The organism is Ideonella sp. A 288 (assembly GCF_002198735.1).
Lineage (GTDB): Bacteria > Pseudomonadota > Gammaproteobacteria > Burkholderiales > Burkholderiaceae_C > Pseudaquabacterium.
In genome coordinates this window covers 1-56,780 of record NZ_MWLO01000126.1, presented here as the reverse complement: position 1 = coordinate 56,780, position 56,780 = coordinate 1, and the positions used below count along the sequence as shown (strand labels likewise).

General features: G+C 70.9%; 49 protein-coding genes (1 of these 49 running past the window's edge). 21 read left to right on the top strand and 28 right to left on the bottom strand.

Features of this window, described 5'->3' with window-relative positions:
• The 9 genes from EOINJALH_RS16075 to EOINJALH_RS16035 all read right to left on the bottom strand — a co-directional run.
• A protein-coding gene (locus EOINJALH_RS16075) for an EAL domain-containing protein (protein WP_088281824.1) crosses the window boundary here: on the bottom strand, positions 1–2,169 show its 5' portion. Its footprint begins 867 nt before the window's first position; only the first 2,169 of its 3,036 coding nucleotides appear in the window; it begins with the start codon at positions 2,167–2,169; its stop codon lies off the left edge, out of view.
• A gap of 294 nt (positions 2,170–2,463) precedes the next feature.
• A complete protein-coding gene (locus EOINJALH_RS16070; protein ID WP_088281822.1) occupies positions 2,464–2,997 on the bottom strand; it encodes a Tfp pilus assembly protein FimT/FimU in 534 nt (177 codons plus the stop codon).
• Positions 2,994–3,458, bottom strand: coding sequence for a type IV pilin protein (locus EOINJALH_RS16065; protein ID WP_144290047.1), 465 nt, complete (start codon positions 3,456–3,458; stop codon positions 2,994–2,996). Before EOINJALH_RS16065 ends, EOINJALH_RS16070 begins: the two co-directional genes overlap by 4 nt.
• Entirely contained in the window at positions 3,455–4,219 is a 765-nt protein-coding gene (locus EOINJALH_RS16060) for a flagellar brake protein (protein ID WP_088281818.1), read from the bottom strand. The genes EOINJALH_RS16065 and EOINJALH_RS16060 overlap by 4 nt, the downstream gene beginning before the upstream one ends.
• Before the next feature lie 52 nt (positions 4,220–4,271).
• On the bottom strand, positions 4,272–4,589 hold the full coding sequence (locus EOINJALH_RS16055) for a flagellar protein FliT (RefSeq protein WP_404872767.1): 318 nt from the start codon (positions 4,587–4,589) through the stop codon (positions 4,272–4,274).
• Between the two features lie 5 nt (positions 4,590–4,594).
• The gene (gene fliS / locus EOINJALH_RS16050) at positions 4,595–5,032 is read right to left on the bottom strand and encodes a flagellar export chaperone FliS (protein WP_088281816.1); all 438 of its coding nucleotides are present in this window, start codon (positions 5,030–5,032) and stop codon (positions 4,595–4,597) included.
• A gap of 156 nt (positions 5,033–5,188) precedes the next feature.
• On the bottom strand, positions 5,189–6,661 hold the full coding sequence (fliD, locus tag EOINJALH_RS16045; RefSeq protein WP_088281814.1) for a flagellar filament capping protein FliD: 1,473 nt from the start codon (positions 6,659–6,661) through the stop codon (positions 5,189–5,191).
• Positions 6,662–6,787: 126 nt separating this feature from the next.
• Entirely contained in the window at positions 6,788–7,654 is an 867-nt protein-coding gene (locus tag EOINJALH_RS16040; RefSeq protein ID WP_088281874.1) for a flagellin, read from the bottom strand.
• 354 nt (positions 7,655–8,008) lie between these two features.
• Positions 8,009–8,872 carry a flagellin gene (locus EOINJALH_RS16035; protein ID WP_088281812.1) on the bottom strand — a complete coding sequence of 288 codons (864 nt, stop codon included), beginning with the start codon at positions 8,870–8,872 and terminating at the stop codon, positions 8,009–8,011.
• Between the two features lie 479 nt (positions 8,873–9,351).
• Between EOINJALH_RS16035 and flhD the strand changes: the two genes are divergently transcribed.
• From flhD to EOINJALH_RS15985, 10 genes are all read left to right on the top strand, one after another.
• Positions 9,352–9,675 carry a flagellar transcriptional regulator FlhD gene (flhD, locus tag EOINJALH_RS16030; protein WP_088281810.1) on the top strand — a complete coding sequence of 108 codons (324 nt, stop codon included), beginning with the start codon at positions 9,352–9,354 and terminating at the stop codon, positions 9,673–9,675.
• Positions 9,676–9,810: 135 nt separating this feature from the next.
• Complete coding sequence (gene flhC / locus EOINJALH_RS16025; RefSeq protein ID WP_088281808.1) at positions 9,811–10,374, top strand: flagellar transcriptional regulator FlhC; 564 nt, start codon at positions 9,811–9,813, stop codon at positions 10,372–10,374.
• A gap of 291 nt (positions 10,375–10,665) precedes the next feature.
• Positions 10,666–11,868 carry an HD-GYP domain-containing protein gene (locus EOINJALH_RS16020; protein WP_088281806.1) on the top strand — a complete coding sequence of 401 codons (1,203 nt, stop codon included), beginning with the start codon at positions 10,666–10,668 and terminating at the stop codon, positions 11,866–11,868.
• 121 nt (positions 11,869–11,989) lie between these two features.
• Positions 11,990–12,841 (top strand): trans-aconitate 2-methyltransferase, encoded by an 852-nt coding sequence (locus tag EOINJALH_RS16015; protein ID WP_234413879.1) that lies wholly within the window; start codon positions 11,990–11,992, stop codon positions 12,839–12,841.
• Positions 12,842–12,850: 9 nt separating this feature from the next.
• Positions 12,851–13,708: a flagellar motor stator protein MotA gene (gene motA / locus EOINJALH_RS16010; protein WP_088281804.1), complete on the top strand. Its 858-nt coding sequence runs from the start codon at positions 12,851–12,853 to the stop codon at positions 13,706–13,708.
• Positions 13,709–13,710: 2 nt separating this feature from the next.
• Complete coding sequence (motB, locus tag EOINJALH_RS16005) at positions 13,711–14,685, top strand: flagellar motor protein MotB (protein WP_088281802.1); 975 nt, start codon at positions 13,711–13,713, stop codon at positions 14,683–14,685.
• A 47-nt stretch (positions 14,686–14,732) separates the two neighbouring features.
• Positions 14,733–15,131, top strand: a complete 399-nt coding sequence (gene cheY, locus EOINJALH_RS16000; protein ID WP_088281800.1) for a chemotaxis response regulator CheY — start codon at positions 14,733–14,735, stop codon at positions 15,129–15,131.
• Between the two features lie 16 nt (positions 15,132–15,147).
• A complete protein-coding gene (locus EOINJALH_RS15995; RefSeq protein ID WP_088281798.1) occupies positions 15,148–15,780 on the top strand; it encodes a protein phosphatase CheZ in 633 nt (210 codons plus the stop codon).
• 262 nt (positions 15,781–16,042) lie between these two features.
• On the top strand, positions 16,043–17,995 hold the full coding sequence (locus EOINJALH_RS15990; protein WP_234413878.1) for a DUF1800 family protein: 1,953 nt from the start codon (positions 16,043–16,045) through the stop codon (positions 17,993–17,995).
• 97 nt (positions 17,996–18,092) lie between these two features.
• Entirely contained in the window at positions 18,093–19,478 is a 1,386-nt protein-coding gene (locus EOINJALH_RS15985; RefSeq protein ID WP_088281796.1) for a DUF1501 domain-containing protein, read from the top strand.
• A 28-nt stretch (positions 19,479–19,506) separates the two neighbouring features.
• Here the strand turns inward: EOINJALH_RS15985 and EOINJALH_RS15980 are convergent, their stop codons facing one another.
• From EOINJALH_RS15980 to EOINJALH_RS15970, 3 genes are all read right to left on the bottom strand, one after another.
• Complete coding sequence (locus tag EOINJALH_RS15980) at positions 19,507–19,911, bottom strand: polyhydroxyalkanoate granule-associated phasin (RefSeq protein WP_088281794.1); 405 nt, start codon at positions 19,909–19,911, stop codon at positions 19,507–19,509.
• A gap of 139 nt (positions 19,912–20,050) precedes the next feature.
• Entirely contained in the window at positions 20,051–20,902 is an 852-nt protein-coding gene (locus EOINJALH_RS15975) for a hypothetical protein (RefSeq protein ID WP_088281792.1), read from the bottom strand.
• A gap of 172 nt (positions 20,903–21,074) precedes the next feature.
• The gene (locus tag EOINJALH_RS15970) at positions 21,075–21,596 is read right to left on the bottom strand and encodes a GNAT family N-acetyltransferase (protein ID WP_088281791.1); all 522 of its coding nucleotides are present in this window, start codon (positions 21,594–21,596) and stop codon (positions 21,075–21,077) included.
• 230 nt (positions 21,597–21,826) lie between these two features.
• Here EOINJALH_RS15970 and EOINJALH_RS15965 point away from each other — a divergent pair, with 230 nt between their 5' ends.
• The 4 genes from EOINJALH_RS15965 to EOINJALH_RS15950 all read left to right on the top strand — a co-directional run bounded on the left by EOINJALH_RS15965 (position 21,827) and on the right by EOINJALH_RS15950 (position 27,940).
• Positions 21,827–23,683, top strand: a complete 1,857-nt coding sequence (locus tag EOINJALH_RS15965; RefSeq protein WP_088281789.1) for a tetratricopeptide repeat protein — start codon at positions 21,827–21,829, stop codon at positions 23,681–23,683.
• An 18-nt stretch (positions 23,684–23,701) separates the two neighbouring features.
• The gene (locus tag EOINJALH_RS15960) at positions 23,702–25,891 is read left to right on the top strand and encodes a type I secretion system permease/ATPase (RefSeq protein WP_088281787.1); all 2,190 of its coding nucleotides are present in this window, start codon (positions 23,702–23,704) and stop codon (positions 25,889–25,891) included.
• Positions 25,892–25,907: 16 nt separating this feature from the next.
• On the top strand, positions 25,908–27,131 hold the full coding sequence (locus tag EOINJALH_RS15955; RefSeq protein ID WP_088281786.1) for an HlyD family type I secretion periplasmic adaptor subunit: 1,224 nt from the start codon (positions 25,908–25,910) through the stop codon (positions 27,129–27,131).
• Between the two features lie 137 nt (positions 27,132–27,268).
• Positions 27,269–27,940 (top strand): bifunctional 2-polyprenyl-6-hydroxyphenol methylase/3-demethylubiquinol 3-O-methyltransferase UbiG, encoded by a 672-nt coding sequence (locus tag EOINJALH_RS15950; protein WP_088281784.1) that lies wholly within the window; start codon positions 27,269–27,271, stop codon positions 27,938–27,940.
• 64 nt (positions 27,941–28,004) lie between these two features.
• Here EOINJALH_RS15950 and EOINJALH_RS15945 read toward each other — a convergent pair whose 3' ends face one another.
• The 4 genes from EOINJALH_RS15945 to EOINJALH_RS15930 form a co-directional block, all read right to left on the bottom strand.
• Positions 28,005–29,297, bottom strand: coding sequence for a hypothetical protein (locus tag EOINJALH_RS15945; RefSeq protein ID WP_088281782.1), 1,293 nt, complete (start codon positions 29,295–29,297; stop codon positions 28,005–28,007).
• The gene (locus EOINJALH_RS15940) at positions 29,294–30,895 is read right to left on the bottom strand and encodes a S8 family serine peptidase (RefSeq protein WP_088281780.1); all 1,602 of its coding nucleotides are present in this window, start codon (positions 30,893–30,895) and stop codon (positions 29,294–29,296) included. Before EOINJALH_RS15940 ends, EOINJALH_RS15945 begins: the two co-directional genes overlap by 4 nt.
• Positions 30,896–31,407: 512 nt before the next feature.
• A complete protein-coding gene (locus EOINJALH_RS15935; RefSeq protein ID WP_144290045.1) occupies positions 31,408–32,541 on the bottom strand; it encodes a phosphatase PAP2 family protein in 1,134 nt (377 codons plus the stop codon).
• Between the two features lie 27 nt (positions 32,542–32,568).
• Positions 32,569–34,368, bottom strand: a complete 1,800-nt coding sequence (locus EOINJALH_RS15930; RefSeq protein WP_158219787.1) for an adenylate/guanylate cyclase domain-containing protein — start codon at positions 34,366–34,368, stop codon at positions 32,569–32,571.
• A gap of 226 nt (positions 34,369–34,594) precedes the next feature.
• Between EOINJALH_RS15930 and EOINJALH_RS15925 the strand changes: the two genes are divergently transcribed.
• Genes EOINJALH_RS15925 through EOINJALH_RS15895 form a run of 7 tightly spaced genes read left to right on the top strand, consistent with a single transcriptional unit; the run spans position 34,595 to position 42,191 of the window.
• Entirely contained in the window at positions 34,595–36,025 is a 1,431-nt protein-coding gene (locus EOINJALH_RS15925) for a TolC family protein (protein ID WP_158219786.1), read from the top strand.
• Positions 36,022–37,737, top strand: a complete 1,716-nt coding sequence (locus EOINJALH_RS15920; protein WP_088281772.1) for a hypothetical protein — start codon at positions 36,022–36,024, stop codon at positions 37,735–37,737. The genes EOINJALH_RS15925 and EOINJALH_RS15920 overlap by 4 nt, the downstream gene beginning before the upstream one ends.
• 4 nt (positions 37,738–37,741) lie before the next feature.
• Positions 37,742–38,752: a UDP-N-acetylglucosamine 4,6-dehydratase (inverting) gene (pseB, locus tag EOINJALH_RS15915; protein ID WP_088281770.1), complete on the top strand. Its 1,011-nt coding sequence runs from the start codon at positions 37,742–37,744 to the stop codon at positions 38,750–38,752.
• A 10-nt stretch (positions 38,753–38,762) separates the two neighbouring features.
• Entirely contained in the window at positions 38,763–39,923 is a 1,161-nt protein-coding gene (pseC, locus tag EOINJALH_RS15910; protein ID WP_088281768.1) for a UDP-4-amino-4,6-dideoxy-N-acetyl-beta-L-altrosamine transaminase, read from the top strand.
• Between the two features lie 30 nt (positions 39,924–39,953).
• Positions 39,954–40,664, top strand: a complete 711-nt coding sequence (gene pseF, locus EOINJALH_RS15905) for a pseudaminic acid cytidylyltransferase (RefSeq protein ID WP_088281766.1) — start codon at positions 39,954–39,956, stop codon at positions 40,662–40,664.
• Positions 40,655–41,704 carry a UDP-2,4-diacetamido-2,4,6-trideoxy-beta-L-altropyranose hydrolase gene (gene pseG, locus EOINJALH_RS15900; protein ID WP_088281764.1) on the top strand — a complete coding sequence of 350 codons (1,050 nt, stop codon included), beginning with the start codon at positions 40,655–40,657 and terminating at the stop codon, positions 41,702–41,704. Before pseF ends, pseG begins: the two co-directional genes overlap by 10 nt.
• A gap of 19 nt (positions 41,705–41,723) precedes the next feature.
• Positions 41,724–42,191 (top strand): GNAT family N-acetyltransferase, encoded by a 468-nt coding sequence (locus EOINJALH_RS15895; RefSeq protein WP_158219785.1) that lies wholly within the window; start codon positions 41,724–41,726, stop codon positions 42,189–42,191.
• Between the two features lie 66 nt (positions 42,192–42,257).
• Here EOINJALH_RS15895 and EOINJALH_RS15890 read toward each other — a convergent pair whose 3' ends face one another.
• The 12 genes from EOINJALH_RS15890 to EOINJALH_RS31865 all read right to left on the bottom strand — a co-directional run.
• Positions 42,258–43,031, bottom strand: coding sequence for a class I SAM-dependent methyltransferase (locus EOINJALH_RS15890; RefSeq protein ID WP_088281760.1), 774 nt, complete (start codon positions 43,029–43,031; stop codon positions 42,258–42,260).
• 26 nt (positions 43,032–43,057) lie between these two features.
• On the bottom strand, positions 43,058–43,735 hold the full coding sequence (locus tag EOINJALH_RS15885; RefSeq protein WP_088281758.1) for a PIG-L deacetylase family protein: 678 nt from the start codon (positions 43,733–43,735) through the stop codon (positions 43,058–43,060).
• Positions 43,728–44,435, bottom strand: a complete 708-nt coding sequence (locus tag EOINJALH_RS15880) for a WbqC family protein (RefSeq protein WP_088281756.1) — start codon at positions 44,433–44,435, stop codon at positions 43,728–43,730. The genes EOINJALH_RS15885 and EOINJALH_RS15880 overlap by 8 nt, the downstream gene beginning before the upstream one ends.
• A complete protein-coding gene (locus EOINJALH_RS15875; RefSeq protein ID WP_088281754.1) occupies positions 44,432–45,502 on the bottom strand; it encodes an N-acetylneuraminate synthase family protein in 1,071 nt (356 codons plus the stop codon). The genes EOINJALH_RS15880 and EOINJALH_RS15875 overlap by 4 nt, the downstream gene beginning before the upstream one ends.
• Before the next feature lie 31 nt (positions 45,503–45,533).
• The gene (locus EOINJALH_RS15870; protein WP_088281752.1) at positions 45,534–46,385 is read right to left on the bottom strand and encodes a hypothetical protein; all 852 of its coding nucleotides are present in this window, start codon (positions 46,383–46,385) and stop codon (positions 45,534–45,536) included.
• Positions 46,386–46,461: 76 nt separating this feature from the next.
• Positions 46,462–47,727, bottom strand: coding sequence for an NAD(P)/FAD-dependent oxidoreductase (locus EOINJALH_RS15865; protein WP_088281750.1), 1,266 nt, complete (start codon positions 47,725–47,727; stop codon positions 46,462–46,464).
• A 14-nt stretch (positions 47,728–47,741) separates the two neighbouring features.
• Complete coding sequence (locus tag EOINJALH_RS15860; RefSeq protein WP_088281748.1) at positions 47,742–48,587, bottom strand: sugar nucleotide-binding protein; 846 nt, start codon at positions 48,585–48,587, stop codon at positions 47,742–47,744.
• Positions 48,584–49,036 carry a dTDP-4-dehydrorhamnose 3,5-epimerase gene (locus EOINJALH_RS15855; RefSeq protein ID WP_088281746.1) on the bottom strand — a complete coding sequence of 151 codons (453 nt, stop codon included), beginning with the start codon at positions 49,034–49,036 and terminating at the stop codon, positions 48,584–48,586. Before EOINJALH_RS15855 ends, EOINJALH_RS15860 begins: the two co-directional genes overlap by 4 nt.
• Entirely contained in the window at positions 49,033–50,202 is a 1,170-nt protein-coding gene (gene rfbG / locus EOINJALH_RS15850; RefSeq protein WP_234413877.1) for a CDP-glucose 4,6-dehydratase, read from the bottom strand. Before rfbG ends, EOINJALH_RS15855 begins: the two co-directional genes overlap by 4 nt.
• Positions 50,199–50,969, bottom strand: coding sequence for a glucose-1-phosphate cytidylyltransferase (gene rfbF, locus EOINJALH_RS15845; protein ID WP_088281742.1), 771 nt, complete (start codon positions 50,967–50,969; stop codon positions 50,199–50,201). Before rfbF ends, rfbG begins: the two co-directional genes overlap by 4 nt.
• Positions 50,966–52,192, bottom strand: a complete 1,227-nt coding sequence (locus EOINJALH_RS15840) for a hypothetical protein (RefSeq protein WP_088281740.1) — start codon at positions 52,190–52,192, stop codon at positions 50,966–50,968. The genes rfbF and EOINJALH_RS15840 overlap by 4 nt, the downstream gene beginning before the upstream one ends.
• A 231-nt stretch (positions 52,193–52,423) precedes the next feature.
• A partial coding sequence (locus EOINJALH_RS31865; RefSeq protein ID WP_088281738.1) for a heme utilization protein occupies positions 52,424–56,780 on the bottom strand: 4,357 nt, incomplete at its 5' end.

Genomic DNA, 56,780 nt, shown 5'->3' with positions numbered 1-56,780 from the left:
GGCCTGCAGGATGGCGGCGGTGGAGGCCCAGCGCGAGTCCAGGGGCACCAGCCCGATGCTGGTGCCGATGCGGAAGCGTCGGCCATCGTGGACGAAGCGGAAATCGTCCATGCGGTCGCAGACCTGCTGCGCCACTCGCTGGGCCTGCTCGCTGGTGCAGTGCTCCAGGATGACAGCGAACTCGTCGCCGCCCAATCGCGCCAGGGTGTCGCGGGCGCGCACGGCGTCGGCCAGCAGCCTGGACACCTGCTGCAGCAACTGGTCTCCCACCGCATGGCCGCAGGCGTCGTTGACGAGCTTGAACTGGTCCAGGTCGATGTAGAGCACCGCGTGCTCGCTCCGGTCCTGGTGCGACTTGTCGAGCGTGCGGCTCAGCCGGGTCTCGAACTCGGCGCGGTTGACCAGGCCGGTCAGCGCATCGTGGGTGGCGCGGAAACTCATCTCGCCCGAAAGCCGGCGTTGCTCCGTCACGTCGTGGAACACCAGCACGACGCCGAGCATGTCGCCGCGGTCACTGCGGATCGGTGCGGCGGAATCCTCGATGCCGAATTCGGCGCCGTCGCGCGACACCAGCAAGGTGTGCTGGGCCAGGCCGACGACCGCGTCCTGCGCCAGGCAGGCGGCCACGGGGTTCGTGGAGGGCTGCCGCGTTTCTGCGTCGACGATGTTGAACACCTGAGTCAGCGGCCGGCCCGACGCCTCGGCAGACGGCCAGCCGGTCATGCGCTCGGCCACGGGGTTGAGCCAGGTGACGCGGCCTTCGGCGTCGGTGGTGATGACGGCGTCGCCGATGGATTGCAGCGTGACCCGCAGCAACTCGTTCTGGCGGGCCAGTTCGGCGGACAGTCGGCGCGCGTCGGTCACGTCCTGGGCGGTGCCGCGCAGGCCAATGATGTCACCTCGGATATTGCGCATGGCTTCGCCGCGCGCGTGCACCCAGCCGCGCCCGCCGTCGGGCCGTTGGAACTCCAGGTCCATCGCGTAGCGCTCGCCGGTACGCAGTGCCTGTTCCACCGCGGCCTGGAGCAGGGCCCAACTGGCCGGCAGGTAGACCATGGCGTGCTCGGCGTAGCTTGGCGGAGGACATCTGGGGTCCTGCCCGAGGATGCGGTAGAGCTCGTCGGACCAGGTGGTGATGTCCGGGTCGATGCGCCATTCCCAGCTGCCGATGCGGCCCAGGCGCTGGGCTTCCTGCATCGATGCGGTGCTGCGCATCAGCAGGCCGTTCACCCGCTCGCGCTCGGTCACCTCGAAGCGAAGGCTGCGTTCGCTTTCCAGCAGCGCCCGCTCGGCCCGCCTGCGCTTGCTGATGTCGCGAACGAACTTGGTGCAGCCGGTTCGCTGCCCAGCGGCATCGAATTCGGGCACCAGGGTGATCGCAACGTCGATCGGCGTGCCGTTGCGATGCACCAGCACAGCCTCGTACGATTCGGAGTCGCCATCGTGGGTCAGCCGGCCGAACACGCTGTCGCGCGCACCGTGGTCCTGGGGCGGCACCAGCAGCGCCATGGGCTGCCCGACGATCTCCTGCGGCGCATAGCCGAACATCCGTTCCGCGGCACCGTTCCATTGCTTCACATGGGCGCCGATGCTGAGCCCGATCACCGCGTCGGCGCTGTGCCGCAGCACCAGTGCGGCCGCTGCAGCCTCGGCGTTGGCCCGTTCAACCTGCCGGATCGCGTGGCGTCCTTCCAGGATCTGTGCCGCCGCCACGGCGAGCTGCCGCAGCACGTCGCGCTGGGTGGGGTCGAGCCAGCGCGGCCGGCGGTCGATGACGCACAGCGTGCCCACGCGGTGGCCGCTGCTCAGTCGCAGGGGCGCGCCGGCGTAGAAGCGGATGTCGGGCGCGCCCGACACGAGCGGGTTGTCGGCGAAGCGCGGGTCCTGGGTGGCGTCCGGCACCTCGAACAGGCCGTCCTGGAGCACCGCATGCGCGCAGAACGCAACGTCGCGCGGCGTCTCCGACACGCCGGGCAGGCCGATGTTGGCCTTGAACCACTGTCGCTCCGCATCGACCAGGCTGATCAGCGAGATCGGCACGCCGCACACCGTCGAGGCGATGCGCACCAGCGCGTCGAGCTCGGGCTCAGGTCCGCTGTCGAGCACCTCCAGGCTGCTCAGCGCGGCCAGCGCGCCGATTTCGTCATGGCGGCCAGGGGCAACGTGCATTTGGGTCTCCGTGCGCAATGGTCCCATTTGGGCCGCATCGTAGGGGCGTCTGGATCGGTCCATTGCCACGAAACGGCCCGGAATCCTCGCCATTTCCTGCGATGGACGGGGCGACGCCGCGCCGTGGCTCCGTGCCTGCGCGTCAGTACCCGCAGCCCGTCAGCGGGAACGTGCCGACCAAGCCGGTCACCTGCCGCATCCACCTCGCTGGCCTCGGCATGGATGGCCTGCAGCATGGCCCGATCGGCGAAGCTGTCGCGCCGGCGCCGGTGTGGCGTGGCTGCCGGTGGCGCCTCAGCAACGCCCGATGTCGGGCCAGGCAGTTTCGGGTGCGCACAGTCCGGCGCGGCCGATCGGCAGCAGCCGCACCTGCAGCTCGTCGCCCTGCGGCGAGGCGAAGCGGCCGTAGCCGCGCAGCGCCGAGGCGTTGCCGTCGCGGCCGTCGATCTCCAGGGGTCTCGCATCGACCAGCTGCACGCCGGCGTGGTCGCGGGCGCGCACGGTCTTCAGCACCTGGGCGTCGGGTTGGCGGCAGTCGGCGTCGGGCCGAAGCGCCACCGAATAACACCAATCGCGGCCGGTCTGGAAGCGCACGTGCAAGGTCTGGCCGCGCCGCACCGCCTCGTGCCGGGCCTCGCCCAGGTCGACGGCCAGGTGCTGGGCGGTGGCCCGCAGCCGGTGGCGGCCCATCCAGCTGGCCATCGGCGGCACGCCCATGGTCATCAGCAGCGCCAGCACGGCCAGCGCAATGGTCAGCTCGATCAGCGTCAGCCCGTGCCAGGGCCTCGTGGGATGGGCACCGGCGTGCAGGCGCGTTGGCGTGGTCATCCACCGCTCCAGCAGCGCCCGTCCGGCTCGCGGCGGGTGATGGCGCCCTGCACGTGCAGCGTCAGCATGGGGCAGGCGCGGTCGCGCGCCTGGCTGGCCTCGGCATGAGCCGTGGCGTCGTAGGCCTCGGGGCCGTGGCCGGTCATCTCGAGGCGGTAGTGCCCGTTCGGGCTGCGGCGCGACACGGCGCCTTTCAGCTGGTCGAGCCGTTCGGCATAGCGGCCGTGGTCCTGGCGATGGCGCTCCTGGGCCCATTGCAGCTGCTGCAGGGCGGCCATGGCCTCCGGTCGGCGGCTGCGCGCCAGTTGCTCGAGGTAGGAAGGCACCGCCAGCGTGGCCACCAGGGCCACCACCGCCAGCGTCACGCCGATCTCGACCAGCGAGAAGCCGCGGGGCCGGCGGCCGGCAGGGGCCGCGCGGTGGCTCGAGGGCAGGGCGGCGGCCACGGCGGATCGCGTCAACTCAGGGACAGCAGGCGATGGCGCTTCTGCGTCTGGTCGATGTAGCGCTGCAGCATGCGTTCGTGATCGGCGCCCAGGCGCACGAACTCGCAGCCCAGCCGCACGCCGGTGGCGTCGGGCCGGATGGAGGTGACGTGGTGCACCTGCAGGGTGGCGACGAAGTGGGCGTCGGGGGAGAGCTCGAAGACCACGCCGCGCACCTGTCCGCCGGCCGCCAGGGGCGGCACGTCGTCGGGCAGCAGCAGCGAGCAGCCGCCGATGCTCACGTCCAGCACGCGCAGCGCGAGCTGCATGTCGGGCATTGCCGGGTGGCGCATCACCGCGGTGGGCGCGGTGCGCATCTGCGGCCGCACGCGGAAGGCCTGGCGGCGCTGGAAGCGGTGCATGGCCTGCGGCATCCGCGCCTGCAGGGCGCAGGCCCGTGCGCCGCGCACCAGCACCAGGTCGTTCACGTCGAACTGCAGCTTGACGGCTTCGAGGTAGGCCACGGCCGTGGCCTCGTTGGCGTCGATGAGCTGCGACAGCTGGGGATCGTCGGGCTCGGCGCGCATCGAGATGCGGTGGCCGGTGACGTCGACCGACCAGATGACGGTGGACATGTGGGCGCCGCCCGGGGCGCTGAGCTGCACCGGCGAGCCGGTCTCGTTGAGTTCGCGCAGCAGGGCGATGATCTCGCGCGTGGCGTCCACGCGGAATGCCGCGTACGGGTCCAGGCCGTCGATGTCGCCGAGCGGCGCGGGTTGGGTGTCCATGAAGGCCATCGCGGGTTCCTCTGCTGCGGGAGTCGGGCGCGGGAAGGGAGCGGGTCGTCGCTCAGTGCAGCGTGGTCTGCTTGCCGCCCATCATCTGGTCGAGGTCGTCCATCCAAGGCTCCGCGAGGTGGCGGATCTCGGCGTCGTTGACCAGAATGCGCTGCATGATGCGCGACTTGAGCTGGCTTTCCTCGGTGCTCATCGGGCTGGCCTTGGCGGCGTTCTTCAGCTGGCTGATGAGCAGCACGCAGGCGCCCTCGAGCTTGATGACGTGGTCCCAGTTGCCGGCGCGAGCCGCGTCGAGCATGTCGGCGCTGGCCTTCTCGATGGCCTCGTAGTAGGTCAGCAGGCTCGTGGTCATGGCGGTTTGGCTGTACATGGCATTCACAGGTGGTTGGCTGCGTCGTGGCGGGGGCCGATCGCCGACCAGGCTTCGTGCAGGGGCTGCATGAGCTGCCGGCATTCGTCGAGCGCCTTCTCGTCGTTGCGCAGGTTGGCCTGCGTCAGTCGCAGGCAGACGTAGGCGTACAGGTCCGACAGGTCGGTGGCGAGCTTGCCGCCGGCGGTCAGGTTGAGGCTCGCCTTCAGGCCTTCGTCGATGATCCGCACGGCATGGCTGATGGCGCGGTTCTTGGCCGCCGTGTCGCCTTGCTGGATGGCGTGGCGGGCGCGCTGCACGGCGGCGAAATAGCCGTCGAACAGCAGGGCCACCAGCTGGTGCGGCGAGGCGCCGGACACCGCGGTCTGCACGCCCACCTGGTGGTAGACACCGGCGGGCTGGCGATGCGGGGCCATGCGGGAGGCAAAGGGGGCGCTGTACATGGTGTGGGGTGTGTGTCGCGGGCTGTTGATGGGTTATCGGACAGCCATGCGTACCACTTGAGCCACGTCCGACACCGGTGAATCCCCAGGGGCCTGCAACAAATGAAACGGCCGCCGGCATGAGCGTGCCGGCGGCCGTGTCGAGGGCGGGAACGGTCAGTTGCCGTTGTTGTTGTTGAACGCCGTGATCTGCTGCGTGAGGTAGCCGCTGAGGCCGTTGAGCGTGGCCATGCGCGTGTCCAGCGTGCTGTACTGGGCACGCAGCCGGGCTTCGGTCTGCGCCAGGCGCAGCGTCATGCCGTCCTGCGTCTTGGCGTTGCGGCTGAGGTTGGCGTTGATGCCTTCCTTGCGCGTCTCGAAGGTGCCGCCGCTGCCCAGCGAGGTGTCGGCCAGGCGCTTCCAGCGTCGCATGAAGCCCGAGCTGGCGTTGTCGGCGCCGTCGGTGGCCAGCAGCTTCTTCAGCTCGGGCAGGTTGCCCAAGGCGTTGTCCAGCTTGGTGGCACTGAGCTCCATCGAGCCGTCCGCCTTCAGCGACATCCCCACCTCGGACAGGCGCGTCCAGGTGCCCGAGGCCGTGGAGGCCTGGTTGAGCACGTCGCGCAGTTGCCGCTGCAGCGACATCACGCTCTGGTCGCCCTGCAGGATGCCGCCGGTCTTGCTGTCGGCGTTGTAGGCCATCTGCGTGCGCAGGAAGCCGGACAGGTCGTTGAAGGCCGCCACGAAGTCGGTGAGCTTCTGCTTGATGGCCGCGCTGTCGGCGCTCACCGTCACATCGACGGGGGCGGTGGTTTCCTTCAGCAGGCTGATGGTCAGGCCGTCGACCACGTTGTTCAGCGTGTTGCCGGCTGACGAGACGGGGATGCCGTTGACCGTGGCCTCGGCGTTGATCGCCAGTTGCGAGCGCGTCATGGGCGAGGCGGGCACCGTGGCGTCGTAGGCCAGTGCCGACAGGCCGGTGCCGGCCACGCCGTCGTCGGCCGTCTCGGTGACGCTGACACGGAAGGCGTTCTCGGCGCCGGTGTCCTTCGAGCGCAGCGACAGCCGCGCGCCGCTGGCGTCGGTGATGATGCTGGCCACCACGCCGGCGCCGGCGCCGTTGATCTTGTCGCGGATCTTCGCCAGGCTGGTCTCGCCGGCCCCGATGGCGATGGCCACCGGCGCGCTGCCCGACTTGGGCGCGAATTCATCCGGTGCGGCCAGGCCCGTCCAGGCCCCCAGCTCGATGGTCAGCGTGCCCTCGTTGAGGGTGGCGTCCTTGTTGGCCAGCGCGGTGCCGGTGGTGATGGTCTGGCCCTTGGCGAGCTTCTGCACCTCGACCGCATAGCTGCCGGTGGCCGCGTTGGTGCCGGTGGACACCTTCACCGCCGCGGCATCGGTCGACGCGGCCACGGTGGCGCTCCACAGCGTGCTCGACACGAGGTCGTTGCTCTTGTCCCGCAGTGCCGAGAAATAGCTCTGCAGCTTGCCGTAGGTGGACAGCTTGGTGTTGAGGTTGGTGGCCTGCGACTCCAGCAGTTGCAAGGGCCGGCGCTCCAGCGCCATCAACTGCGTGACGATGCCGCTCACGTCCAGCCCGCTGCCCAGCCCGGCCGAACTGATGGTGCCTACATTGCTGATCGACGAGACCATGGCTTTTGACTCCTTCTCGTCCAGGCTTTCGGCGTCTGTGGCGCCGACTTGAGTTGGCGTTACAAACGATCACGGCCGCGGACGCCAGCGGCGTCGCGGCCATCGCCCCCACGGCGTTGCCCGGCGTCAGTTCTGCAGCAGTCGCAGCACCTGCTGCGGCAGCTGGTTGGCCTGCGCCACCATCGCGTTGCCGGCCTGCTGCAGGATCTGCGCGCGGCTGAGGTTGGCGGTTTCCGCGGCGAAGTCGGCGTCCATGATGCGGCTGCGCGAGGCCGACTGGTTCTCCACCGAGATCTGCAGGTTGGAGATCACCGCGTCGAAACGCGACTGCGCGGCGCCCAGCGTGGCGCGCTCGGAGTTCACCTTGTCCAGCGCCAGGTCGATGTTGTCCATCACGGTGTGGATGGCACCGGCATTGGCGGTGTTGTCGATCACCGCGCGGCCGGCGCCGGTGTTGTCGGTGCCGGCGACCACGGTGATCAGCGCATCCACCGTCAGGTCGTTGGTGGTGATGTCGATGGTGTCGTCGCCCGAGGTGTTGGCGCCAACCTGGAAGGTCTGAGCCGCCGCCTCGGCGCCGAGGATGTGCTTGCCGTTGAAGGTGGTGCCCGCGAGCACGCGCTGCACTTCCTTGGCGAGCTCGCCGAACTCCTTGTCCAGCGAGTCCTTGTCGTCGTCGCTGTTGGTGGCGTTGGCCGACTGCACCGACAGCTCGCGCATGCGCTGCAGGGCGTCGGCCACCTTGCCGAGCGCGCCTTCGGCGGTCTGCGCCATCGAGATGCCGTCGTTGGCATTGCGGATCGCCACGTTCATGCCACGCACCTGCGTGTTCATGCGTTCGGCGATCGCCAGGCCGGCGGCGTCGTCCTTGGCCGAGTTGACCCGCAGGCCCGACGACAGGCGCTGCATCGACGTCGCCAGTGAGGACTGCGATGAATTGAGGTTGCGCTGCGCGTTGAGCGATGCAAGGTTCGTGTTGATCGTCTGGGGCATGTTGAGCACTCCACAAGAATCGATGACTCCCGGAGAACCTGGCACGCCCTTGCAGGGGCGGCAAACCTTCCGGACCACGCCACTGCGAGTGCGGCAGCGTTCAAATGAATTCTCGGCATCGCAGCGCGGCAGGATGGGCCGAAATGCGGCGGCAACACCGCCCAGTTCGCCGCCGTGGTGGCAGCAGCCCCTTCATCGCGTCGACGAGCGCGCGTTCGCCGGCCCCACAAAGGCACACGCGCCACGTCCCTTGCGGGAGTGGCGCGTGCCTATCCGGAATCGAGCAGCGGCGGCCCCGGCCCAGCGGGCCCGACGACGCCTGTGGCCAACCCCGAACTGGGGGTCAGCGCGGCGTCATCGAAGAAGCGCCAGCACTTGCTGGGGCAGTTGGTTGGCCTGGGCGACCATGGCATTGCCGGCCTGCTGCAGGATCTGCGAGCGGCTGAGGTTGGCGGTTTCCGCGGCGAAGTCGGCATCCATGATGCGGCTGCGCGAGGCGGACTGGTTCTCCACCGAGATCTGCAGGTTCGAGATCACGGCGTCGAAGCGCGACTGCGAGGCACCCATCGTGGCGCGCTCGGAGTTCACCTTGTCGAGTGCCAGGTCGATGTTGTCCATCACCGTCTGGATGGCGCCGGCGTTGGCCGTGTTGTCGATCACCGCGCGGCCCGCACCGGTGTTGTCGGTGCCGGCCACGGTGGTGATCGTCGCCTCGGTGGTCATGTCCAGCGTGGTGATGTCGATGGTGTCGTCGCCCGAGGTGTTGGCACCGACCTGGAAGGTCTGCGCCGCGGCATCGGCGCCGAGGATGTTCTTGCCGTTGAAGGTGGTGCCGCTCACGACGCGCTGGATTTCCTTGGCCAGTTCGCCGAATTCCTTGTCCAGCGAGTCCTTGTCGTCATCGCTGTTGGTGGCGTTGGCGGCCTGCACCGAGAGTTCGCGCATGCGCTGCAGGGCGTCGGCCACCTTGCCGAGCGCGCCTTCGGCGGTCTGCGCCAGCGAGATGCCGTCGTTGGCATTGCGGATCGCCACGTTCATGCCTCGCACCTGCGAGTTCATGCGCTCGGCGATCGCCAGGCCGGCGGCATCGTCCTTGGCGGAGTTGACACGCAGGCCCGAGGACAGGCGCTGCATCGAGGTGGCCAGCGAAGACTGCGAGGCGGAAAGGTTCCGTTGTGCGTTCAACGACTGGATGTTGCTGTTGATGGTCATGGGCATGATGTGCTCCTTGCGATTCCACGAATTCCGGCTTCAGGCGCCGACGTTACTCAGGAGGTTCCCCCCATCGGGGCGGGGCACCGCCGTTGCCGGCCGACGTCGGGTTCATCACCCTCGGTCGACCCGCCCGCGCCAGTTGCTTCTGGTGCCGGGTCCCCTGGTGGGGGTCCCGGTCCTTCGGCCGGCTGGCCGGACCGCGGGGGTCTTGCGGACCACCCGTTGGATTGGGTATCGGCGATGGAATCTTTGAACTTGAGGTGAATTTGTCCCGCTGTTTCCGCTGATGTCACTTGACGGCGGCCCCCGACCGGGTTCAAGCGGTCTGCAGGGCGGTTTTCCCTTGTAGGAAGTTGCCTGACACGCGCTCGGGAAGAACCGGGACTGCAGAAGGGGAACTGGGCTGATGTTGCGGTCCAGTTGCACTCACTACAGTTCGTTTCACACCTTCACCGAACCACGCAACCCCACGGAGCCGCCCCATGAACACCGAACAAGTCCTCGCCGAAATCCGCGAAGCCAACCTGTCCTACCTGATGCTGGCCCAGACCCTGATCCGCGCCGACCGCGACCAGGCCCTGTTCCGCCTCGGCGTGAGCGAGGAGACCGCCCTGCTCATCGGCGCGCTCACCCCGGCCCAGATGATGAAGATCGCCTCGGGCAACACCCTGCTGTGCCGCATGCGCTGCGACGACGACATGGTCTGGAGCCTGCTGACGAGCCATGGCAAGTCTTCTGCCAACGACAGCGTCTCGCGCCTGCACGCGTCCATCCTGATGGCCGGCCGCCACCAGGAAGCCGCCTGAACATCGGCCCCCGGCCGCCGGGTACGGCGGCCACCCCCCGAGGGGGTGCGAGGCCGCTTGGGAGCGGCCCGGCGCTGGCCTCGCGGAATCGACGACACATTCACCACTCACCAGCCACACTGCCAGGGGAACACCATGAAGAGCAAGAGCATCCTCACCGAAGCCCACCAGATCGAGACCGCGGTCGAGCTGATCCGCCTCGGCGCCCGCCTGCAGGTGCTGGAGAGCGAGACCGACCTCAGCTACGAACGCCTGCTGCGCCTGTACAAGGAAGTGGCCGGCCGCAGCCCCAGCAAGGGCCAGCTGCCGTTCTCCACCGACTGGTTCATGACCTGGCAGCCCAACATTCACGCCAGCCTGTTCCTCAACATCCACGAATACCTCAACAAGGTGGCCGAGCTCGAGGAGATCGAGACCGTCATCAAGGCCTACAAGCTCTACCTCGAGCAGGTGGGGGCCCAGGGCCTGGAGCCCCAGCTGTCGGTGACCCGCGCGTGGCGCCTGGTCAAGTTCGTCGACAACGGCATGCTCACGATGACCGCCTGCAGCAAGTGCGGCGGCCACTTCGTCACCCACCCGCACGAGATCGCGCGGCACTACGTGTGCGGCCTGTGCAACCCGCCGGCGCGTGCCGGCAAGGGCCGCAACGTCGGGGCCATCCGCATGGCCGGCGCGTCGCAGGCCGCCCTGTCCAACTGAGGCGGCGCGCTGCGACACGGCCTTCGACCGCCCTCGATTCCACGCCGACCGCCCAGGATTTCACGCATCGACCGGCCATGACCGTTCACCCAGGCCCGCGCAGGCCGATAGTCATGGTGAGCATTCGGTTCTTCCGTTTGTTTGTCTCCTCCTAGCACATCCCCTGTGCTTTTCGGGCGGGCCCCACAAGGACCCGCCCTTTTTCTTGTGCGAGCGGGGCTTCAGCCGGCGGCGATCGATGCCGATACAGCATGGAGCCAGCGACATCCCTGTTGCACCACGATCGCCACCGTGAACCTGATCCCGTTCTCCAAGCAGTACCTTCGACTGAACGAATCGCTGCCATTCGGCGTGCGCGATGCGTCCGGGCGTCTGCTGCTGGCCGCGGGCGTGCGGCTGGACCGGCCGGAGACCCTGGTCGAGTTGCAGGCCGCCGACCTCTACGCCGACGAGGTGGAATCGAGTGAATGGCGCCGCCGACTGAACGGTGCCATGGACGCGATGATCCGGCAGAACGTGTCGCTGCAGCGCATCTCGGAGGCGCGGCCCGAGATCGAGCAGGAGCGCTCGACCGCGCGCGAGCTCGGTTTCTTCGAACAGTGGCACGAACTGGCGCTGGTGCTCGACAGCGCCTTGCGCGACATGCGCCCGGACACCGCCTGGATGACCCGGCTGATGGCCGTGCGCGAGCGCGTGCTGCGCTTCGCCGAGCGCAAGCTCGACGCGTCGCTGTACCACCTCATCTTCCAGGCCGGCCATTCGACCGAACGCTACAGCAGCAACCACGGCCTGCTGTGCATGCTGATCGCCCGCGAGACCGCGCGCACGCTGGGCTGGGGCGATGCCGAGGTCACCAGCCTCGAGCAGGCCGCGCTGACGATGAACGTGTCGATGCGCCGGCTGCAGGACACGCTGGCGTCGGGCGATCCGCGCATCACCGCCGAGATGCGCGCCGAGATCGATGCCCATGCCGCGCGCTCGGCGGAGATGCTGGCCGCCGCCGGCGTGGCCGACCCGGTGTGGATCGAGACCGTGCGCCTGCACCACGACGACAGCCGGCGCCAGGTGCCGTTGGCGTCGCTGGACGGGACGCAGCGCTCGGCCCGCGTGCTGCGTCGGGTGGACGTCTTCGCCGCCAAGCTCAGCCGCCGCGCCACCCGCATCCCGATGTCGCCGGTGCAGGCCGCCCGCGAGGCCTGCCTGGGCGCCGACGGCTCGCCCGACGAGATCGGCGCGGCCCTGCTCAAGTCGGTGGGCCTGTACCCGCCGGGCAGCTTCGTCGAACTCAGCAACGGCGAGGTCGGCATCGTCATCGCCCGCGGTCGCCGCGCCAACCTGCCGGTGGTGGCCTCGCTGGTGTCGACCAGCGGCGCGCCGCTGGGCGTGCCCGCCGTGCGCGACACGCTCGACAAGCGCTATGCCGTCAAGTGCGCCGTCGGCGGCCACGCCGTCAAGGTGCGCCCGCCGCACGAGCAGTTGCTGGCCTTGCGCTGAAGGCCGCGCTGCGACGCCTCGGTCGCGTCGGGCCCATGCCGCGCGAGTCGAGCCCCAGGGGCCCGAATCCCGCCGCTTTTCCGGCGACCCCGTGGGGTGCTGCCCACCCACACTCGTGGCCATGAGTACGGTCCCGCTGCCGCGACGCCGCCTGCCGTGGCCCCTGCCGGCACTGGTGGCCTGGGCCACCGGCTGGGCGCTGTTCGTGGTCTTGCGCAACCAAGGTGTGCCCGTGGCGGCGCTGGCGGCCACGCTGGCCGCCGTGGCGCTGGCCTGGGCCTGGGGCGACACGCCCTGGCGCAAGGGCCTGATGGGCGGCGGCTTTCCGCTGTCGCTGATGCTGTCGGGCCTGGGCGCCGAACTGCCCGCCGCCGCCTGGCTGCTGCCGCTGGCGCTGCTGGCCTGGCTGTACCCGCTGCAGGCCTGGCGCGACGCGCCGATGTTCCCGACCCCGGCCGACGCGCTGGCCGGCCTGGCCCAGGCCACCGGCCTGGCGCCCGGCGCCCGCGTGCTCGACGCCGGCTGCGGCCTCGGCCATGGCCTGCAGGCCCTGCGCCGGGCCTGCCCGCAGGCGCAGGTGGAAGGGGTGGAGCGCAGCTGGCCGCTGGGCCTGCTGGCCCGGCTGCGCTGCCCCTGGGCTCGCGTGCGCCAGGGCGACATGTGGCGCGAACCGTGGCAGGGCGTGACCCTGGTGTACCTGTTCCAGCGGCCGGAGAGCATGGACCGCGCGCTGGCCAAGGCCGAGGCCGAGATGGCGCCGGGCGCCTGGCTGGCGAGCCTGGAGTTCCCGGTGCCGTCGCGCCGCGCCGACGCGCAGCTGGCGGGCGCGGCCGGCCGGCCGGTGTGGCTGTACCGCGTCGGCGGCGCGGAACGCAAATCGAGCGATCGGTCGACTCAATCCGCCGCGCCCGCGGCCGATAAAACCCCCAGGACGGCCGTCCACCGGGGCCCGGCCAAGCACAACGCGGAATAGCCACACACCATGTTCGTCATCATCGGCTGGGTCCTCGCGCTGGGTTGCATCTTCGGCGTGTACATCGTGCACGGCGGCAACATCGGCGTCATCCTGAAGGCGCTGCCTTTCGAGATGATCACCATCTTCGGCGCCGCGATCGGCGCCTTCCTGGCCAACAACCAGACGAAGGTCGTCAAGGCCTCGCTGAAGGGCCTGGGCGCCTGCTTCAAGGGCAGCAAGTTCAGCAAGGCCCGCTACATGGAGCTGCTGGCGCTGCTGTACGACATCCTGCAGAAGGCGCGCAAGGAAGGCCTGATGTCCATCGAGAAGGACGTCGAAGACCCGCACAGCTCGCCGCTGTTCCAGAAGTACCCCACCGTGGGCAACGACCACCACGTCACCGAGTTCATCACCGACTACCTGCGCATGATGGTCTCGGGCAACCTCAACGCGCACGAGATCGAATCGCTGATGGACAGCGAGATCGACACCCACCACGCCGAGGAGCACGCCGCCGTGGCCGCCATCGCCCGCCTGGCCGGTGGCCTGCCGGCCTTCGGCATCGTGGCCGCGGTGCTGGGCGTGGTCAACACCATGGGCTCGGTCGGCCAGCCGCCCGCGGTGCTGGGCGGCATGATCGGCTCGGCCCTGGTGGGCACCTTCCTCGGCATCCTGCTGGCCTACGGCTTCGTCGAGCCGCTGGGCGGCCTGCTCGAGCAGAAGGTCGAGGACGCCGGCAAGGAACTGCAGTGCATCAAGACCACGCTGCTCGCCAGCATGCAGGGCTATGCCCCGCAGGTGGCCATCGAGTTCGGCCGCAAGGTGCTCTATTCCGGTGACCGCCCGACCTTCACCGAGCTCGAATCCCACGTGAAGAAGAAATAGCCATGGCCGGTGACGCGAAGAAGCTGCAGCCCATCATCATCAAGCGGGTGAAGAAGGGCGGCCATGCGGTGCATGGCGGGGCGTGGAAGATCGCCTACGCCGACTTCGTGACGGCCATGATGGCCTTCTTCCTGCTGATGTGGCTGCTGGGCTCCACCACCGACGGCGACAAGAAGGGCATTGCCGACTACTTCCAGTCTCCGATGAAGGTGTCGCTGATGGGCGGTGGCTCGGGCTCGGGCGATTCGTCCAGCGTGGTCAAGGGCGGCGGCGAAGATCTCAGCCGCAGCCAGGGCCAGGTCAAGAAGGGCTCGCCCGACAGCGAGAAGAGCACCTTCAACCTGCGCAAGCTCAAGGAAGAGCAACAGCGCGCCGAAGCGGCCAAGCTGAAGGAACTGCAGGACAAGGTGGAGAGCGAGCTGCGCAACAACGCCAAGCTCGCGCAGTTCGCCTCGCAGATCAAGCTCGACATGACGCGCGACGGCCTGCGCATCCAGATCGTCGACGAGCTGTCGCGTCCGATGTTCGATTCGGGCAGCGCGGTGGTCAAGCCCTACATGCGCGAGCTGCTGCGGGCCATCGGCAGCGTGCTGTCCGAGGTGCCCAACCGCATCACGCTCGAGGGCCACACCGACTCGCAGCCCTTCTCGGGCGGCGAGCGCGGCTACAGCAACTGGGAGCTCTCGGCCGACCGCGCCAATGCCTCGCGACGCGAGCTGGTGGCCGGCGGCCTCACCGAAGACCGCGTGCTGCGCGTGCAGGGCCTGGCGCAAAGCTCGCCCTTCAACCGCGACGACCCGCTCGATCCGCAGAACCGGCGCATCAGCCTGATCGTCATGAACCGCGAAGCCGAGGACCGGGTCTTCCGACCCCAGGTGCAGGCCGAGCCGCCGGCCGAGGCCGAGGCCGACGCTGAGCCGTCCATCCGTCCCGAAAAACCCAAGCTGGTGTCAAGTCAAGCGGTCAACGGCCGATAAATGCAGGCATCGCCTCTGTCCGTACGTCTCAAATTCCCGAGGATTTCATGAGCACGCCATCCGACCTGAAGTTCCTGATCGTCGACGACTTCTCCACCATGCGGCGCATCGTGCGAGGCCTGCTCAAGGAGATGGGCTGCAACAACGCCGAAGAGGCCGAGGACGGCGCCGTGGCGCTGAACATGCTGAAGAACCAGCGCTTCGACTTCATCGTCAGCGACATCAACATGCCGAACATGAACGGCTTCGACCTGCTCAAGGCCTGCAAGGCCGACGACAGCCTCAAGCACATCCCCGTGCTGATGGTGACGGCCGAGGCGCGCAAGGAAGACATCGTGCTCGCGGCGCAGAGCGGGGCGGCCGGCTACATCGTCAAGCCCTTCACCAAGGCCACCTTGGAAGAGAAGGTGCAGAAGATCCTGCAGAAGATCGCCGCCACGGCCTGACTGAGGGAGAACCAACATGAAGATGGAAGACCTGACCGCCCTCGTCCCGGAACAGGGCATCGTGGCCTCGCCGGAAGTGTTCCAGCAGATCGGCTCGATCACGCGGCTGCTGCACGACACGATGCAGCAGCTCGGTGTGATGCCCAAGCTGCAGATCGCCGCGGACGGCCTGCCCGACGCGCGCAGCCGGCTCAACTACATCGCCAACAAGACGGCCGCCGCGGCCGACAAGGTGCTGAACTCGGTCGACCAGGCCAAGGCCGAGCACGCGCACATCGCCGAGGAAACCCGCCGCCTGGCCGCCGCGCTGCTGGCCGATCCGGTGAAGGCCGTGGCCTCCGGGGCGGTCTTCAACTTCGTCAACGAGGTCGAGGCACGCACCAAGGTGATCGACTCGCACCTCACCGACATCATGATGGCGCAGGATTTCCACGACCTCACCGGCCAGGTGGTGGCCAAGGTGGTGGGGCTGGCCAACGAGCTGGAAGACAGCCTAGTCAAGCTGCTGGTCAGCGTGGTGCCGCCGGAACAGCGCGAGAAGGTCGACCCCAACGTGCTGCACGGCCCGATCGTCAACCCCGAAGGCCGCACCGATGTGGTGGCCAACCAGGGCGAGGTCGACGACCTGCTCGCCAGCCTGGGGTTCTGACCCGCCCCGCGGCGGCGGGCGCCCAGTCCGCCCCCGGTCGGTCGTTGCGCTGGCATCCGCACGCACCGTTGCCGAACGTAAAGCTGCACTCTCGAACGGTAAAGCCGCTTGGCCCCGCCCCGGGGATGGCCGCCACAATGGCGTGCAATCCGCGCACCACGAGGGCAGGCCCATGCCGCACATCGACGAGCCGGCGGTCCGTGAACCGCCTGCGGCAGGCCCAGCGGCCACCACGCCGCCTGCGCGCGAGCTCGGCCCCTCAATGGCCCTCGGCACCTCCCCCATCGTCGGCGCCCTGACCGCGGCCGCGCTGCTGTCGGCCTGTGGCGGCGGTGGGCGCCTGCCGGCGGCCTTCTCGCGCACCGCCGAGGCCCCCACCCGCCGCCAGATCCTGGGCGTGGCCGCCGCGTCCGACGCACCGCTGCGCGTGCCCACTGCCACCGAGCTGATGGACTGGGCCGAGCGGGCCCACCCGCAGTTCTTCCCGACCACCGAACCCGACCAGCGCTCGGCTCCCTACGTCTACCGCCACTACCCCGGCCCCGACAACTACCTGGGCGTGTCGGAGACCGGCGCCGATGCCGGCACCGTCTATCTGCTCGGGCCGGTGTCCGGCCACTCGACGGTGCCGGTGGCCGTGGGCCGGCTGGCCGACTACGCAACGCAGGTGTTCGCCACGCAGACCGCCTTCAGCGACGCGCAGGCTGCGCGCTTCCTGGCGCAGGCCACGCTGGGCCCCACCGACGCGGCCATCGCCGACGTGCGCCGTCTCGGCTACACGGCCTGGCTGGCGCAGGAGTTCGCGCGGCCCGTGTCGCCCGGCAACTGGGACTGGCTGGTGGGCAAGGGGCTCGACACGAACCCCGACGCGCGCAACAGCGCCATTGGCGTGGACGGGCAGGTGTGGCAGCGACTGATCACCGCGCCCGACAGCCTGCGCCAGCGCGTCACGGCGGCGCTGGCCGAGATCTTCGTCGTCGGCTTCGACGGCATCAGCGGCCCCTACAAGCAGTTCAAGCTCGCCGCCTGGTGGGACCTGCTGGCCAGCCACGCCTTCGGCAGCTACCGGCGGCTGCTCGAGGCGGTGACGCTGAACGCCGCGATGGGCAGCTACCTCAACACCGCCGGCAACCAGAAGGAGAACGCCGGCACCGGCCGCCTGCCCGACGAGAACTATGCGCGCGAGGTGATGCAGCTGTTCTCCATCGGCCTGGTGGTGCTCGAGCCCGATGGCACGCCGCGCCTCGACGGCAGCGGCCGGCCGATCGAGACCTACACGCAGGACATGGTGACGCAGCTGGCCCGCGTCTTCACCGGCTGGAACGTCGACCTGCCGCGCGGCGAGGCCGGGCCCGCGTTCGCGCGGCGGCCGATGGTGCTGAACGCGGCGCTGCACTCGCCCCTGGCGGCCAGCTTTCTGGGCACCACCGTGCCGGCCAACACGCCCGGCGCCACCGCGCTGGCGATGGCGCTGGACACCCTGGCCGCGCACCCCAACGTCGGGCCCTTCATCGGCCGGCAGCTGATCCAGCGGCTGGTCACCAGCAACCCGAGCCCGGCCTATGTGCGCCGCGTGGCCGCGGCCTTTGCCGACAACGGCGCCGGCGTGCGCGGCGACCTGTCGGCCGTCGTGCGCGCGGTGCTGCTGGACGAAGAGGCGCGCAGCGACCTGGGCCTGGTGGCGCCGGCCTTCGGCAAGCTGCGCGAGCCGATGCTGCGCCTGGTGCACTGGGCGCGCAGCTTCAAGGCCACGTCCAAGGGCGGCGACTGGGCCATCGGCAACACCAGCGACGCCGCCACGCGGCTGGGCCAGAGCCCGCTGCGCTCGCCGTCGGTGTTCAACTATTTCCGCCCCGGCTACGTGCCGGCGGGCACCGAGATCGCCGAATCGGGCCTGGTGGCGCCCGAGTTCCAGCTGGCCAACGAGAGCAGCGTGGCCGGCAGCCTGAACTACCTGCGCAACGTGGTCGGCAACAGCCACGCCGACCTGCAGGCCGACTACGCGGCCGAGCTGGCACTGGCCGGCGACGCGGCTGCCTTGCTGGCCCGCGTGGAACTGCTGCTGTGCGCCGACCAGTTGCAGGCCAGCACGCGCAGCCTCATCCAGGGCGCCATCGAAAGCCTCTCGGCCGGCACCGCCGCGGGCCGGGCCGGCCGCGTCCACACCGCGGTGCTGCTGGTGATGGCCAGCCCCGAGTACCAGGTGCAGAAATGAACGCCCCCAGGCGGCGGCAAAGACCCCGCCTCCGCCCCCCGAGGGGGTTGAGTCAACTCGGGAGCGGCCCTTCGTTGACTCAAGTGAGACGCGCGCCATGAGCCGGACCGACCCCACCGACCTGGCGCGCCGCGCCTTCCTGCGCCGCAGCGCCCTGGTGGGCGCGGCCGGTGCCGCAGCGCCCTGGGCATTGAACCTGTCGCTGATGGCCGACGCGGCGGCGGCCGGGGCCCCGGGCGACTACAAGGCCCTGGTGTGCGTCTTCCTGTACGGCGGCAACGACCAGGGCAACACGCTGGTGCCGGTGGATGCCGCTCACCATGCGAGCTATGCCGCCATCCGCACCGGCATCGCCACGCCGCTGGCCAGCCTGCAGGCCACGGCGCTGGCGCCCACGGTGCCGCTGCCCGACGGCCTGCAGTACGCGCTGGCGCCCGAGATGGCGCCGCTGAAGCCGCTGTGGGACGCCGGCGCGCTGGCGGTGCAGCTGAACGTCGGCCCGCTGATCCAGCCCACCACCGTGGCCCAGTACACCGCGCGCTCGGTGCCGCTGCCGCCCAAGCTGTTCTCGCACAACGACCAGCAGTCGATCTGGCAGTCCGACCTGCCCGAGGGCGCCACCTCGGGCTGGGGCGGGCGCATCGGCGACCTCATCCTGTCGGGCAACGGCAACAGCGTCTTCACCTGCGTGTCGGTCACCGGCAACGCGGTCTACCTGTCGGGCCGCAGCGCGGTGCAGTACCAGATCGGCCCCAATGGCGCGGTGGCCATCAACGGCATCGCCCGCTCGCTGTACGGCTCGTCCACCGCGCAGGCCGCGCTGCGCACGTTGATCACCCAGCCGCGGGCGCACCTGTTCGAGGACGAGATGTCGCGCATCACCCGCCGGTCGATCGACGCCGAGGCCACGGTGAGCGCCGCGCTGGCCTCGGTGCCCGCGCTGGCCACGCCGTTCGACGCGGCCAACCCGCTGGCGTCGCAGTTGAAGATGGTGGCCCGCCTGATCGCCGCGCGCGGCACGCTGGGCCTGTCGCGGCAGGTGTTCATGGTGTCGCTGGGCGGCTTCGACCTGCACGACGGGTTGCCCGAGAAGCACCCCGAGTTGCTGGCGCGGGTGGCCGGCGCGATGCGGTCCTTTCACGACGCCACGGTGGAACTGGGCGTGGCCGGCCAGGTCACCGCGTTCACCGCGTCGGACTTCGGCCGCACGCTCTCGTCCAACGGCGATGGGTCGGACCACGGCTGGGGCAGCCACCACATGGTGATGGGCGGTGCCGTCAAAGGCCGCCGCTTCTACGGCACGGCTCCCGCCGTGGCCGTGAACGGCCCCGACGATGTCGGCCAGGGCCGGCTGCTGCCCAGCACCTCGGTCGACCAGTTCGGGGCCACGCTGGCCACCTGGCTGGGCGTGGGTGCGGGTGACCTGGCGTTGGTGGTGCCGCGCATCGGCAACTTCGCGACGCGGAACCTCGGCTTCGTCTGACCCGGGGCGGCAGTGCGCCGCCGGCCGATCAGCGCAGGCGCGTGCGCGCCAGCCGCTTGGCGTTGGCCACGGCCTTGCGGTGCATCGGCGCGATGCCCTTGCCCAGCACGCCCATCGTGGCGTCGTGCATCTGCGTGGCCAGCGAGGTGGCCGAGTGCGGGCTCGCCGGGGTCCACAGCGATTGCATGAACGACGCCGCCAACTGGCCCTGCGCGTGCAGCGACTGCGTGGCCATCGCCTGCCAGGCCTCGGTGAACGCGGCCTGCTTTTCTTCCACCATCAACTGGAATTCCTTGCGGTCGCGCGCCGACACGTTGGGCCCGGCCATGGCCAGGCGCGTCATCCGGTGCACGACGACCTGCGGCACCGCCATGGCGAGTTCGGCGGCCTGGGACGTGACCGACTGGGACTTGCGGAGGCGGGGGGCGCGCATGGGACTTCCTTGATGGATGGCCATCGAGCGTACCCCACGCCATTTGCCGCAGTGACGCGCCAGGACAAAGCCGGGCCAATGAGCCGATGCGTCATCCTGGTGCATGGCCAGCCGGCGGTGCCGGGTGGGCCACAGGGGCTCAGAGCCGGCGCGCCGCCAGCGGCCCGTAGCGGTTCGAGCGCCCGTTCATGGCCCGGCGGTTGCCCGTGGCGGTGAAGGTCTCCTCGGTGGCGCCGCCGTCCAGCGGGTTCCAGCGGATGAAGACCACGTTGTTCGGCCGCAGTTGATACTGGCCGCTGCTCAGCGGCACGGCGGGTGGCGCGAAAGAGGTCACCGGACGCTTCTTGGTGTACTGCACGCGGCCGTCGGGGCCGAAGTGGTAGTAGTACTGGTTGCCGTCGCTCACGTCCCACCAGCCCATCGCCCAGTTCGACGTGGGGGTGGCGTCTGCGGCGGGGGCCTCCTGGAAGAAGCGCTCGAGATCGAGCCAGCCGATCAGGTTGCGGAAGTTGTAGGGCCCGTCGCCGGTGACGCGCTTGAGCACGTCGGTCTCGGCGGCCGGGTTGCGTGGCGACTTGAACAGCGTCTGGCCGGCGGCGGCGCGCACCAGGCGCCGGTCCGGGGTGAAGCCGATGGCCACGTCGACGTGCAGCCCGGTGCCACCCTTCGAGTGGTGCAGGATGTCGCCGATCTTGGGGTCGGCCTTGCCGTCGGCCGGCACCCAGGCGTGGCCCTTGTCGATCTTGACCAGCGAGTCCTCGAGCTTGAAGAAGCTTTCGATGCCGGTGATGCCCATCCGCCCCGCGTACCAGCCTGCGAAGCCGTTGCACGAGGTCATGATGCCGCCCTTCTTCCAGTTGGCGACCAGCGTCTCGTGCGAGGTGTTGGTGAGTTGCTGGAAGCGCGCGCCGTGGCGGCTCGACCAGACCTCGGTGCCCACCGGCAGTTCCCGGTCCAGAAGCGCCATGGCCTCTTCTCGCTTGGTTGCCATCGTCGATCTCCTCGGGCTGTGGCGGGTGTGAATCCGGCCGACACGGCGTCGGCACGGGAGTCCACTCTCGACGCGGCCCGCTGGAGCGTCAATCCCACGCACCGCGGCGGCGCAGGGGTGCGTCCGTCAACGGAAGGACGCAGCCGCGCGCGGCGTCGGGGGCCGCCTGCCGTCAGGCCGCCGCGCTGGCGCTCAGCACCAGAGCCATGTGCACCTTGGACCGGTAGCCCTCCGGCGTGAGGATGGCCATCGGCTCGACGCCGAAGGGCTGGAAGCCGCAGCGCTGGTACAGGCCGATGGCGGCACCGTTGCCCTGGGTGACGGTGAGCGTGACCAGCGTGAGGCCATCGCGCGCGCGTGCGCAGGCCAGGGCCGCGTCCATCAGCGCCCGGCCGCCGCCGCGGCCGCGGCAGGCGTCGTCGACGAACATGCCGATCAACAGGGCCTTGTGCCGCGTCTTCGGCTTGGCATTGAATTCCAGCGCCACGGTGCCGACCAGCGCGCCGCGGTCGAACGCGCCCAGCGCCACGCCCAGACCCTGCGGATCGGCGATGCGCCGCACCCAGTACGACAGCGGCTCGGCCGCGCGCTCGTCGGCGGTCGAGGTGAAGGCATCGGCCGCGGTGGTGTAGGCGCGCAGCATCAGCGCGCGATAGTCGGTCGCATCGGCGTCGGTCAGCGGGCGGATGTGCATGGGCTGGGCTCCCGGGGTGGCGGTCGCCATTCTGCGGCGCCTTCGCGTGCCGCCGACCGCCGGGGGTGGCCAGGCGGGCGTCGGCTCGTGCCATGTGCCGCCCGCCGGGCCCGAACAGCGCCCGTTTCGCCCCCCTTTGCGCCGGTTCTCCGCCCGCCCACCGCTTCTACGATGGGCACTCGCGCTCCGTGCGCCTTGCCCTTGCGCCGCAGTGGCGCCGAGAACCTGCCATGCCCGTCACGACCCTGCCTTCGGCCACGGCGCAGCCTGCGCAGCCCTCGCAGCCTGCCCAGCCCCCGCAGCCTGCGCTGGTGCACGCCCGCAGCGGCACCATGCCGCTGCCCGATCTGCTGGGCCATGCCCACCGGCTGCAGCAGGGCGGCGACACCGCCGCGGCCGAGGCGCTGTACGGCGCCTGGATCGAGCACACCGATTCGCCGCTGCGCCACGTGGCCTGCTTCAACCGCGGCACGCTGCTCAGCGCGCTGGGCCGGGCCGACGAGGCCGAGGCGGCCTACCGCCAGGCCATCGAGGCCCAGCCCTCGTTCCCGCATGCGCGGCTCAACCTGGGCAGCCTGCTCGAGCGGCGCGGCCAGCCCGAGGAGGCGCTCGACCAATGGCGCGCGGTGGCCGCCGACGCCGCCACGCCGCCCGACCTGAAGGTGCATGCGTTCAACAACCTGGGCCGTCTGCAGGAAACCCTGCGCCGCTTTCCCGAGGCCGAGGCCGCGCTGGCCGCCAGCCTGGCACTGAAGCCGCGCCAATTCGATGTCATTCAGCACCACGTGCACCTGCGCCAGAAGCAGTGCGCGTGGCCCACCTATACGGCGCTGCCGGGGGTGACGCCGAACATGCAACTCACCGGCACCTCGCTGCTGGCGATGATGGGCCTGTCCGACGACCCGGCGCTGCAGCTGCTGGCCGCGCAGCGCTTCGTGCACGAGCGGCTGCCCAAGCCGCCGGCCGAGCCGCTGCACGCGGCCATGCCGCCGCGCACCGGCCGCATCCGCGTGGGCTACCTGTCGGGCGACCTGCACATGCACGCCGTGGGCCTGCTGGTGCCCGAGCTGTTCGAACTGCACGACCGCAGCCGCTTCGAGGTCTGGGCCTTCTGCTGGGCGCCCGAGGGCCAGGACCCGCAGCGCCGCCGCCTGCTCGCCGCGGTGGACCACCACGTGCGCCTGGCCGGCGTCGATGACGAGACCGCCGCCAGGCTGATCGCCGAGGCCGGCATCGATGTGCTGGTCGACCTGCAGGGCCTGACCAACGGCGCGCGACCGGCCATCCTGGGCCACCGCGCCGCGCCGGTGCAGGTGAGCTACCTCGGCCTGCCGGGCACCTCGGCGCTGCCGGGGGTCGACTGGATCCTGGCCGACCGCTTCGTGATGCCGCCCGAGCTGGAGCCCTACTGCACCGAACAGCCGATCCACCTGCCGCACTGCTACCAGGTGAGCGACCGCCAGCGCATCGTCGGGCCGATGCCCACTCGCGCGGCCAACGGCCTGCCCGAGGACGGCTTCGTCTACTGCTCGTTCAACAACAACCACAAGTTCACCCACGAGGTGTTCCAGGGCTGGATGCGGGTGCTGCACCAGGTGCCTGGCAGCGTGCTGTGGCTGCTGGCCGACAACGACACCGCCCGCGAGAACATGCTGCGCGAGGCCGATGCCCAGGGCGTGGCGCGCGAGCGCCTGGTGTTCGCGCCGCGGGTGTCGCCGCCCGACTACCTGGCTCGCTTCCAGCTGGCCGACCTGATGCTCGACACCTTCCCGTTCAACGCCGGCACCACCGCCAGCGACGCGCTGTGGATGGGCCTGCCCATCCTCACCCGCGCCGGCCGCAGCTACATCTCGCGCATGGCCGGCAGCCTGCTCACCGCGGTGGGCCTGCCCGACCTCGTCACCGAATCGCAGGACGAGTACGAGCGCCAGGCCGTGCGCCTGGGCCGCCAGCCGCAGCGCGTGGCCTCGTACAAGCGCTACCTGGCCGAGCACGGCCGGCAGTCGCCGCTGTTCGACCTGCCGCAACTCGTGCGCGACATCGAGGCCGAGTTCGAACGGCTGGCGCTGGCCCATCGCGCAAACTGAGCGACCTTCCGGATCCCGATGAGCGACCGCAACCTCGACCACGACAGCCTGGCGCAAGCGCTGGCCTGGCTCAGCCGCCACCATGGCCGCGAGCGCACGGTCGAGGCGCTGCTGGCCGACGTGCCGGTGGACGGCGCACTGACGCCCGAGCAGGCGGTGCGTGCGCTGCGCGACGCCGGCTACGAATCGGCCCTGCTGGCGCGGCGGCTCGACCAGGTGCATGCGCTGCTGCTGCCCGCGGTGCTGCTGCTCGACGAGGGCGAGGCCTGCATCCTGGTGGCGCGGCGCCGCGACGGCGACGTGCCGGTGTGCGACATCGTGCTGCCCGGCGCGGTGGCCATCGAGCGCTGTCTGCCCGAGGTGGAACTGGTCGCACGCTGCCGCGGCGAGCTGCTGGTGGCGCACCCGCGCGTGGCGCAGGGCGCGCACGGCGATGGCCTGCGCGAACCCGGTGCCCACTGGCTGTGGGGCACCATGCGGCGCTTCCTGCCCTACTACCGCTCTGCCCTGCTGGCCGCGCTGCTGAGCAATGCGCTGATGCTGGTCACCGGCATCGTCACCGCGGTGGTCTACGACAAGGTCATCCCGCACCAGGCCATGACCACGCTGTGGGCGCTGGCCGCGGTGGGCGCGCTGGCGGTGCTGTTCGACCTGACGGCACGGCAACTGCGCACGCACCTGATCGACCTGGCCGGCCGCAAGGCCGACCTGCTAGTGGGCAGCACGCTGTTCCGCCAGAGCCTGGGCGTGCGCATGGAAAGCCGGCCCGGCTCGTCGGGCGCCTACGCGCACGTGCTGGGCCAGGTGGAGACGGTGCGCGAGTTCTTCTCGTCGGCCACGCTGGCGGCGGTCACCGACCTGCCTTTCGTGCTGGTCTTCGTGGCGATGACCTTCGTCATCGGCGGGCCACTGGGCTGGGTGCTGGTGATCACCATCCCGCTGGTGCTGGGGCTGGCCATGGCCATCCAGGGCTCGCTGCGCCGCGCGATGAGCGCCAACATGCGCCAGCATGCCGACCTGCACGGCGTGCTGGTCGAGGCGGTGGACGGCCTGGAGGACCTGAAGGCCGCCGGCGCGCAGGGCCGCTTCCTGCAGCACTTCGAGACCTCCAATGCCGCGGCCGCCGAATCGGCGCTGCGCTCGCGCCGCATCACCAGCTGGACGATCAACCTGTCGGCGGTGTCGCAGCAGATCGTCACGCTGCTGATGCTGGTGTGGGGCGTGCACCTGATCCAGGAAAAGGCCATCACCGGCGGCATGCTGATCGGCGCGGTGATGTTCGCCGGCCGCGCGCTGGGGCCGCTGTCGATGCTGGTGAGCCTGGGCATGCGCTACCAGGGTGCGCGCGCGGCGATGCGGGCGCTCGACGACGTGATGGCCCAGCCGGTTGAACGCGACCCCGCCCGCAACTACGTGCCGCAGCCGCGCATCCGCGGCCGGCTGTCGCTGCACGACCTGGGCTTTGCCTATCCGTCGCCCGCCGGCAAGGCCGCGCCGCAGGTGCTGCAGGGGCTGAACCTGCGCTTCGAGCCCGGCGAGCGGGTGGCCATCCTGGGCCGCATCGGCAGCGGCAAGTCCACCGTGCTGCGCCTGCTGGCGGGGCTGTACCTGCCCACCGCCGGCCGCGTGGAGGTGGACGGCATCGACCTGCGCCAGATCGACCCGGCCGACTACCGCGCCAAGGTGGGTTTCGTCGCGCAGGACCCGCGCCTCTTCCACGGCACGCTGCGCGACAACGTGCTGCTCGGCCGTTCGTCGGCCGACCCGGGCCGGCTCGACGAGATCGCCCGCCTCACCGGCCTGGCCCGGGTGGTGGACGCTCACCCGATGGGTTGGGACCTGCCGGTCGGCGAGGCCGGCACGCTGCTGTCCGGCGGCCAGCGCCAGCTGGTGGCGCTGACGCGCTGCCTGGTGACGCGGCCGCAGGTGATCCTGATGGACGAGCCCACCAGCTCGATGGACGCACAGTCGGAGGCCGCCTTCCTGCGCCAGCTGCACGCGGCCTGCGGCGACTGCACGCTGGTGATGGTGACGCACCGCCCGGCGGTGCTGGAACTGGTGCAGCGCGTGCTGGTGGTCGACCTCGGCCGCGTCGTGCTCGACGGCCCCAAGGCCGTGGTGCTGGCGGCGCTGTCGGGCCAGCGCCCGCCACCGCCCGGCGCGGCGGCCGTCCCGTCGGCCACCACCAGCCCGGAGGCGGTCGCCTAGCGCGCCCGACCCCGCGATGGCCTGGTTCACCCCCAAGGACGCGACGCTGCGGCGCAGCGACCTCGTGTTCGTCGACGCGGTGCAGGCCGCGCGCCAGGTCGAGGGCACGCCCGGCGCGTCCTGGGCCATCTACCTGATGCTGGCGCTGCTGGTGTCGGGCATCGGCTGGGCCTCGGTGGCGCAGGTGGACATGGTCAGCCGCGCCGATGCGCGCGTGGTGCCCGACGGCCGCGAGCAGGTCATCGCCAGCCTGGAAGGCGGGCTGCTGCGCGAGCTGATGGTGCGCGAGGGCCAGGCCGTCGAGGCCGGCCAGCCGCTGGCGCTGCTGGACCCGACGCGGGCGGAGGCGCAGCAGAACGAAGGCCAGGCCAAGCGCATGGCCCTGCGCGGCGCGATCGCGCGGTTGCAGGCCGAAGCCACCGGCCGCCCGCTGGTGTTCGGCCCGGCGCTCAAGGGCGCCTCGGCAGTGGTGGCCGGCGAGACAGAGTCCTACCAGGCACGGGCCCGCGCGCTGCAGGAGGCGGTGGCGATGAACCGTCGCAGCCTGGGCCTGCTCGAGCGCGAGCTGGCGATGGCCGAATCGATGTCGGCCAAGGGCCTGATGAGCGAGGTGGAGGTGATGCGCGTGCGCCGCCAGCTCAACGAACTGGAGCTGCAGACGCAGGAGCGCATCAACCGCTTCCGCCAGGACGCCAGTGCCGAACTGGTGCGGCTGCAGACCGAGCTGAGCCAGCTCGACGAACAGATGGTGGTGCGTCGTGATCTGGTCGAGCACACGGTGCTGAAGTCGCCGGTGCGCGGCCTGGTCAAACGCATCGCGGCCAACACCGTGGGCGGCGTCGTCGGGCCCGGCGCGGTGGTGATGGAGATCGTGCCGCTGGGCGACCGGGTGCTGGTCGAGGCGCGCATCCGCCCGGCCGACATCGGCTTCATCCAGGTGGGGCAGGGCGTCGAAATCAAGCTGTCGGCCTATGAATCCACCGTCTACGGCAGCCTGCACGGCACCATCCGCAGCATCAGCCCCGACGTGCTGGGCGACACCGAGCGCGGCGCCGCCGAGGCCACCTGGTACCGCGCGGTGGTGCAGGCCGATTCGGCCTCGCTGCAGGCCGGCGGCCGGCCGCTGGCGGTGCTGCCGGGCATGTCCGGCCAGGCCGAGATCCACACCGGCCAGCGCTCGGTGCTGAGCTACCTGCTGCGTCCGGTGCTCAAGTCGAAGGAAGCGTTCCGCGAGCGCTGACGGCTGCGCGGCCGGCGGTGGTGGCCGGCGCCGGAGATGGGCCGTGATCGCGCCCGCTTTCCACCGATCGCCCGGGCCGCCGCCGCGGTCTACTGCCTGCGCTGGCTGCGCTCGGCGCGGCCCTGGAGCGTGTCCCCATGATGAAGCAGACCCCCGCCCACAGCATCGTCAACGCCGACCTGCTGGCCCTGATCCCGCCCAACGCGCGGCGCGTCGTCGAGGTGGGCTGCATGCACGGCGCGATGGCCCGCGCCTACCGTGCCACCAACCCGGCGGCCGAGTACGTGGGCATCGACATCGACCCCGATTACGCCGCCGTGGCCGCCTCGGCCTGCACCGAGGCGCTGGCCGGCGACATCGAGACTTTCGGCGGCGCTGCCTTCGACAATCTCTTTCCGAGCGACTGCTGGATCTTCGGCGATTGCCTCGAGCACCTGCGCGACCCGTGGCGCCAGGTGGCCCGCATCCGCGAGGCCATCGACCCCGACGGCTGCCTGCTGGCCTGCATCCCCAATGCCCAGCACTGGAGCCTGCAGATGCGCCTGGCCAGCGGCCTGTTCCGCTACGAGGATTCGGGCCTGATGGACCGCACCCACCTGCGCTGGTTCACCCGGGTGACGATGATGGAGATGTTCCTGCAGGCCGGCTGGCGCATCGACCACGCCATCAGCCGCCAGTTGCCGGCCCAGCCGCCCGCGGGCCTGATGGACGCGATCCGCACGCTGGCCGCCGCCGGTGGCGTCGACCCCGAGCAGGCCGCAGTGGATGCCAACGCGTTCCAGTACGTGTTCCGGCTGAAGGCGAACTGAGAGCCCCGCCGGCACTCTGACCGTCCTGCCGAGCCAACTTTGGCCGGTGACGGTGACGGCTGATTCAAGGCTCGACCCGAACCAATGCAGATCGCGGTGGTGCACTGGCCTTGTTCTGCAACTGCAGGATCTGGCCGACCAGCGCGAGGGTCTGCATGCTCCGGTCCTTGGGTTTGGTGAGCGATGCCGGTGCGCCGAGTGAGTCGGCCCGCGGTATGGCATAGCGGGTACCCCAGTGATCGACCCAAACCGCGGCGGCTTCGGGCGCTGACCCGAAGCCGACGGGTCCTGCGGTGACAGTGAACAGTGTCGCCCGGCTGTCGTCACGGTCGCGGCGGACCGTGACTTTTCCACCGTTGCGCAGCACCTCGCCTAGGTAGTAGATCATGCTGTCGGGGGAGCGCATGACGAACTCGGCCGAGTACGCGGAGGGCCCGGTTTCGCTGGTGGTCTGGGCCGTGCGGCGGTCGACGGCGCCGGATTTGCGAATGACTTGCATGAGCGTCTCACGCTTGGTCGCGACATTGCTCGACCGGAGCTCTTGGGCACTGATTTGGGTCTTGTCGCTGTCAGCGGGCAGGCAGTTCTTTGGATCGGCTTCGCCAGCGCGAGGGACCAGCTTGAAGCGGCTGCCCGGTGCCAACTGAAGCGACATGACTTTGCCGTTCAGGCCCACCACGCCGGCCTGCATCGCTTCGGGTACCCCCGCCAAGGGTGCGTTCCAGAGCGGCGCCAGAGCGGGGCCGAACTTCGCCGGCTCGGGGCTGATGGCAAGGTCGCACGCGGTGATGTCGTCCACGGCCTCGGCGAAACGGTCCAGGTCATTCGGATCCCCGGGGTCGTTTCGGAATCGAAGGACGATCTCTTGCCCGGCGTCGGTCTTTCGGTACAGCCGAATCTCCTCCACCATCAGGTAGATCACGAGTTGCTTCGGCCAGCCCTGTTGAAGGTACAACTCCATCATGCCCAGGCGCACCGGCGTGGTGATGCCCTGGATGAATTCCTGGCTGTCCTGCGGCGAGACTTCCACCGTGATCAGGCCGCCTCCCACGCTGGTCTTGACCGAATTGCGGGTATAGCTCCCCACGTCGCCGAACGGGAAGGTGAACTCCCAGGGTGAGGAACTGGCCAGTGGCAGCTTGATGTACGGGATGCGGCTGAAGTGCAGCGGCTGCCGGTGTGCGGCCCGAACCACGTTGAGCAGCAGTTGCTGGTTCATCACCCGCTCTTGAACCAGGTTGGCATCGCCGTGGCGCTCGGCGATGTCGACCACGTTGGCACAGCCGGCCGACAAGGCCGCCGTGGCAGCGATCATCGCTCGGCGGCCCATGCTGGGCAGGCACTGGTGCGTCGTCATGGGGTGGGCGGGGTGGGCATGAAGCGGCCGTCGGCCTGCAGGGGATCGGCCAGGCCATCGATCAGGACCTGCCAGTCGCCGCGCTGCACCGGCTGGGGTGAGGCGACCATGGCGTTGAAGAGCTGTCGGGCGAGCGTGGGCGCCGCCACGCTGGTGCCCCGCATGCGCACGGTGTCGCCGCCTCGCACGGCGGCGGCGCGAACGCCCGGAAGCTGCGTGGACGCATCCGCCGCCGCCAGCACGTTGGGCGTGGGCAGTCCGGCGGCAAGCCGTGGTCCGCCGCGGGGCGGGCCCAGCGAGCTGTAGGGGGAAGGCCTGCGGCTGGCCTTCACCAGCGCGCCGGCCACCAACACGTGCTGCGCCGTGGCCAGTGTGTTCAAGGTGCCTTGGGCGGTGGGTGGCACCGGGTGCGTCGTGACACCTGCGCGGCCGACGCGCCAGCGCGGAAAGTCGTTCCAAGGTGGGTGCACGGGCTCGTCACGCTCGGCCCAGGCGTCTACAACGCACGGCTCAGTGCCCTCGTTGCAGATGCGCAGCGTCCAGGTGCCACAAGGCGCGTGGAGTTTGGGTTTGGGTGGCTGACCGTCGTCGGCGGACGCGGGCGACAAGGCCAGCAAGGCCATGGCATCGGCACCGCCCGGCACGGCTGCTTCGTGGATCAGCATGGCCACGGCGGGGTCGGTGGTGCGCGCACCACCGACCAGGCGGCTGGCGCAGCCAGTGAACAGCCGGTGGCTGGCCGGTCCGTCTGGCGCCACCGCCTGCAGGCTGAGCCGGTGCGGCTGGCCTTTCGGGTCCACCCGCGGATACCAACATTCGGCAAAGGAGTCGGTGCTGTCGAGGTGCGGGATGTGCAGCGCCAGCTCGACGGTCTGGCCCGGCGGCACCGAGGCGACGGCGTGGCAGTCGCTGAGTCGCGCATTGCCAGCGCCGACGACGATCGCGAAGTTGTTGGGGCGCAACTCCAGCAACTCGTCGAGCGCCGATTCGATCATCGAACTGCCGTCGTGCGGCCCGGCCTGCGTGCCCTGGCTGATCGAGATGACCAGGTCGCCATCGGCATCCACCAGGGTCATCAGCTGGCGCACACCGTCCAACAGGTGTGCGCCCAGCGCGCCGCCCGTGCCATCGGCCGCCGTGCGGCGGGGCAACTGCACGAAGGCCAAGGGTGCACTGGACGCGGCGTCGGGCGCGGCCCCGCGGTTCCATGGGTCGCGCCGGCCGCCCGCCACGTCCAGCACGTGGGTGCCGTGCATGGCCCGGCGCACGGGCCGGCCCACGCGGCCCTGGCGCAGCAGGTGCTGCAAAGCCTCGTAAGTGTGGATTTCATCGTCTGCCTGGCCCATGGCGGACGGCAGATGCAAGGTCAGCAGGCGGTCGATGTCGTCGTGCCACAGCACGCTGCCATATCCGAAGTGGGAGGCTGGCGACCAGTTCCGTCGGCCGTGGCGGCGCGCGATGCCCTGGTCCCAGAACTGCACAATGCGCGTGGCGCCGTGGTCATCGCGGAATGCCGGGTGCAGGAATGCGCAGCCGCTGTCGATGATGCCGATGAGCCGGTTGCGCTGGCTGTCCTGATCGGTCTGGCTGCGAGGCACGACGCGGTCGCGTACTGCCGTCGGCACATGAGATGTGACCCGGGTGGCGTTGTGTTCCCTGTCCGTGCCGACGACAGAGGGGTCCGGTCTGCCCACGGGCTGTGCCAGCTCCCACCGGGCGATGGCATCGATGCCGTGCAGCAGCCTAAGGTGCCGATGGCGGATCCGACCGGTGAAGAACCGTGTTCCGACCAGTGCGCCAGGCGCTGCCTGCCTGTAGGCGTTGGGGATGTAGAGCAGGTTCCGGATCTGGTCCGGTTTCGTCACCTCAGGGGCGCGCAACTTGCTCAACCCGGCGATAGCCTGAAGTGGGTGTGCAGCGGCCGAAGGGGTCAGCTCGGCCATGAAGGTGATCCAACTCCTGGCCAAGGTGGTCCGGCTGAACTGCGCCTGCGAGGTGTAGCCGCGCCATCGGCTGGCTTCGGCCCACTGCACGTATGGGTCCAGCGGCTGCTGCCGGTCGCGCGGCCAGTCGTGTGGGGCGGGGGAACTCCAGTTCACGGTGCCACCGCTCAGTTCAGCTGCAGGCGAGACAACTCGGCCTCGGCCGCGTCCCACAACAGCGTGAGCATCGGGCTGACGGTGGCGGTACCGGTTTGGGCGATGCCGGTGCTGCCCACGGCGGCGTCGGTGAGGGGGACATCGTCGTCGGGCAAGGCCTCGACCGTGGTCGTGTCGGCGTCGAACCGGCGCGTGGTGGGCACGGTGCCCTGGCGACCAGCCATCATTGACAGGACCTCGAAGGTGGTCTCGGCCACGCACCACCCCGCGCTGTTGTCCAGCGGGTAATGCAGCCCGGCGACCACCCGGTTGGCGGCAATGCGGCGAGCCGTGCGGTCGAGCGCGATGCCGACGGTGTCCACCCGTGCGACCGGGTTGGTGGTGAAGAAGACACTGCTGCTCAACAAGGCCCCCAGCAGTCGACTCGCCGTGAAGGCCGCGATGGCGTGTCCGCTGGGCATGGCGCCGTGGCCCGGCGTGGTCAGGCACGGCTGCACCAACGGCGAGAGGTCGGTCGGGCGAGGCACCGCCAGCGCCTGCTTGAACTGGTGACCGATGTGACTGGCCACGGCCTGCGCCACCGCCATCAGTTCTGCGGTGCGAGCGGCCTGTCCGGGCACCACGTGGGTCACGGCTGTCCAGAAAGGCCACAGGCCGTCGGCCTGCACCAGGATCTCGGCCAGCCGGTCGGGGCGCTCGTCGGCGCAATCGATCACGCGCATCAGCTGCGAGTTCAGCCGGTCGGGGCTCGGTGGCAACAGGCGAAGCAGTTCGAGCGCATTGCCGGTGATGCGGCCGTCGCTGGCCAGGTCTGGCACCAGCCACCAGGCGCCGTGCGCGAAGCGCAGCGCCTGCGTGACCTCGCGCGTGACTGCGCCTACCCTCACGCTGGAGGCCCACTGCCACAGCGTCGGCTGGCGCGTGCCGCGCATCTGCGTCCGCTCAGCGCGGTCGCTGGCGCGCACGATGGCCGCGCGGTGGCTCAGCAAGGCCTGCGCGACCAGACCGTTGGGATGCGACTCGGTGGGCTCGGCGCTGTTGCTCCGGCCGGGCATCGGATCGTGCGCGCTGCCCGGCATCGGGTCGAGACTCGAACCTGGATGGGGGTCGATCAGCACACCTCGTATGTTGGCGTTCAGGTCCACGGCGAAGGTCCTCTCTCGGCTGGGTGTCTAGTCGGGCATGCCGGCCATCTGCAAGGCGTCCACATAGCGCGGCATGTGCGGGGAGTGGCGGCCCGGGTAGTGCTGCCGGTAGCTGCGCAGCGTGCTGCGCGGCTCGGCGGCCAGCAGCTTCTGGATGGCCGCGCGCGCATCGACCACGCGGTTGCTGAACACCAGCGCCAGTGCCAGCGTCCGGTAGGTGCTGGACAGGCAGGCATTGCGTTGCAGCGCACTTTCGCTGGCGGCGACGGCTTCGTCGTAGCGGCCGGCGGCGAGCATGGCCATCGACAGGTAGGCATCCATCAGGAAGCGCGACGGGTCCAGCGGCGACAGCTCGATGGCGCGCTGGGCGGCGGCCACGGCCAGCTCGCCCTCGTCGCAGTAGGCATGCAGCCCCGACAACAGGTACCAGGCGGCGGGCTCGTGCGGATCGCTCTGCAGCGCCCGGCCATAGCCAAGGCGCGCCTCGTCGAGGTCGCCGCCGGTGTGCACCGCAGTCTGTGCATCGACGCTGAGCGCATAGGCGTGGTCGGGGTCCAGCTGCAGCGCGCGGCGCGCCGCGGCGCGCGCCTCCATGGCCTGGGTGCCGCGATCCTGCGACCAGCCCTGCGCCATGCACAGCACGTGCCACTTGGCCAATACGGCATGGGGCGATGCGGCGCGCGGCGCGCGTTCGCTCAGTTGCTCCAGCAGGGCGCGCGAGCGCGTGAAGTCGCTCGTGCTGAGGCGGTTCATCAGCGTCGTTCCGCCCAGGTACAGCGAATAGGTGTCGAGAGTGGGCAGCGGCAAGGCATGGGCACAGCGCTGCTCGTGCAGTGCCACGGCGCGCGCGACTGCCGCGATCACGTCTGGCACGAAGCTCGCATCGCCGGCAAAGTACTCATCGAGGAACAGCCGGTGTTCGCCTTCCCACAATTGGCTGCGGCGGCGCACGTCGTGCAGTTCGACATGCACCTCGATCTGCCGCCCCATTGTGCGGAAACGACCGCACACCAGGTGAGTGGCACCCAACGACTCGCTCAGTGCTGACCAGTGCAGCGCTCGCTGTCGCAGCGCGGCCGTGCTCAGCCGAGACTGGACCGTCCAGTCCCGGCGCTTGGAGAAAGCCGAGATCAGGCCATCGGCCAGCGCATCGCCGATCGACTGTTGCCCGGCCGCTGTCGTGGCGCCATCGGCGGCGTCGAACGGCACCACGGCCATCACCAGGCGGGTCGGGTCGTCCAGGGTCGGCGGCGCCAGGTCCCGGGTGCCACCCAGGGTTCGGACCGGGCGCACACGGCAGCAACGGACCGGCTGGTCCACATGCTTCAGGAAGCAGTCGCCCAGGTCGACGAACTCGGCGTCGAGGCCCGGGGTGAGGGTGTCGCGCACCTCCACCGAGGCGACACAGCCGCCCGGTTCGGCCAGCGCGGCCAGCCGTGCGGCCAGGTTCACCGAGTTGCCGAACCAGTCGAATTCGGTCGGCACGACCTCGCCCAGGTGAACGCCGCAGCGCAGCCAGATGACCCGGTCGGCCGGGCGATCCGAGTTGAACGGTGCCAGCAGCGGCTGCAATGCCAGTCCGCAGGCCACGGCATCGTCAGCGCTCTCGAAGCCGAGCAGCATGCCGTCGCCCAGGCTCTTCACCATCACGCCGCGGTAGTGCGGCAGTTCGGCGCTCACCAGGCGCATGAAGCGACTCCAGCGTTCGATGACGTCTTCAGGGTGCTCGCGGATCAGGCGAACCGATTCGACGATATCGGCCACCAGCAGCGCCCGGCGCACCCAGCACATGCCGGGCATCACCGCGGGACGGTTTCCTCCGCTCACCTCGCTGGACATCGTGATCGTTGTTGTTGGACTGGACGACCCCATTCTTGTGGATGTGCCAAGCCCCTGACAAGGTATGCGGAGTCCGGGTGAACCCAGGGCCCGTTCTGAGGGACGGAGGCCGCGCGGCTCGAAAGCCCTTCGGCACAGCCGCGCCGGGATTGAGCCCGAAAAGCGCCGGCTTTCCGGCGATTGCCTCGCAGGTCGCGGCGGTCTACTGGGTGCCGTGTCCCGCTCCGCCTTCCGCGTCCTCGTCCCGTCCCGCGCCGTGCCTCGGCTGGCGCGCTGGCGCCAGTGCCTGCCCGCGGCGCTGGCGGGCTGGCTGGCCGGGGCGATGCTGCTGCCGGCGATGGCCAGTTGCGTCGACGACGACGCGGCCGTCCAGCGTGCGGCCTTGCCCGGCCTGGCCGAGGCGGCGCCGGCGCTGGTCGAGGGCGGCCGCGCCGCCCTGCGCACGCTGGTGCAATCGGCCCTGGCGCGCAGCGCCGCGGTGGGCGCGGCCCGGCTCAATGCCGAGGCGGCCGACCAGGACACCGACGAAGCCCGCGCCGCGCGCCGTCCGCAGGCCAGTGCCAACGCCAGCGTGGGGCCGACGCTGTCGCGCGCCGAGGGCGTCACCGACAGTGCCGCAGCGCGCGCCGCCGGCTCGCTGAGCCTGAGCCAGCTCATCAGCGACGGCGGCCGCACCGACCGCCTCGTCGACTTCCGCGAACGCCTGGCCGACGCCGCCCGCCTGGGCCTTCTGGGCAGCCAGGAGCAGACCGTCGTCGACACCGTGTCGCAGGCGCTGGAGCGCAGCCGCTTCCGCGTGCAGGCGCAGGTTCAGGGCCAGCATGTGCGGCAGATGGGCTGCCTGGTGCAGTCGCTCGAACAGATCGTGGCCACCGACCGCGGCCGCGCCAGCGAACTGGTGCAGGCGCGCAAGGGCCTGCAGCAGGCCGAGCTGACGCTGGCGTCGACGCAGTCGCAACTGCGCCAGGCCGAGCAGCGGCTGCGCCGACTGGTCGGCGACCCGCTGCCCGACGGGCCGTCACCCGACGCGGCCCTGGCCGCGCTGCCGCAGGCCGTGCCCGCGCTGGCGCAGGTGCAGGCCGAGGCCGAGCGCGCACCCGCCATCGCCGCGCTCGACGCGCAGGCCGACGCCGCGCGCGAACTGGCCCGCTCGGTCGAGGCCTCGACCCGGCCGCAGCTCAGCTGGACGGTCTCGGCCAGCACCCACACCGCGCTGGGCGGCACCGCCCCCGGCGGCCTGGGCCGGTCGGTGTCGGCCGGGCTGTTGCTGAACGTGCCGCTGCTGGCGCCTGGCGCCACCGCGGCCACCGATGCCGCGCGCAAGCGCGCCGAATCGGCCCGCCTGTCGCGCGACGACGCGCTGCAGTCGCGCCGCAGCCGCATCGCCGAACTGCACGAGCAGGCCGGGAACGCAATCGACCGCGCCCACCGCGTCGCCGCCGTGCTGGGCGACAGCGAGCGCGTGCGCCAGGCCACCCGCGCGCAGTGGCAGCAGCTGGGCCGCCGTTCGCTGTTCGACGTGATGGCCGCCGAGGGCGAGCACCACGGCCTGCGCCAGGCGCAGGTGGACGCCACGCACGATGCGGTGCAACTGAACGCGCTGCTGCTGTCGCTGGGCCGCGGCCTGCAGGACTTTCTGAAATGACGGTCGACGCCCTGGTCGTCCTGCAGCGCAGCGACGTCGATCACCTGGCCGCGCATGCGGAACGCTACGCCGACACGCCACTGTTGTTCGTCGACCCCGGCATCCTCGATGCCGCCCTGCAGGCCGGTCTCAAGCACTACGAACTGCGACGGCTCGACGTCGGCCGCGACATCTCGGCGCTGGCCTTTGCCGAGGCGATGACCCTGGCCGCGTCGATCGACCTGGCGCTGACGCGCGAACGCCATGCGCTGTGGGGCGACGGCGCCTTCCACGGCTGGGACCAGACGGTGCTGTACCTGACGCTGCAGCGCGCCTTCACGATGCGGCTGATCGGCCGCGCCATCGAGCGCGCCTTTCCCGAGCCGCGCCTGGGCCTGCTGCGGCCGGACAACGCGGCGCTGTTCAACTGGGATTCGATGCTCAGCACCGAGGTGGTGGGCGCCGACCGCGAGCGCTGGCAGGTGGTCGACCGCTATGCCAGTGGCCGCTACTGGAACCCGGCCCTGTTCGAGCTGTGCTTCGACTTCGACGGCGTGCGCGCCCGTGCCGAGGCCGGTGACGCGCAGGCACTGACGCACATCCCCACCTGCTTCTACGACGCGGGCCGCTTCGAGGCCGCCATCGCGGCGGCCTTCGAGCGCAACATCGACCTGCCCGGCGCCTACTGCGACGTGCCGGTGCGCCGCGGCCCCGGCCTGCTGCTGCAGCGCCTGGCCGACGCCGGCGGCGCGGCGGCCGACGCCAGCGTGGCGGTCTACCGCGAGCGGGCGCGCCAGGTGCTCATCGACCACCTCGCGCCGCTGGTGCCGTCGGCGCATGCGCTGGCGCGGCAGGTCGAGGTGTTCGCGCAGCGCTGCCACCAGCAGGCGGCCAACTTCCTGGGCCTGCGCGAGGCGCTGGCCGGCCAGCGGCCGTACGTGGTGCTGGCCGACCACGACATCGGCTGCAACGGCCCGCTGTTCTCGCTGGCCGCAGCGCTGGAGGCACCGGTCACGGTGCTGCCGCACTCGGCCTACCCGACCACGCGCATGCCGCACGCGCAGCGCGTGACGGTGGTCGAGCGCGATGGCCTGGCCGTGCCGGTGTGCACCGTGCTGGGCCAGCCGGTGGCCGTTCGCCCGGTGCGCTTCCGCGGCACGGTCGAGGTGCCGCCACGCCCGGCGCTGCGCCGGGTCTGCCTGCTGCTCAACACCATGCTGGCCGAGGGCCTGTCCTACGTCGAGCTGTTCGCGCTGATCGGCTTCCACAAGGCGCTGTCGGCGCTGTGCGAACGGCACGACCGCGACCTGGTGGTGCGCCTGAAGCCCAGCACGCCGGCGCTGTCGGTGGTGGCCTCGGCACTGGGCCGGCCGGTGGGCGATTTCATGCGCACGATGCAGGCGCCGATCGAGGCCGTGGCACAGGACAGCGACCTGTGCATCGCCTTCGGCGAGCCCACCAGCGGCACCATCGCCTTCTTCGACGCCGGCAGCCACGTGGTGCACGTCAGCGAGCAGGACTGGCCCACCGACTACGTGATCACCACGCCACTGAAGGGCACGCTGATGCCCTCGATGCGCTGCGCCGAGGCGCTGGCCGACCTCGAACACCTCTTCACCGATCCCGCCGCCTGGGGCCAGCGCCATCAGGCGCAGGCCGCGGCCTACGCCGCGCGTCGCCGCGGCGCGCACGACACCCTGTTTCCCGATCCACTTCCCCTCGCAGGAGCATGACGCCATGCTGAACAACAAGTCCATCCTCATCACCGGCGGTACCGGTTCGTTCGGCCGCGCCTTCGTGCACACCGTGCTGTCGCGCTGGCCCGGCGTCAAGCGCCTGGTGATCTATTCGCGCGACGAGCTCAAGCAGTTCGAGATGCAGCAGGAACTGGCCGGCCGCGCCCACCCGGGCCTGCGTTTCTTCATCGGCGACATCCGCGACCCGGCCCGCCTGACCCGCGCGCTGGAAGGCATCGACATCGTCGTGCATGCCGCGGCGCTGAAGCAGGTGCCCACCGCCGAGTACAACCCCTTCGAGTGCATCAAGACCAACGTGCTGGGCGCGCAGAACCTCATCGAGGCCTGCCTGGACAGCAAGGTGCAGCGCGTGGTGGCGCTGTCCACCGACAAGGCCGCCGCGCCGATCAACCTGTACGGCGCCACCAAGCTGTGCTCGGACAAGCTGTTCGTCGCCGGCAACAACATCAAGGGCAGCCGCGACCTGCGCTTCTCGGTGGTGCGCTACGGCAACGTGATGGGCAGCCGCGGCTCGGTGATCCCGTTCTTCGCCGAGAAGCGCGCCTCGGGCGTGCTGCCCATCACCCACCCGCTGATGACGCGCTTCAACATCAGCCTGCAGGAGGGCGTGGACATGGTGCTGTGGTCGATCGAGCACGCCTGGGGCGGCGAGATCCTGGTGCCCAAGATCCCGTCCTACCGCATCACCGACGTGGCCAGCGCCATCGCCCCCGAGGCCGAGCAGAAGGTGATCGGCATCCGCCCCGGCGAGAAGATCCACGAGGAGATGATCACCGCCAGCGACAGCCCCAACACGGTGGACCTGGGCCCCTACTACGCCATCCTGCCCAGCGGTGCCGAGTACACGCTGGCCGACTACTGCGCCCGCACCGGCGCCACGCAGGTGGCCCCCGGCTTCTCGTACGACAGCGGCAGCAATGCCGACTTCCTCAGCGTGCCGCAGCTGCGCGAGATGATCTCGCAGCAGGTCAAGTCGGTGCATTCGCACTGAGAGGCCGGCCGTGGCCTTCATCCCCTACAGCCGGCAGCAGGTCAGCGAAGAGGACATCGCCGCGGTCGTGGCGGTGCTGCGATCGGACTTCCTGACGCAGGGCCCCGAGCTGCCGCGCTTCGAGGCTGCCTTCGCGCAGCGCCACCAGGTGGCGCACGCGGTGGCGGTGACCAACGCCACCGCCGCGCTGCACCTGGCCTGCCTGGCGCTGGGCGTGGGGCCGGGCACGCGGGTGTGGACCAGCCCGAACAGCTTCCTGGCCTCGGCCAACTGCGCGCTGTATTGCGGCGCGCAGGTCGACTTCGTCGACATCGACCCGCGCACCCGCAACCTGTCGGTGCCCGCGCTGCGCGCCCGGCTCGAGGCGGCGGCCACGCTGGGCGCACTGCCCAGGGTGGTGATCCCGGTGGACTTCGGCGGCTTGCCCTGCGACCTGCCCGAGATCCGCGCGCTGGCCGACGAGTTCGGCTTTGCGGTGCTGGAAGACGCCTCGCACGCCACCGGCGCTCGGCTGCACGGCCGCCCGGTGGGCAGCGCCTGGGCCGATGCCTCGGTGTTCAGCTTCCATGCGGTGAAGATCGTCACCACCGGCGAAGGCGGCATGGTCACCACGCCCGACGCGGCACTGGCCGAGCGCCTGCGCCTGCTGCGCTCGCACGGCATGGTGCGCGACGCCGCGCAGCTGCGGTCGCCGCCCGAAGGCCCCTGGGTCTACGAGCAGCACCTGCTGGGCTGGAACTGCCGCATGACCGAGCTGCAGGCCGCGCTGGGCCTGTCGCAAATGCAGCACCTCGACACCGCGCACGCCCGTCGGGCGGCGCTGGCCGAACGTTACGACGGCCTGCTGGCCGCGCTGCCGCTGATCCGCCCGGCGCGGCTGGCCGACCGCGTGTCGGCCTGGCACCTGTACCCGGTGGAGGTGGACGGTGCGCGCACCGATCGCACGCGGGCCGAGGTGTTTGCCGCGCTGCGCGCCGCCGACATCGGCGTCAACGTGCACTACATCCCCATCCACACCCAGCCCTACTATCGCGAACTGGGCTTCCGGCCGGGCGACTTTCCGGCGGCCGAGGCCTACGCGGCGCGCACGCTGTCGCTGCCGCTGTTTCCGCAGATGACGCACGACGAGCAGGACCGCGTGGTCGAGGTGTTGCAGCAGGTGCTGCGCTGAGGCTGGCGAAGCCCTGAATCGGAGCAGGCCATGAGACTGGCAGTGATCCCCGCGCGGGGCGGCAGCAAGCGCATCCCGCGCAAGAACATCAAGCCCTTCGCGGGGCGGCCAATGATCCACCACGCCATCGCCGGCGCGCGCGCCGCGGGGGTGTTCGACCGCATCGTCGTCTCCACCGACGACGCTGAGATCGCCGCGCTGTCTGCGGCGGCAGGGGCCGAGGTGCCGTTCATGCGCCCACCCGAACTGGCCGACGACCACGCCGGCACGGTGGAGGTGATCGCCCACGCCATCGAGACGCTGGCCGCGCAGGGCTGGCAGGCCGCGCAGGTGTGCTGCATCTACCCCGGTGTGCCGATGCTCGAGGCGGACGATCTGCGCCAGGCGCTGGCCCTGCTGGACGCTGGCGGCTGCGACTATGTGTTCCCGGTGGCGGCCTTCCCGGCGGCGGTGCAGCGGGCCTTGCGCCGCGATGCGCAGGGCCGCACCAGCGCCATGCACCCCGAGCACACGATGAGCCGCTCGCAGGATCTCGAGCCGGCCTACTTCGACGCCGGCCAGTTCTACTGGGGCGCGGCGGCCGCGTGGTGCGCTGGCAGGCACCCGCACCAGCAGGCCCGCAGCATCGTGCTGCCGCTGTGGCGGGTGGCCGACATCGACACCCCCGACGACTGGGCTCGCGCCGAGGCGCTGTACCAGGCCCTGCACAGCGCCCGCAGCGGGGCCGCGCCATGCGCGTGATGGTGCGTGCCGACGCGAGCACCGCGCTCGGCTGGGGCCATGTGAAGCGCTGCCTGGCACTGGCGCAGGCGCTGCGCGACCGCGGCGCCGACGTTCGCTTCGTCTCGTCGCCAGGCGACCTGGACGTACCGGCGATGGTGGCCGCTGCCGGCTTCGGCGGCCGCTGCCTGCGCCCGACCGGTGACGATGCCGCCGACACGCTGGCCGCGTTGGGCGACTGGGCCGTGGACGCGGTGGTGGTCGACCATTACCGGCTGGCCGCCGACTGGCACCAGCGCGTGCGCGCGGCCACCGGCGCCTGCCTCGCGGTGATCGACGACCTGGCCGACCGGCCGCTGGCGCCCGACCTGCTGATCGACCACAACCCCGCGCCCGACCATGCCGCCAAGTACCGCGCCGTGCTGCAGTGCGAGGCCGAGCTGTGCGGCGGCCCGCGCTGGGCGCTGCTCGACGCGGTGTACGCCGACCATGCCCGCCACCGCCTGCAGCCGCGGGTGCGCAGCCTGGGTGTGTTCATGGGCGGCACCGATGCCGATGACGTGTCGTCCTGGGCCGTGTGGGCCTGTCGCCACGAGGCTGGCTGGTCCGGTCCGATCGAGATCGCCAGCACCTCGGGCAACCCCAGCCTTGGCGCGCTGCAGGCCTTGAGTGCCGCCGATGCCGGCGTCACGCTGCTGCTCGACCAGCCGAACCTGGCCGACTTCCATGTGCGGCACGACCTGCAGATCGGCGCCGGTGGCGGTGCCACCTGGGAGCGCTGCTGCCTCGGCGTGCCGGCCATCGTGCTGGTGTGTGCCGACAACCAGCGGCACAGCGTGCCCTGGCTGGCCGAGGCCGGTGCGGCGCTCACCGGCGACGCCATCGGCCGCACCCCAGCCCAGGCCACGGCACTGGCGGCGATGGTGCGCCAGCTGATCGACTCGGCCGCCGCCCGCGAGACCCTGCACCGCGGCGCGTTGGCCTTGGTGGACGGGCAGGGCGCCCGCCGCGTGGCCGACCGTCTGCTGGCCCGCGCGGGCCGGCGGGTGTGCGAGGCCTGACATGCCACATCAGCGGCCGATGATCACCACCCGTCACGGCCGGTCGGCGCCTGCGCCGGCCTGGCGGCTGCGCCTGGCGGAGCCGCGCGACGAGGCGCTGCTGCTGCGGTGGCGCAACGATCCGGCGGCCCGGCAGGCCAGCCACCAGCAGGACCTGGTCGATGCGGCCGTGCACATGCAATGGTTCGCCCGCGCGCTGCGCGACCCGGAGCGGCAGATCTTCATCGCCGAGCTCGACGGCCAACCGGTGGCGATGGCCCGGCTGGAACGCGAACCGGGCGGCCACCAGCTGTCGTGGTTCGTCGACGAGGCCGCGCGTGGTCGTGGTGTCGGCCGGCGCCTGCTGGCCGAAGTGTTGGCGGCGACCCCGGGCGCGATCCGCGCCGAGATCAAGTCCGACAACGCCGCCTCGCGGCGACTTGCGGCCTCGGTGGGCCTGATCGCGGCCGGCGAGTGTCACGGCATCTGCCTGGTGGTCCGGCCCTGACGGGGCTGCACCGGGCGTTCGATGCCGCGGCCGCGTCCCGGCCAGCGGGCCGCCCCCGAGGCCGGCTCAGCCCTTCACGGCCACCAGGTTCCAGGACGCGAAGTGCGCGCCGTGGCCGCCGATGCGGTGGTCGTGCACCTTGTGCTGCAGCACCTCGATCTCGAAGCCGGCGGCCGAGAACAGCGACAGCAGGTGCGCCTCGTCGGAGAAGTGCACCTGGCCGACGCCGCCGAAGTTGCGGCTGTCGATGTCGCGCCGGGTGTGGGCGTCGACGGCGGTGCCGCGCTGCGAATCCTCGTGCTCGGTGGAGAACCAGTCCACGCCGATGAACTTGCCGCCGGGGCGCAGCACGCGCGCGGCGTGGCGCAGCGCGGCCTTCACCGACAGCGTGTCGTTGTGGGTGATGCTGGCGCGGTCGACCACCAGGTCGATGCTGGCATCGGTCTGCGGCAGGGCGAAGGTGAAGTCGCCGCACAGCAGTTGGCTGGCGATGTCGGGGAAGCTGCCGCGCAGCGTGCGCACGATCGACAGGCTGCCCTCGATGGCGTGGTATTCGCAGCCCAGCGCCAGGTAGAACGGGATGTTGGCTCCGGCGCCGCAGCCCAGTTCGAGCACGCGGCGGAAGCCCGCCTTCGGGCTGGCGTGGCGGTGGGTGAGCGAGACCAGGTCGCTCCACGGCCAGATGCTCAGGTGGGTGCTCTCGCGGTAGCGCTCTTCCCACTCGTGGCTGAAGCCGGCGGTGGCGGATGGGCTGGTGGCGTGGCCGGCGGGTTCGCCGCCTGGGCTGGACACGATGCCGTGGTCGGGGTTGGAACTGCGGACGGGGGCGGTGGCGAGCATGACGGGGGACTTTCGAACAGGTTGGCTCAGCGCACGATGCGGCGCTGGAGCATGAAGGCCTCGGCCTTGGCCAGGCCCACGCTGTGGCCGCGCCAGGTGGCCAGCGCCTCGATGGCGGGCAGGCTGCGGGCGTGCGGCGCGGGGCGCAGCTCGTCGGCGTAGGCGTCCAGCGCGGCCCGCTTGGCGGGCCAGGTGGCCGTGATGTCGACGAACACGTCGGGCACGAAGGGCGGCAGGCCGGCCGGGGCCCACTCGGTGCTGGACGGCACCTCGAAGGCCAGGATCTCGCGCAGCGTGCGGCCCGGCAGCGGCCGGCAGGCCGTCATCACCGCCTGATGCGTGATGCGGTGGTCGATGTTGAGGTCGCCCGCGTGGTGGCTGTAGACCACGTGCGGGTCGAACGCGGCGATCGCGCGTTCCAGCGGCTGCACCACGTCGAGCAGAGGCAGCGCGTCCATCTGGTTGTCGGCCAGGCCGAACGACACCCACGAGGCCACGCCCAGCGCCGCCAGGGCGCGGTCGCGCGCCGTGTCGCGGGCGTGGCGCTCGGCGGCCAGGTCGTCGCCGCGGCGCGAGCCCACGCCGTCGGCCATGAAGACCAGGTGCACCGTGTCGCCCTGGGCCAGGTGGCGGGCGATGGTGCCGCCGCAGCCCAGCGCCTCGTCGTCGGCGTGCGCGGCGATGACCAGGATGCGCTCAGGCATGGGCGCACACCTGCAGCAGGTCGGCGGTGGCGTCGGCACCGCAGTTGAGCCAGGCGTCCACCACGCTCATCGCCGGCGCGAAGGCGCCCCAGCATTGCGGGTAGACCGGGTGGTCGTAATCCTGGAACTCGACGTCCACGCCGGCGGCGTGGAAGCGCTCGACCTCCAGGTAGTCGCGGCCCAGCGCACCCGACAGGTAACGCTCGGCGCCGGTGGCCAGGCACAGGTCGAGCACCAGGTCTGACTTGCGGCTGTCGATGCCCAGCTCGGACAGGCGCACCACGCGGGTGTCGATGCGCAGCGCGGCCAGCCAGAACTGCAGCTGCTGCCAGCACAGCTCGGCCAGGTGGTGCTGCGGGGCGTCCAGCGGCTCGTCGATCAGGGCCGCCACGGCCTCGAAGCCGGCGTCGAAGTGCGGTGCCCGCGCGTAGTTCATCGCGATCGACTTGAGGTGCTTGCCGCGCCAGGGCTGGCGATCGTCGATCAGCGTGTCGCGCAGGCTGCCGTCGAGGTGGCCGCGCGTCTGCACCGGCACGGTGAGCCACTGCGGGCCCTGGGCCGTCTTGATGCGGTTGCGGTTGATGAAGCTGTTCTTCTCGAACTGCACCGTGTCGAGGAAGACGAACACGTCGGCCGCGGCGATCTTGTCGAAGTAGCCCAGCCAGGGCAGGTAGGCGGGCTGGTGTGCGGAGACGATCATCCTCGCAGGTCCTTCAGGCTGAGCGTGGTGCCACGGCGCAGGGCGCGGTTGGTGGTCATGCCCAGCACGCTGGCCAGCATCTCGGGCGGCAGGCCGTTGCCGGGCCGGCGAAGGCCGATGTTGTCGATGTGCAGCGGCTCGCCTTCGGCCACGTCGCGCAGCGTGACGACGCTGCGGCGGGCCAGCGTGCGCATGTCGGTTTCGGCCTGGGTGGGCCGCACGAAGGGCGAGCCCATCATCGTGTCGGCGGTGCGGATGCCGTCGATCCAGGCGGCCAGGCCCGTGGGCTCCTCCGAGAACCAGTGGTCGGGGCCGGGCAGGCCCTTGTCGAGGGTGAAGTGTTTCTCGAACACGCGCGCGCCCATGGCCACGGCCAGGCTGGCGGCCAGCGTGCCCTGGGTGTGGTCGGAGAAGCCGACCAGCAGGCCCGGAAACGCCTGGCGCAGCGTGGCCAGCTTGGCCAGGTTCACGTCCTTGGCCGGCGTGGGGTACTGCGAGGTGCACAGCAGCAGCGCCACCGGCCGGCCGGCGTACCAGCCGGCGGTGTCGATGGCGCGGTGCACCTCGGCCAGGTCGGCCATGCCGCACGACAGGATCATCGGCAGGCCGGCGGCGGCGTAGCTGGCGATCAGCGGCAGGTTGGTGAAGTCGTCCGAGCCGATCTTGATGGCCGGCACGCCCAGGGTGAGCAGCAGGTCGAGGTCGCTGCGGTTCTGCGGCGTCGAGAAGAAGGTGATGCCGGCGCGCGCGCAATGGGCCTGGATCGTGCGCCACTGGGCCGCCGTGAACTCGTAGCGGCTGAACATCGCCAGCATCGACTCGGTGACCGACTTGCCCTGCGACTGGTAGGTGAAGGTCTGCCGGGGGTCGCCGCAGAACTCCTCGGCGCGGAAGGTCTGGAACTTCACCGCATCGGCGCCGGCCTCGCGGGCGGCGTCGATCATGCGCAGCGCCCGGTCGAGTTCGCCGTTGTGGTTGATGCCCACCTCGGCGATGCAGTAGGGCGCGTCCTGCGGGCCGATGCGGCGGCCGGCGATGGCGAAGGCGGTTGGCTGGGGGGTGCTCATGCGGTGTCCTCGTCGGGGGGCGGCCTGCCGCTCAGCCCGCGCCGGCGCGAAAACGCTCGCGCACGGTGGCAAAGGCCTGCAGGAACTGCGGGTAGTGCTGGTCGCGGAAGGCCATCTTCAGCGCGTCGCTGATGAAGGCCTCGGTCGGGTGCTCGCGGAAGCGCGACATCGACCAGCCGAAGCCGTAGGGGTTGTAGGCCACGCTGCGCCACTGCGGCTGCACGGTGAGCAGCAGCGAGGCGGCGCGCTCCTGCAGGAACACCTTGCGCTGCGCGCCGGGGGCATAGGTGGTTTCCGTGCACAGCCGCTCGCGCAGCGGCGAGGGGCCGTACTCGCAGGCCGCGAACAGCCCTTCGTTGAGCAGCAGCCACTCGCGCCAGAAGGCGGGCCGGGCGACGAAGTAGTTGGAGAACACGGTCTGCCGCGAGTCCATCACCAGGTTGCGCAGCGGCGCCGGCCGGCCGACCGATTCGAGGAACTCGCCATAGGCGTCGATCAGGCCGGGGTCGAAGGTCTCGCCCTGCTCGAACACGTTGAGGAAGAAGGCCCCCATGTCGGGCTGCGGCGAGAACAGCACCACGTCGGCCTGCGGCGCCTGCTGCTGCACGAAGGCGGTGACGTCGGCGTGCGTCAGGCTGGTCTTGGCGCCGAACTTGGGCGAGAAGAAGCCGTAGAACGCGTCCTCGGCCATCGGCTGATCGAGCAGCCAGCGGCGGATCGGCCAGTACTCGTACCAGTCGGGCCGGGCGTTGGCCAGGTTGTCGAGCACGCGGTAGCCGGGCTCGATGGCCGCCAGCGTGGCCGGCGAGTAGGCGATCTGGAACAGGTGCACCGGCGGCGCGGCGGGCTCCAGCGCCAGGGCAGGGGCGGTCGGGGGGCTCATCGGGCCAGTCTAGGGCGGGTGCGGCGGCCGGCGACGCCGGAAAAGCGCCCCCCTTGGGCCCTTGTTCCGCCGTGGACTACAGCGCGTTCCAGCCGCTGAGCAGGCTCTGGTGGCTCCACAGGTAGTCCCACTCGCCGAAGCGGCCGCAGGTGCGCACGCCCTGGTCGGCCAGCCAGCCGCGCACGGCGTCGCGGTGGGTTTCCATGCCCTGGTCGAACACGACGTTGCCCCAGGGCAGCCGGCAGTGGTGCAGCACGACGATGTCCTCGGGCCGGGCGATGCCCAGCGTGCGCAGTGCCTGCACGGTGTTGGCCTTCAGCGCCTCGGGCTCGAAGCGCGACAGCAGGCCGCGGCTGTAGGCCTCGAACTGCAGCGAACTGCAGCCAGGCGGTGCGGCGTCGGGCGACTTCACCGACGGCGAGTAGCCGCGGCTGGCCCAGATGGATTCGTCGTAGAGGTAGAACCACAGGTCGGAGACCAGCGGCTTGTCGAAACCCACCGACACCAGATCGATCGAGGTGGCCACCAGTTGCCGGGCATGGGCCCGCACCGGTGCGGGCATGTCGGTGCACAGCGTGGCCAGCAGCGGCAGAGGCAGGCTGGAGACGAGCTGCCGGTAGGCCACCGGCGCGCCGCCGTTGAAGCACACGGTGCGTGCCGCCGTGTCGATGGCGGTGACGCGGTGGCCAGTGCGCAGCTCGGTGTCGGCGATCAGCGGGTCGATGAAGGCGCGGAAGCCGCCTGCCTTGGGGTACCGCATCTCCTTCGTGTAGTAGGTGTTGGGCGTCTCGTCGGTGACCAGGCCCAGCAGCACCTCGTCGAGCTCGGCGCGGCGCATGCGGTTGCCCACCCAGGCGGTGGACAGCTGTGCGGCCGGCGTGTCCCAGTACTTGCGGGTGTAGCGCAGCGGGTAGCGCTCGGCGATGGCGTCGCCGTACTGGTGGCGCAGCCAGGACTCGTAGTCGTCGCCGGCCGGTGCGTCGGGGCGCGCCAGGAAGGATTTCAGCAGCGCCACCTTGTCGGCCGCGGCCAGCGGGAACAGGTTGTTCTGCACCGGGTGCTTGAGCCAGCGGTCGGTCTCGAAGCAGCGCGAATCGGACGGGTGGGTGTGGTGCGGCGTGCGGTCGAACAGCTCGCGCACCCGCGGCTCGGTGGCGAAGCTCAGGTGCACCGCCTGGTCGAAGCGGAAGCCGTCCACCGTGAAGTGGTCGAGCAGGCCGCCGGCGCGTTCGCGGGCCTCGTACACCACCGCGCTGCGGCCCAGCTCTCGCGCGCGCCAGGCGGCGCCCAGGCCGGCGATGCCGCCGCCCAGCACCATCACGTCGATCGGTTCGTCGGCCATCGGGCGGGCCGCGCTCAGCTCGGCAGCGTGGCGACGTAGCGCGCCAGGCTGTCGCGCCAGTCGGGCATCTCGGGCAGGCCGAGCAGGCGCGAGCGCAGGTTGTCGGCCATCTCGTTGTCGGACACCGGCGCCAGGCGCTTGAAGTGGGACGGGTCGACCGGCTCCACCGCCACCGGCAGGCCGGCCAGGCGCACGATCTCGGCCACATACTCCAGCCGGCTGGCGTGGCCGCGGGCCACCGTGTTGAACACGCCGGTGTGCCGCGCCGCCAGCAACAGCAGCAGCCGCTCGGCCACGTCGGTGGCGGCGCTGGGGTTGCCGCGCTGCCGCGGGTTGGAGGCGATGCGCCCGCCGGTGGCGGCGCGCGCCTCGTCGATGCGGCGGGCGACGAAGTTCTTCGCGTTGTCGGCGCGGCCGCCGTAGAGCCAGCCGGTGCGCACGATCAGCGCGTCGGGGCAGTGCCGCATCACGGCGCTTTCGGCCAGCAGCTTGCTGCGGTGGTGCACCGTGGCCGGGTCGGCCGCGTCGAATTCGTGCCAGGGCGTCGCCTTGGCGCTGCCGTAGACCCCGGTGCTGGAGATGTAGGCCATGCGGGCGTCGACCAGGGCCACGCGGCGGGCCAGCGCCTCGCTCAGCAGCACGTTGTCGCGCCAGCAGGCGGCGGGCTCGCGCTCGCAGGCCTCGACGTCGGTGTTGGCGGCGGCGTGCACCAGCACGTCGCCGGGGGCCAGCGGCAGCGGGGCGCCGGGCACCAGCAGTCCGTCGCGCGACAGCGGCACGCAGTCGTGGCCGGCCTTCAGTGCGGCCTCGCGCACGGCGGTGCCCAGCAGGCCGTTGGCGCCGGTGAGCCAGATCTTCATGGCATCTCCCAGGGCACGCGCGCGAAGCGCTCGAGCGGCGCCGTGTCGGCCTCGGCCGGGTCGTGCGGCAGGCTGGCCAGGTTCAGCACCAGGGCCGGCGCACCGCCGACGGCCGAGAAGGCCATCCACAGGCCCGGCGGCACGGTCAGGCGGGCCGGTGACTGCGCGTCGATGCGCACGGTGGCGCCGTGGCCGCCGGCCTCGTCGTGCAGGTGGAAATCGACCGTGCCGGCGGGCACCAGCAGGTTCAGCACCATGCGGCGGTGGCGCTTCCAGCCCTTGGTTGCGCCGCCGAGCACGTGGCTGAAGTAGGCCTCGCCGAAGCCGGCGAAGCCGTCGTCGCCGGCCTTCATGCCGTGCACCACGTCGCCCAGCGGGTGGGCGATGCGGCGCAGCGGCGTGAGCACGACGCCCGCGGGCAGGGTGCCGGCCACGGGCAGGGAACTCATCGCGCGGCCCAGGCCAGCCCGCGCTCGGCGGCCAGCGCCTCGTAGCGCGCGATGTGCTGCGCGGTGAGCGCGGCCATGTCGGTGCCGCGCGGGCCGCGGTAGTAGGCGTGGTACCAATCGCCAACCAGTCGCACGCACTCGTCGTAGCGCAGCGTGGCCTGCCAGCGCAACTGGGCCAGCGCCTTGTCGCAGTTGAGCTTGAGCAGCCCGGCCTCGTTGAACGGCCGGTCCTCGGTGACGGTATAGAGCGACGACGGGTCGTCATGGCCCCAGCAGCGGCCCAGGTCCTGCAGCAGTTCGAGCACGCTGCGGTTCTGCTCGGCGTTGGGGCCGAAGTTGAAGGATTCGCCGTGCAGCGCGGGGTCGCCCTGCAGCCGCGCGGCCAGCGCCAGGTAGCCCGACAGCGGCTCCAGCACGTGCTGCCAGGGGCGGGTGGCGCGCGGGCTGCGGATTTCCACCGGTCGGCCCTCGGCCCACTGCACCATGCAGTCGACGACGATGCGGTCGCGCGCCCAGTCGCCGCCGCCGATGACGTTGCCGGCGCGGGCGCTGGCCAGCCGCACCGGGCCATCGACATCGGCGAAGAACGAGCGCTGGAAGGCGTGGAACACATGCTCGGCGGCACCCTTGCTGGCGCTGTAGATGTCCTTGCCGCCCATCGCGTCGGTCTCGCGGTAGCCGTACACCCACTCGACGTTCTCGTAGCACTTGTCGGAGGTGATGACCACGGCGGTGCAGCGGTGGCCGATGCGGCGCAGCGCGTCGAGCACGGTGGCCGTGCCCATCACGTTGGTCGACAGCGTGGCCAGCGGGTCGTCGTACGAGGTCGACACGATGGCCTGCGCGGCCAGGTGGAAGACATAGTCGGGCCGCACGCGCCGCAGCACCCGCTCGACGGCCGCCGCGTCGCGCACGTCGCCCAGGTGGTGGTCGATCGAGGCCCCACCGCCCAGCGTGTCGAACAGCGAGGGCGTGGTCGGCACGTCGATGGCATAGCCCGAGACATGAGCGCCCAGCCGGCGCAGCCAGGCGCCGAGCCACGCGCCCTTGAAGCCGGTGTGGCCGGTGATGAGCACCCGCTTGCCGGCGAAGGCGCCGCCGAAGGCGGTGTGCGGCGCCCCGGCGCCGGGTGCCGCCGGCGGCGCGGCCTCGCGGGCCGCGCTCACCATTGCCTCCACGGGGCGGTGCCGCTGCGCCAGAGGTCCTCCAGCAGGTTGCGGTCGCGCAGCGTGTCCATCGGCTGCCAGAAGCCGTCGTGCACATAGGCCTGCAACTGGCCGTCGCGCGCCAGGCGTTCCATCGGTTCCTTCTCCCAGGTGGTGTGGTCGCCGTCGATGGTGTCGATGACCTGCGGCGACAGCACGAAGAAGCCGCCGTTGATCCAGGCGCCGTCGCCCTGCGGCTTCTCCTTGAAGCCGGCGATGCGCTCGCCCTGCAGGTCGAGCACGCCGAAGCGGCCGGGCGGCTGGATGGCGGTGAGCGTGGCCTGCTTGCCGTGGCGGTGGTGGAACTGGATCAGCGCGCCGATGTCGACGTTGCTGACGCCGTCGCCGTAGGTGAAGCAGAAGGCGTGCTCCTCGTCGACGTACTGGCGCACGCGCTTCAGGCGGCCACCGGTGAGCGTCTCGTCGCCGGTGTCGACCAGTGTCACGCGCCAGGGCTCGGCGTGGCGGCAGTGCACCTCCATCTGGTTGCGCTGCATGTCGAAGGTGACGTCCGACGTGTGCAGGAAGTAGTTGGAGAAGTACTCCTTGATCAGGTAGCCCTTGTAGCCGCAGCAGATCACGAAGTCGTTGACGCCGTGGGCCGAGTAGCCCTTCATGATGTGCCACAGGATCGGCTTGCCGCCGATGGTGACCATGGGCTTGGGCTTGAGCGAGGTCTCCTCGCTGATGCGGGTGCCCAGGCCCCCGGCCAGGATGACGGCTTTCATGCGGCAACTCCTGCGATGAGTTCGGTGGACGGGCCCGTCGCCGCGCGGCCGCGCACCAGCGCCTGCGCCTCGTCGAGCATGCGCTCGAGCCGGTGCTCGAGCAGGTGGTGGTCGCGCACCCAGCGGTGGCGCATGGCGATGCCGGCGTGGCCTTCGGCGTCGAACAGCGCCACGGCCTCGGCCACGCGAGGGGCCATGTCGGGCAGGTCGGCGTGGTCGAACCACACCACCGGCGGCCGCTCGAAGGCCGAGAAGTCGAACTGCGCGAAGAAGGGCTGGATCCAGCGCGGCGCCAGCACCACGTTGCCGGTGAGCAGCGCGTCGAAGAAGCGGTGCGGCAGGTCGGTCATCGTCGGCACCATCAGGTTCACCTTCGACTGCGCCCAGACGCGCCAGTTGTCGTCGGCGCTGCGGCGGGTGTGGTGGTCGCCGCCGCCCTGGCCGGGCAGCTCCAGCGACGCGCCCACGGGCTGCGCCATCACGCGGCGCACGATGCCGTTGCGGAACGGGAACTGCGGGTAGTGCGTGAAGCCGCCGGACAGCGCCACCGTGCGCTCGGTGGTGTACAGCAGCGGCTCGAGCCGCTGCGCGTCGGCGCGTGACCACTGCATGGTCGACGCGGGCAGCGGCCCGCAGACGAAGGGGCAGTAGCGGTTGAGCACCGCCAGGTAGTCGAAGTGCGCCGGGAACACCAGGTCGGCGCACAGGCTGATGGTGGCGCTGAGCTCGAGCGTGTGGTGGTTGTCGTACAGGCAGGCGATGAACAGCGTGTCGGGGCAGCTCAGGTACAGGCGCTGCAGCAGCTGCAGGTGGCCCAGGTCGTTGTTGTTGACGATGACCGCGGCGCCGCGCAGGCGCTCGCACAGCGCCCCGAAGTCGGCCTCGTCGGGCACCTGCTGCAGGTCGAGCGCGTGCACCGGGAAGCGCGGCGCGAAGTGCGCGGCGATGTCGCCGGAATGCAGGTAGCGGCCGACGTACAGCGCGCGGCCGTGGCGCTGCCACTGGCGCATCGCGTGCAGGGCGCGCTGGGCGCGGATGGCCAGGTGGTCGAGCCGGGCCTCATGGTGGGCCGTGCCATGGGCTGCCATGCCCACCTGGGCCAGGGCCTGCCGCTCGCCGGCCACGTAGCGCTCGAACACGTCGCGGCAGCTGGCCAGCAGCGCACGCTGCAGGGCGTCGGGCGCGGCCGGCACGGGCAGCGGCGGGGTGGGTGAGGCGGGCATGCGGGCTCCAGGGTCGCGCAGTGCCGCGGCACGTCACCCCGACGGGCGGCGGGCCGGACCTGCTCTGTCGCCATGTTCGCCGTGCAGGCACTGGCCCGAAGCGCCGATGAAGCGGGCCGGCACCCGGCAGTTCTGCGCCTTGGGCCGCCCCAATGGCGACGGCCGGACCGCCGCCCGACCCAAAGGGTCAGGCGAGGGTCCGGCCGTCGCGGGGCCGGGTCGGCTGGCGCGTCAGAGCAGCGGCAGCTGTCGGTGCTCGTCGTCGTCCGGCCGCCGGTACGGCATCACCGGCAGCACGTGCTCGATCGGCGGCGGCGTCGGCGGGGCGCTGGCTGCGGCCGGCGGTTCGGCCAGGGCGGGCAGTTCGGCGGCCGGGGCCGAGAGCAGTTCGCCCAGGGCCGGCGGCGCAGCCTCTGCCGGCGGTGCGGCGCGGCTGAACCACACGTCGGCCATCTCGTGCTGCTGGCCGTCGGCGGTGGTGTAGCCGGAGACCAGGCCGATCAGGTTGCCGTGGTCGACCTGGGTGCCGGCGACGGCATTCAGGTCGAGCGAGACGATGCCGTGCTCGGCCAGGCCCTTCAGTTCGCCGGCGTCGGTCTGGCCGTCGTGGTCGGCGTCGACCCACAGCTTCAGGTCGGCGAAGCGCGCGTCGGCGGCACTGAGCAGGCCGTCGCGGTTGCTGTCCTCGCCGGCCATCGCGGCGTAGCCGTTGCCGGACCGGTGGCCGTTGGCATCGGGCGTGGCCATGCCGAAGAGTTCGCGGCCGTCGTCGATGGTGCCGTTGCCATTGCGGTCCATCACCAGCAGGCCGTCGTTGCCGGCGACCCAGCCCACCTGGTGGGCCTGGCCGGTGGCGGCCAGGTCGAAGCGCACGCCGTCGGCGGCCGACAGGGTCTGGATGCCATGGCCGTCCAGGTCGAGCACGATCGGCGTCACGCTGAACAGCGCGTTGATCTGCGAGGTCGACATCACCGCGATGTCGGACGACTGGAAGGCGCCGTACTGCTCCATCGTCATCGCGGCGATGTCGGTGGTCTCCAGCGCCACCACCTGGGCGGTGGTCAGCGCGACGATCTCGTTGGTCGTCAGCGCGTGCACCTGGGCGGTGGTCAGGGCCACGATGTCGGCGGTCTCGATGCTGGAGAACTGCGTGGTCGTCAGCGAGGCGATCTGGGCCGTCGTCAACGCGCTGATCTGCGTCGTCGTCAGCGCCACCAGGCTGCTGGTGCCCAGCGTGGCCACCTGCGCGGTGGTCAGCGCCGTGAGCTGGGTGGTGCCCAGGCTCGAGATCTGCGTCGTGTCCAGCGCGGCCAGCTGCACCGAGGTCAGGGCCACCATCTGCGCCGTGGTCAGGGCCACCAGGTCGGTGGTCTCGATCGCGGCCACGTCGGTGGTCTCGAGCGCGCGGATCTGCGAGCTGGTGAGCGAGCTCACCTGCGCGGTGGTCAGCGACTGGATCTGCGTGGTGCCCAGCGCCATCAGGTCGGCCGTCTGGATCGCACGGACCTGGGCGCTGGTGAGCGTGGACAGGTCGGTGGTCTCGAGGTTGGCGATCTGCGAGGTGGTCAGCGCCGCGATCTGCGCCGTGGTCAGCGCCGCGATCTGCGTCGTGCCCAGGGCGTTGAGGTTGCTGGTGCCCAGGCTGGCCACCTGGCCGGTGGTCAGGGCCACGAGCTGGGTGGTCGTCAGGTTGGACAGCTGGGTGGTGCCCAGCGCGCCGATCTGCGAGGTGCCCAGCGCGGCCACCTGCACCGTGGTCAGGGCCACCAGGTCGGTGGTCTCGATGGCGGCCACGTCGGTGGTCTCGAGCGCCCGCACCTGCGCGGTGGTCAGCGCGGCGAACTGGCTCGATTCCAGGCTGGCGATCTGCGTGGTGCCGAGGGCGGCCACGCTGTCGGTCTGCAGGCCGCGGATCTGGCTGGTGGTCAGCGCGTAGAGGTCGGCCGTCTCGAGGTTGTCCACCTGCGTGGTGGTCAGCACGGCGAGCTGGCCGGTGGTCAGCGCGGTGAACTGGGTGGTGCCCAGGGCGTTGAGGTTGCTCGTGCCCAGGCTGACGATCTGCGAGGTGCCCAGCGCCACGAGTTGCGAGGTGCCCAGGTTCGAGACCTGCGTCGTCGTCAGCGCGTTGAGCTGGGCTGAGGTCAGCGACGCCACCTGCGCGGTGGTCAGCGCCACCAGGTCGGTGGTCTCGATGGCGGCCACGTCGGTGGTCTCCAGCGCGCGCACCTGGCTGGTCGTCAGCGCGGCGATCTGGGTCGTGCCCAGGCTGGCGATCTGGGTGGTGCCCAGTGCCACAAGGTCGGCCGTCTGCAGGCCGCGGATCTGCGCCGTGCTCAGGGCCACCAGGTCGCTGGTCTCCAGGTTGGCGGCCTGCGCGGTGGTCAGCGCGGCGATCTGGCTGGTGGTCAGTGCGGTGAACTGCGTGGTGCCCAGTGCATTGAGCTGGGTGGTGCCCAGCACGGCGACCTGCGCCGTGCCGAGGGCGGCCACCTGCGCCGTGCCCAGGTTGGACACCTGCGTGGTGCCCAGTGCGCCGAGCTGTGCGCTCGTGAGCGCGGCAATCTGCACCGTGCCCATGGCGGCCAGGTCGGTGGTCTCGATGGCGGCGATGGCGGTGGTGCCCAGAGCACGCACCTGGCCGGTGGTCAGCGCGGCGACCTGGCTGGATTCCAGCGCAGCGATCTGCGTCGTGCCGAGCACGGTGAGGTCGTTGGTCTGCAGGCCGCGGATCTGGCTGGTGCCCAGGGCGTAGAGGTCGGCGGTCTCGAGGTTGAGGACCTGTGTGGTGGTCAGCGCGGCGATCTGGCTGGTGGTCAGCGCCGTGACCTGCGTCGTGCCCAGCGCGTTCAGGCTGGTCGTGCCCAGGCTGGCGATCTGCGCCGTGCCGAACGCGGCCACCTGCGTGGTCGACAGGCTGGCGATCTGCGTGGTCGTCAGACCGGCCAGTTGCGACGAGGCCAGCGCGGCGATCTGCACGGTGGTCATCGCGGCCAGGTCGGTGGTCTCGATGGCGGCGATGGCGGTGGTGCCCAGCGAGCGCAGCTGGCCGGTGGTCAGCGCGGCGATCTGGCTGGTGCCCAGGCTGGCGATCTGCGTCGTGCCCAGCACGGCCAGGTCATTGGTCTGCAGGCCGCGCACCTGGGTGGTGGTCAGCGCGACCAGGTCGCTGGTTTCGAGGTTGGCCACCTGGGCGGTGGTCAGCGCGGCGATCTGGCTGGTGGTCAACGCGGTGAACTGCGTCGTGCCCAGCGCGTTCAGGCTGGTCGTGCCCAGGCTGGCGACCTGCGCCGAGGTCAGTGCCACGAGCTGCGTGGTCGTCAGGTTGGACAGCTGCGTGGTGCCCAGCGCGGCGATCTGCGCGGTGGTCAGTGCGGCCACCTGCACGGTGGTCATCGCGGCCAGGTCGGTGGTCTCGATGGCGGCGATGTCGGTGGTGCCGAGCGAGCGCACCTGGCTGGTCGTCAGCGCGGCGATCTGGCTGGATTCGAAGGCGGCGATCTGGGTCGTGCCCAGCGCGGCGAGGTCATTGGTCTGCAGGCCGCGGATCTGGCTGGTGGTCAGCGCGTAGAGGTCGGCGGTCTCCAGGTTGGCCACCTGGCTGGTGGTCAGCGCGGCGATCTGGCTGGTGGTCAGCGAGGTCACCTGCGTGGTGCCCAGCGCGTTCAGGCTGCTGGTGCCCAGGCTGGCCACTTGCGCCGTGCCGAAGGCCGACACCTGCGTGGTGGCCAGGCTGGCGATCTGTGTGGTGGTCAGGGCATTGAGCTGCGCGGTCGTCAGCGCCGCCACCTGCACGGTGCCCATGGCGGCCAGGTCGGTGGTCTCGATGGCGGCGATGGCGGTGGTGGACAGCGAGCGCACTTGGCCCGTCGTCAGCGCGGCGATCTGGCTCGATTCCAGGCTGGCGATCTGCGTGGTGCCCAGCACCGCCAGGTCGGCCGTCTGCAGGCCGCGGATCTGGCTGGTGGCCAGGGCGTGCAGGTCGGCCGTTTCCAGGTTGGCCACTTGCGTGGTGGTCAGCCCGGCGAGCTGGCTGGAGGTCAGGGCCGAGAACTGCGTGGTGCCCAGCGCGTTGAGGCTGCTGGTGCCCAGGCTGGCCACCTGCGCGGTGGTGAGCGCGCCGACCTGGGTGGTGCCCAGGTTGGACAGCTGCGTGGTCGTCAGCGCGGCCAGTTGCGCGGTGGTCAGTGCGGCCACCTGGTTGGTGCCCAGCGCCGCCAGGTCGGTGGTCTCGATGGCGGCCACCGCGGTGGTCGACAGCGAGCGCAGCTGACCGGTGGTCAGCGCGGCGATCTGGCTGGATTCGAAGGCGGCGATCTGCGTGGTGCCCAGCACCGCCAGGTCGGCCGTCTGCAGGCCGCGGATCTGGCTGGTGGTCAGCGCGTAGAGGTCACTGGTTTCCAGGTTGGCCACCTGCGTGGTCGACAGCGCGGCGATCTGGCTGGTCGTCAGCGCGGTGAACTGGGTGGTGCCCAGCGCATTCAGGCTGCTGGTGCCCAGGCTGCCGATCTGCGCCGAGGTCAGCGCGGTCAGCTGCGTGGTCGTCAGGTTGGACAGCTGCGTGGTGCCCAGCGCGGCGATCTGCGAGGTC

What these genes read in the sequence shown, in the direction of transcription:
- EOINJALH_RS15985 (WP_088281796.1), top strand. Translation starts at nt 18,093, where the DNA reads ATGAGCCGGACCGACCCCACCGACCTGGCGCGCCGCGCCTTCCTGCGC.
- EOINJALH_RS15885 (WP_088281758.1), bottom strand. Translation starts at nt 43,735, where the DNA reads ATGCCTGAGCGCATCCTGGTCATCGCCGCGCACGCCGACGACGAGGCG.
- rfbF (WP_088281742.1), bottom strand. Translation starts at nt 50,969, where the DNA reads ATGAAAGCCGTCATCCTGGCCGGGGGCCTGGGCACCCGCATCAGCGAG.
- pseF (WP_088281766.1), top strand. Translation starts at nt 39,954, where the DNA reads ATGAGACTGGCAGTGATCCCCGCGCGGGGCGGCAGCAAGCGCATCCCG.
- EOINJALH_RS15945 (WP_088281782.1), bottom strand. Translation starts at nt 29,297, where the DNA reads ATGACGACGCACCAGTGCCTGCCCAGCATGGGCCGCCGAGCGATGATC.
- EOINJALH_RS16060 (WP_088281818.1), bottom strand. Translation starts at nt 4,219, where the DNA reads ATGGCCTTCATGGACACCCAACCCGCGCCGCTCGGCGACATCGACGGC.
- EOINJALH_RS15990 (WP_234413878.1), top strand. Translation starts at nt 16,043, where the DNA reads ATGGCCCTCGGCACCTCCCCCATCGTCGGCGCCCTGACCGCGGCCGCG.
- EOINJALH_RS15855 (WP_088281746.1), bottom strand. Translation starts at nt 49,036, where the DNA reads ATGAGTTCCCTGCCCGTGGCCGGCACCCTGCCCGCGGGCGTCGTGCTC.
- EOINJALH_RS15955 (WP_088281786.1), top strand. Translation starts at nt 25,908, where the DNA reads ATGGCCTGGTTCACCCCCAAGGACGCGACGCTGCGGCGCAGCGACCTC.
- motB (WP_088281802.1), top strand. Translation starts at nt 13,711, where the DNA reads ATGGCCGGTGACGCGAAGAAGCTGCAGCCCATCATCATCAAGCGGGTG.
- EOINJALH_RS15875 (WP_088281754.1), bottom strand. Translation starts at nt 45,502, where the DNA reads ATGAGCACCCCCCAGCCAACCGCCTTCGCCATCGCCGGCCGCCGCATC.
- EOINJALH_RS15920 (WP_088281772.1), top strand. Translation starts at nt 36,022, where the DNA reads ATGACGGTCGACGCCCTGGTCGTCCTGCAGCGCAGCGACGTCGATCAC.
- motA (WP_088281804.1), top strand. Translation starts at nt 12,851, where the DNA reads ATGTTCGTCATCATCGGCTGGGTCCTCGCGCTGGGTTGCATCTTCGGC.
- EOINJALH_RS15960 (WP_088281787.1), top strand. Translation starts at nt 23,702, where the DNA reads ATGAGCGACCGCAACCTCGACCACGACAGCCTGGCGCAAGCGCTGGCC.
- EOINJALH_RS16070 (WP_088281822.1), bottom strand. Translation starts at nt 2,997, where the DNA reads ATGACCACGCCAACGCGCCTGCACGCCGGTGCCCATCCCACGAGGCCC.
- EOINJALH_RS15995 (WP_088281798.1), top strand. Translation starts at nt 15,148, where the DNA reads ATGAAGATGGAAGACCTGACCGCCCTCGTCCCGGAACAGGGCATCGTG.
- fliS (WP_088281816.1), bottom strand. Translation starts at nt 5,032, where the DNA reads ATGTACAGCGCCCCCTTTGCCTCCCGCATGGCCCCGCATCGCCAGCCC.
- EOINJALH_RS16040 (WP_088281874.1), bottom strand. Translation starts at nt 7,654, where the DNA reads ATGCCCCAGACGATCAACACGAACCTTGCATCGCTCAACGCGCAGCGC.
- EOINJALH_RS15865 (WP_088281750.1), bottom strand. Translation starts at nt 47,727, where the DNA reads ATGGCCGACGAACCGATCGACGTGATGGTGCTGGGCGGCGGCATCGCC.
- EOINJALH_RS15890 (WP_088281760.1), bottom strand. Translation starts at nt 43,031, where the DNA reads ATGCTCGCCACCGCCCCCGTCCGCAGTTCCAACCCCGACCACGGCATC.
- EOINJALH_RS15860 (WP_088281748.1), bottom strand. Translation starts at nt 48,587, where the DNA reads ATGAAGATCTGGCTCACCGGCGCCAACGGCCTGCTGGGCACCGCCGTG.
- EOINJALH_RS15895 (WP_158219785.1), top strand. Translation starts at nt 41,724, where the DNA reads ATGATCACCACCCGTCACGGCCGGTCGGCGCCTGCGCCGGCCTGGCGG.
- EOINJALH_RS16055 (WP_404872767.1), bottom strand. Translation starts at nt 4,589, where the DNA reads ATGTACAGCCAAACCGCCATGACCACGAGCCTGCTGACCTACTACGAG.
- EOINJALH_RS16035 (WP_088281812.1), bottom strand. Translation starts at nt 8,872, where the DNA reads ATGCCCATGACCATCAACAGCAACATCCAGTCGTTGAACGCACAACGG.
- cheY (WP_088281800.1), top strand. Translation starts at nt 14,733, where the DNA reads ATGAGCACGCCATCCGACCTGAAGTTCCTGATCGTCGACGACTTCTCC.
- EOINJALH_RS15975 (WP_088281792.1), bottom strand. Translation starts at nt 20,902, where the DNA reads ATGGCAACCAAGCGAGAAGAGGCCATGGCGCTTCTGGACCGGGAACTG.
- fliD (WP_088281814.1), bottom strand. Translation starts at nt 6,661, where the DNA reads ATGGTCTCGTCGATCAGCAATGTAGGCACCATCAGTTCGGCCGGGCTG.
- flhC (WP_088281808.1), top strand. Translation starts at nt 9,811, where the DNA reads ATGAAGAGCAAGAGCATCCTCACCGAAGCCCACCAGATCGAGACCGCG.
- EOINJALH_RS15970 (WP_088281791.1), bottom strand. Translation starts at nt 21,596, where the DNA reads ATGCACATCCGCCCGCTGACCGACGCCGATGCGACCGACTATCGCGCG.
- pseB (WP_088281770.1), top strand. Translation starts at nt 37,742, where the DNA reads ATGCTGAACAACAAGTCCATCCTCATCACCGGCGGTACCGGTTCGTTC.
- EOINJALH_RS15870 (WP_088281752.1), bottom strand. Translation starts at nt 46,385, where the DNA reads ATGAGCCCCCCGACCGCCCCTGCCCTGGCGCTGGAGCCCGCCGCGCCG.
- EOINJALH_RS15980 (WP_088281794.1), bottom strand. Translation starts at nt 19,911, where the DNA reads ATGCGCGCCCCCCGCCTCCGCAAGTCCCAGTCGGTCACGTCCCAGGCC.
- pseG (WP_088281764.1), top strand. Translation starts at nt 40,655, where the DNA reads ATGCGCGTGATGGTGCGTGCCGACGCGAGCACCGCGCTCGGCTGGGGC.
- EOINJALH_RS15840 (WP_088281740.1), bottom strand. Translation starts at nt 52,192, where the DNA reads ATGCCCGCCTCACCCACCCCGCCGCTGCCCGTGCCGGCCGCGCCCGAC.
- EOINJALH_RS15950 (WP_088281784.1), top strand. Translation starts at nt 27,269, where the DNA reads ATGATGAAGCAGACCCCCGCCCACAGCATCGTCAACGCCGACCTGCTG.
- EOINJALH_RS15965 (WP_088281789.1), top strand. Translation starts at nt 21,827, where the DNA reads ATGCCCGTCACGACCCTGCCTTCGGCCACGGCGCAGCCTGCGCAGCCC.
- flhD (WP_088281810.1), top strand. Translation starts at nt 9,352, where the DNA reads ATGAACACCGAACAAGTCCTCGCCGAAATCCGCGAAGCCAACCTGTCC.
- EOINJALH_RS16015 (WP_234413879.1), top strand. Translation starts at nt 11,990, where the DNA reads ATGAGTACGGTCCCGCTGCCGCGACGCCGCCTGCCGTGGCCCCTGCCG.
- EOINJALH_RS15880 (WP_088281756.1), bottom strand. Translation starts at nt 44,435, where the DNA reads ATGATCGTCTCCGCACACCAGCCCGCCTACCTGCCCTGGCTGGGCTAC.